Source organism: Streptomyces sp. NPDC048269 (assembly GCF_040652395.1).
Taxonomy (GTDB): domain Bacteria; phylum Actinomycetota; class Actinomycetes; order Streptomycetales; family Streptomycetaceae; genus Streptomyces.
The window spans coordinates 57672-103222 of record NZ_JBEZLW010000023.1; the positions used below are offsets into that span (position 1 = coordinate 57672).

Genomic DNA, 45551 nt, shown 5'->3' on the forward strand with positions numbered 1-45551 from the left:
GTCCGGGTGCGAACGCCGCTGCGGACACCCGCGCGGCACCGCCTGGGTGGACGTGGTGGCCACGCCCGACGGGTACCGGCTCGGCACCGACCCGGTGGCACCCGAAGAACTCGCCGCGGCCCTCGCCGCCGCCCGCAACCAACCCCGAGTGTCCGAAGCCGCAGTGAAGAAATGAGCGAGTACACCGTGTTCGAGTACGAGAAGGACGGCGCCGCGATCTACCGCCAGTCCTTTGCCACGATCCGCGCCGAGGCGGACCTCTCCGGGCTGCCCGCCTCGGTCGCCCAGGTCGCGGTGCGCATGATTCATGCCTGCGGGATGACCGACCTCCCGCAGGACCTGGGGTACACGCCCGAGGTGGTGCTGCGGGCCCGCGCCGCGCTGGAGGCGGGCGCGCCGATCCTGTGCGACGTGCAGATGGTCGCCAGCGGGGTCACCCGCAAGCGGCTGCCCGCCGACAACGAGGTGATCTGCACCCTCTCCGACCCGGCCGTACCGGACCTGGCCGCGAAGATGGGCACCACGCGCAGTGCCGCCGCCCTCGAAGTCTGGCGTGACCGGGGCCTGTTGGAGGGCTCCGTGATCGCCGTCGGCAACGCGCCGACCGCGCTCTTCCGGCTGCTGGAGATGATCGAGGAGGGCGCCCCGCGCCCGGCCGCCGTCATCGGCGTGCCCGTCGGATTCATCGGCGCCGCCGAGTCCAAGGACGCCCTCGCGGCCCACCCCTCCGGGCTCGACCACCTGATCGTGCGCGGCCGCCGCGGCGGCAGCGCGATCGCCGCCGCGGCCGTCAACGCCATTGCGAGCGTGGCCGAATGAACGCCGGACGTCTTTACGGCGTCGGGCTCGGGCCCGGCGATCCGTCCCTGATGACCCTGCGGGCCGTCGAGGTGATCGGCGAGGCGCAGGTCGTCGCGTACCACAGCGCCCGCCACGGCCGGTCCATCGCCCGCTCGATCGCCGCGAAGCACCTGCGCGCCGACCACATCGAGGAGCCGCTGGTCTACCCGGTCACCACCGAGACCACCGACCACCCCGGCGGCTACCAGGGCGCGATGGAGGAGTTCTACGAGGAGTCCGCCGCCCGGTTGGCCGCACACCTGGAAGCCGGGCGGACCGTCGCCGTGCTCGCCGAGGGAGACCCGCTCTTCTACGGCTCGTACATGCACATGCACAAGCGGCTCGCCGACCGGTACGAGGCCGAGGTGATCCCCGGCGTGACCTCGGTGAGCGCCGCCGCCGCCCGGCTCGGCACCCCGCTCGTCGAGGGCGAGGAGGTGCTGACGATCCTGCCCGGCACCCTGCCGGAGGAGGAGCTCACCGCCCGCCTCGCCGCCACCGACTCCGCGGTCGTGATGAAGCTCGGCCGCACCTTCCCCGCCGTGCGGCGGGCGATGGAGGCCAGCGGCCGCCTCGCCGAGGCGCGTTACGTCGAGCGCGCGACGATGGAGGGCGAGCGGACCGGCGTCCTGGCCGACACCGACCCCGACACCGTCCCGTACTTCGCCGTCGCCGTCGTGCCCAGCCGCATCGGCAACCCGGGCAGCGTGCCGTCCGGTCCGGGCCAGGTCGCCGTGGTCGGCACCGGACCGGCCGGGCCGCTCTGGCTCACCCCCGAGACCCGGCGTGCGCTGGCCGACGCCGAGGTGCTCGTCGGGTACACCACGTACCTGGACCGCGTACCCGTGAAGCCGGGCCAGATCCGGCACGGCTCCGACAACAAGGTCGAGTCGGAGCGGGCCGAGTTCGCGCTCGACCTCGCCCGCCGCGGCAAGCGCGTCGCCGTGGTCTCCGGCGGTGACCCGGGCGTCTTCGCCATGGCCACCGCCGTTCTCGAGGTCGCGGGGCAGCCGGAGTACAAGGACGTGCCCGTACGGGTCCTGCCGGGGGTGACCGCCGCCAACGCGGCGGCCGCCGCGGCCGGGGCCCCGCTCGGCCACGACTACGCCACGATCTCCCTGTCGGACCGGCTCAAGCCGTGGGAGGTCATCGCGGAGCGGCTGCGTGCCGCCGCCGCGGCGGACCTGGTGCTCGCCCTGTACAACCCGGGCTCGCGCAGCCGGACCTGGCAGGTCGCCCAGGCCAAGGAGCTGCTGCTGGAGCTGCGCGCGCCGCAGACGCCGGTGGTCGTCGCGCGGGACGTGGGCGGGCGGGAGCAGTCGGTGCGCATCGTGACGCTCGCCGAACTGGAGCCGTCCGAGGTGGACATGCGCACGATCCTGCTGATCGGCTCCTCGCAGACCCAGGTCACCGAGCGGCCGGACGGCTCCCGCGTCACCTGGACCCCGCGCCGCTACCCGTGACGGCGCCGGGGCACTGAGCCTCGAGGGTCCGGGCCGGCCCGCCGCCGTCCCGGGCCTTCGGGCTGTCCGGGGCAGCCGCGGTTCAGTGGCACAGGGCCGTGGCCACGACCGCCTGGAGGTCACCGGCCGGCAGCGCGCCTCCCCCGACCGGGGAGGCGAGGGCGACCGTCAGGTCTCCCCGAGCCAGGTGAGGGCGGCCAGGACCGAGCCGGTTTCCGGGACACCCTCCGGGATCGGGGGCCGGCGGACTACCAGGACCGGGATGCCGGCCTCGCGGGCCGCGGTGAGCTTGGGGGCGGTGGCGAAGCCGCCGCTGTCCTTGGTCACCAGAACGTCGATCCGGTGCCGCGCGAGCAGCTCCCGCTCACCCTCCAGGATGAACGGACCGCGAGCGAGCAGGACTTCGAGGCGCGGCGGCACCGGGGCCTGCGGCGGGTCCACCGAGCGCACCAGGAACCAGGTGTCGGCCAGATGCGCGAAGGAGTGCAGGCCCGTCCGGCCGGTGGTCAGGAAGGCCCTGCTGCCGAGCCCCGGCAGCAGGGCCGCCGCCTCGTCGAGGTCGGCCGCGAAGGCCCAGTCGTCGCCGGGAGCGGGGGTCCAGCCGGGGCGGCGCAGGGCCAGCAGCGGGACGCCCGTCAGGGCCTGCGCCTCGGACGCGTTGAAGCTCATGCGCTCGGCGAACGGGTGCGTCGCGTCGACGACGTGGGTGACGTCGTGGCCGATGATCCAGCCGGCCAGGTTCGCGATGCCGCCGAACCCGCCGATCCGCACCTCACCGGGCGGCAGCACCGGCGCCGCCACCCGGCCGGCGAGCGAGGTGGTCACCCGGTACGAGGGGTCCTCGGCCAGCGCCTCCGCGAGGCGGCGGGCCTCTGTCGTGCCGCCCAGGATCAGGACGTGCCGCCAGGGGCCCGGCTCAGCAGACATGCCGGTCGCGCTCGGCGGAGTACAGGTGGCTGTCCCGGAACTGCTCCGCGCCCAGCGTGCGGCCCACGATGATGACGGCCGTGCGGACCAGCCCGTGCTCCTTGACCTGGGCGGCGATGTCGGCCAGGGTGCCGCGCAGGATCAGCTCGTCGGGGCGGCTGGCCATCGCCACCACCGCGACCGGGCACTCGGCCCCGTAGTGCGGCAGCAGCTCGTCGACGATCCGGTCCACGTAACGGGTGGCCAGGTGCAGCACCAGCAGCGCGCCGCTGCGGCCCAGGGTGGCCAGGTCCTCGCCCGGCGGCATCGGGGTGGCCTGCTGGGCGATCCGGGTCAGGATCACCGTCTGGCCGACCGTGGGGACGGTCAGCTCCCGCTTCAGCGCCGCTGCCGCCGCGGCGAACGCCGGCACGCCCGGGACCACTTCGTACGGGATCCCGGCCGCGTCGAGCCGCCGCATCTGTTCCGCGACCGCGCTGAACACGGAAGGGTCGCCGGAGTGCAGCCGCGCCACGTCCTGGCCCGCCGCGTGCGCCCGTACGTACTCGGCGACGATCTCGTCCAGGTTCAGCCGGGAGGTGTCCACCAGCCGCGCGTCCGCCGGGCATTCGGCGAGCAGTTCGCGGGGGACGAGGCTGCCCGCATACAGGCAGACCGGGGCGGCGGCCAGGGTCCGGGCACCGCGCACCGTGATCAGGTCGGCGGCGCCGGGGCCCGCGCCGATGAAGTACACGGTCATGTCAGAGATCCTTCTCGTTCGTCGACTTCGTCACTGACCACTGGGTGACCGGCATGGCCTGCCGCCAGCCGGTGAAACCGCCGACCGGCACCGCGTGGGCGACCGAGAGCTTCACCAGTTCGCCGCCGTGGCGCCGGTAGCGGTCGGTGAGGACCGCCTCCGACTCCAGGGTCACGGTGTTGACCACCAGCCGGCCGCCGGGGGCGAGCGCCGCCCAGGCCGCGTCGAGCAGCCCCGGCGCGGTCAGGCCGCCGCCGATGAACACCGCGTCGGGGGCGGGGAGGCCGACGAGGGCGTCCGGCGCCGCGCCGACGACCACGCGCAGGCCGGGCACGCCGAGTGCCGCCGCGTTACGGGTGATCCGCGCGGCCCGCTCGGGGACGCGCTCCACGGCCACCGCGCGGCAGGAGGGGTGCGTGCGCATCCACTCGATGCCGATGGAGCCGGAGCCGCCGCCGATGTCCCACAGCAGCTCGCCGGGGGCCGGGGCCAGCGCGCACAGGGTCGCGGCCCGGACCCGGCGCTTGGTGAGCTGTCCGTCGTGCTCGTACGCGGTGTCCGGCAGGCCCGGGGTCGCGCCGATCCGGGGCGCCGGGTGGGAGGGGTCCCGGCGGCACTCCACGGCCACGACGTTCAGGGGATCGCCCGGCGGGTGGTCCCAGCCGTCGGCGAGACCCTCGTACGCGTCCTCGCGCTCGGAGCCGAGCTGCTCCAGCACCCGGATCCGGCTCGGGCCGAAGCCCCGCTCCCGGAGCAGAGCGGCGATCTCGATCGGGGACGCCGCTCCGGCGCTGAGCACCAGCACCCGCCGCCCCTCGTACAGCGCGGCCGCGACCCGGGCCACCGGACGGCCGACGACGGTGACCACCTCGGTGTCCTCGACCGGCCAGCCCAGGCGGGCGCAGGCGTAGGAGACGGACGAGGGGTGCGGGTGCACCCGCAGGGCCTGCGGCCCCAGCTCCTGCGCGAGGGCCCGGCCGATCCCGTAGAACATGGGGTCACCGCTGGCCAGCACGGCGATCCGGCGGCCGGCGTGCTCCGCCATCAGCTTCGGCACGGCCGGCCGCAGCGGGCTGGGCCACGCCACCCGTACCCCGGGGCACAGGTCGGCGGGGAGCAGGTCCAGCTGGCGCGGGCCGCCGATCAGCACCTCGGCGGCACACAGCGCGGACCGCGCGGCGGCGGTGAGCCCGGCCCAGCCGTCGGCGCCGAGGCCGACGACCGTCACGGGTATGGGGGGCGGTGCGGAGCTCACTGCGCGGTACCTCGGAACGGGAAGCGGAACGGGGGGCGGACCGCAGCCTACTGGCCTGCGCGTACGCCTGCCCGTACGACCCCCGCTCCCACCCCGGGCCCGCGCCGGTCTACCCTCGGTAACCCACTGATCGCGAGGGAGCCCGCCATGCCCGGCTGGAACGCCACGAACATCCCCGACCAGAGCGGCCGGACCGCGGTCGTGACGGGGGCCAACAGCGGGATCGGCTACGTCACGGCCCGCGAGCTCGCCCGGCGCGGCGCCTCGGTCGTGCTGGCCTGCCGTAGCGCCGCGCGCGGCCGGGCCGCCGAGGTCCGGATGCGTTCCGAGGTGCCGGGCGCCGCGGTCGAGTTCGCCCCGCTCGACCTTGCCGATCTGGCATCCGTACGGGAGTTCGCCAAGGCTTACGGGCAGCGCCGGGACTCCCTGGACCTGCTGGTCAACAACGCGGGCGTGATGGCGCTGCCGTACGGACGGACCGTCGACGGGTTCGAGGCGCAGTTCGGGGTCAACCACCTCGGGCACTTCGCGCTCACCGGGCTGCTGCTGCCGAGGCTGCGGGCCGCGGCGCCGGGCGCACGGATCGTCACCGTCTCCAGCGGCTTCCACGCGCTCGCCGACGTCGACCTCGACGACCTGGGCGGCGACGAGCACGGCTACCGGCGCTGGATCGCCTACGGCCGCTCCAAGACCGCCAACCTGCTCTTCACCCACGAGCTGTCCCGGCGGTTCGCCGCCGCCGGCTCCACCCTCGTCGCCGTCGCCGCGCACCCCGGCTACGCCTCCTCCAACCTCCACGCCGGAGCGTCGAAGCTGGAGGGCCCCACCCTCAACTCCCGGGTGGCGGCGTTCGGCAACGCGTTCGTCGCGCAGCCCGCGGCCTCGGGCGCGCTGCCCACGCTGTACGCGGCCACCGCGCCCGGGGTGCGGCCGGACGACTTCATCGGGCCGCGGTTCGGCTGGCGCGGGGCGCCGGTGCGGTCCTGGCGGGCGAAGCGGACCTTCGACGACCGGTCCGGCGAACTGCTCTGGGCCGCCTCGGAGAAGCTGACGGGAGTCTCGTACGGGTCCCTGCCGCGCTGATCCGCCGGGCGCGCGGCCGGCGGGCGCGGAGACGCCGGGCACGGTGATCCGCGGGGGGTACGGAGGAGTCCCCGAGCGCCCCCGTCCGCCCCCCGGACGCCTCCGGGCGCCCCGGACGGTACCTGACCAGGGCATCCCGGCCGCCGGACAATCGGTGGCATGGACGACGCTCCGGACAACCACCCAGACCAGGACCCGTCCAGCTGGTCACGCCGGGCTCGCGGGGCTAGTCGGGGCGCAGGGAGCGCCAGATGCGGTCCGGGAGGTAGCGCGCGGCCTCCGTCAGATCGATCTCGTAGGTGCTGGACAGCCAGCGGCGCGCGGCCTCTGCGAGGGGGCCCATGACCATGACCTCGATCACGGGGGCCGGGAGGGGAGCGATCTCGCCGCGCTCCATGCGCGTCCCCAGCCACTGCATGATGGCCGCGAACTTCTCCGCCTTGGCCGCCCCGATCTCCTCGGCGTGGGCCACGAGGTAGCCGGAGTAGGCCGACGCGTGCAGGAACAGTGCGACGTCCCGGTGTTCCTGGGTGAAGCGCAGATAGGAGGTCACCCACGCCTGGACGCCGGTACGCGCCGTCCGGCACCGGGTCAGCGCGGCCACCATGTCGTCGCACAGCTGGTCCATGCACCGGATGTAGAGGGCGGCGGCCAGGCCGTCGAAGTTGCCGAAGTGGTGGTAGAGGCTGCCGAGGCTCACACCGCTGGCCGCGACGACCGCGTTCACCGTGAACCCCTGCTGGCCGGATTCGGCGAACACCCGCAGCGCGGCGGTCAGGATCAAGTCGACGGTGGCCTCACCGCGTTGTTGCTTAGGAGACATGAGGGTTCCCGTCGGTGTCCGTCGCGGTGGTTCCGTGAGCTGTTGGGCGGAAAGAGAGCGTAGCAAGACCTGGAACTAGAGGATTTTTCTAGAAAGGCTCTCCATGAAAGCGGCCGACGCGCCACACTGGGCAGTCAGCCGGACCCGTGTGCACCCGCCCCCCTCATCCCTTGGAGCAGCCGGTGTCGTCGCAGGAATTCCCCCTCCAGCTCACCCCCCAGCAGGCTGCCCACGGTGTGATCCTCACCGTCGAGCTGCCGACGGGCCCGGCGCGTGTCCGCATCCCGCACTGCCGGGACGGGGACCTCGTCCGGGCCCGCGTCGGTGGCGCCGAGGTGCTGCTGCGCATCCGGGTGGCCGGGGCCGGGGCAGGGGCGGGAGCCGCGGGTGCGCCGCAGCCCGGACCGGCGGCCGCCACTGCGGGCGGCCGCGGCTGCCTGGTGGCGCTGGCGGTCGTGGTGGCGCTCGTCATCGGCGCCGTCGTGCTGAGCGGCGGGGACGACGGCGACGGCAAGGCTTCCGCCGCCGCGACGCCCACCGGGTCGGCGAGCCCGACGCCCACTCCGTCGCCCAGCGCCTGGAGGACCGGGACCCTCGCCCCGTCGGGCCGGGCGTCCCTCCCGGCAGCCAGCCGGGAGCCCAGCCTGGAACCCAGCCCGGAGCCCACCCCGTACGACCGCGGTACCTGCCTCAACGGGAGCCTGCCCGACTCGACGACCGCCCAGCGGGTCGACGACGTCGACGAGGTCTCCTGCTCGGCGTCCGACGCCCACTACCGGGTGGTCGAGACCATCCCCTCCACCTCGGAACTGGACCGCTGCAACAACAACCCCAAGACCCAGTACGCGTTCTCCCACCGGTACACCATCAACGGCAGGGTCATCAGCGAGTACGTGTACTGCCTGGTCGGCATCGGCTCGTACGCCCGCTGAGCCACCGTCGCCGGAAGCGCTACGAGGACTTCGCGGCGCGTTCGTACAGGGTCCGGACCCCGTCGCCGAAGTAGCTGCTGTACGAGGTCTCGTCGTCGCCCCCGCCGTCGCGGCCGCCGATCACCCCGATCAGCGTGTGCCCGTCGGTCAGCACCGGTCCGCCGCTCGTGCCGTTGGGCACGTCCGCGCAGTCGAGGCGCAGCTGCGTCGGCCCGGCGGCGCGGGCGGTGTTGCGGCAGTCCAGCGGCTGCTCGGAGGTGTTGGGGTAGCCCACGAGCCGGGCGGGCGCGGGCAGTTCGGGCCCGAAGGCGATCTCCTCGGCGCCGGTGACGTCCTCCAGCCGCTGGCCGGGGTAGCCGGGCCGGCGCAGCCGGACGAAGGCGACGTCGTGGTCCGGGTCCTGGTCCTCGGTCCAACGGGGGTCCACGTCGATCCGGGTCGGCACCCAGACCCCGTACGGAGCCGCGCCGTCCAGGTAGCCGGGAGCGAAGGCGAGGTTGGTGCGGAACCCGCGCGTGTACACGCAGTGGGCGGCGGTGGCGATGAGGTCGCCGGCGGGGGAGTGGACCACCACGGCCGAGCAGTGGTGGTCGGCATCGCCGTCGTCCCCGGGGGAGAAGAGCGCTCCGACGGCGGGCTCGGCGGGCGCCGGCCGCGCCTCCAGGGGGTCGGAGGGCTGCCACCCCGCCGACCTCCAGTGCGCCGAGGTACCGCTGTCGGCGAAGGCCTTGCCGTCCGTCGGCGGGTCCGGGACCTCGTGGGCCATCCCTTCCAGGACGGCGGCCGCCGTCCGGTCGGCCCGCTCGGGATCCTGCTGGTAGACGCCCTGCGCGGCATCCCCGTCCGCGCGGTGGGCGGCGAAGCCGCGCAGCTCCCACAGGTACCCCGCGCCCACGATGACCAGCGCGCCGAGGACGCCGACGAGCACGGAGGCCCGTACGGCCCGCCCGTGAACCTTGCTGAACATGTGGCACTCCCCGCCCCGCAGACGCGTCCGACTCTCCGTTCGATGGGGAGATCGACGGGATGGGTTCCGAAATCCGGACGTGTCCGTTCTCACAGCGGCACCCGGCCGCCGCCGCGTCACGCGCCGGTCTGCCGCGTGTCACTCAACTCGGCTACCCTCTGGACGACTTGAGCCGCACGGGACCGGCGGAGCGCACCGCCGTCAGGTCGGGGCCCGGCAGCCGGTACGACCGCAACCACCACCCGCGGCTGAGCCGGGCCCGCGAACGGCTCAGGAACCGGTGGGCGAGGTCTCCAGCCGCCGGGCCGGCTGGGGTTCCGCCGGGACGAGGCTCGCCTCGATCTCGTCCAGCGCGCGGCGGGCGGCGGCGATCCGCTCCTTGACGTCCTGCCCGCCCGCGTCGGGGTCCTTGGCCGGGGCCGGGACCCGGCTGGCCTCCTCCTCGATCTCACGTGCCTCGTCGAGGGAGTTGAGGACGACACCGATGAGGACGTTCACCAGCACGAAGGAGGCCAGCAGGGCGTACGAGGCGTAGTAGACGATGCTCAGGCGGGAGATCTGCAGTCCCGCGCGGACGGCGTCGGTGAGCCCGTCGAGCGTGGTCAGCAGGAACAGGGTGAGCGCGGCCCGGCCCACCGAGCCGTAGTGCCCGGGGTCCGATTCCGCGAAGCAGACCCAGCCGACCATGGCGTACACGTACAGCACCAGCGCGCCGACGAACAGGAAGCTGGCGGTGCCCGGCAGGCTGCGGCCGACGGCGATCAGCAGGATGCGCAGGTGCGGCAGGAAACGCGCGGTGCGCAGGACGCGGGCCAGCCGCAGCATCCGCAGGAGGGTGGTGTTCTCGCGGACCATGGGGACGAAGGCGGAGACCACGATCGCCAGGTCGAAGAGGTTCCAGGGGTCCCGGAAGAATGCTTTCGGCTTGTCCGCGTGCGCGCCCATGCGCATCAGCATCTCCAGCGTGAACAGGACGAGGCAGCCCTCCTCCGCGGCCCGCAGCATCTGCCGGTACTCCGCGGCCAGCCCGCTGTAGGTCTCCACCCCCATCAGCGCCGCGTTGAGCAGGATCAGGCAGAAGACCGCCAGCCCGAAGGCTGGTGCCTCCGTGGCCACCCGGCATCTGGCCGCCAGCTTCACGCGGCCGCGCCCGGCCGGCATCGGGACTGTCATCGTGCTCCTCGTACTCGTATCACCGCAGGCCACCCCCGTGGGGAGTGGTGGTCGCCCCTTCTAACGCCCCACATCCGTCCGGGTTTCACTCATGCGCGCGCGGCTGTGCGGCGGGCCCCCTCGGAGATCCCGAACCGGGGCGGGCCCGGCGCCCGCTCCAGGAGTCGCGCAGGACCCGGAAACGGACGGTGATGTCCGTACGGCGCCGGGCCGGCGGGGCCGCAGGGGTGGACGTACGGGGTTAGGGGCGGCTAGGGGATCTGCGGCGCCCGGACCAGGCCGTAGGTTCCTGGCGGAAACCGATGGGCACCGAGCGAAGGAGCACCCCATGGCCGAGGTCAAGGAGACCCCCGAGGCGTGGACCACCCCGGACTTCGTCGCGTACGAGACGGCCTTCGAGGTCACCGCGTACGCCGCACGTCTGGAGAAGTGAACCGACTGTCGGCGGGCGGGAGTCCGGGTGACGGGCTCCCGCCGTGGCGGGAGAACACATGACGGCAATTCTGGACGAGTCCGAGTTCATCGGCGCGCTGCGCGCGCTGTCCTCCTCCTACTGGGGCGCTCACCCCTTCCACCGCCGGCTGCACGGCGGCGAGCTCGACCGGCGTGCCCTGCGGCTGTGGGCCGCCAACCGCTGGTACTACCAGCGGATGCTGCCGCAGAAGGACGCGGCGATCATCAGCAACTGCCCGCTCCCCGAGATCCGGCGCGCCTGGGTGGACCGGCTGGCCTACCACGACGGGACCCCCGACGACGAGGGCGGCATCGCGCGCTGGCTGCGGCTGTGCGAGTCCGTGGGCCTGACCCGCGAGGAGGTCCTGGACGAGCGGCACGTGGTCCCCGGGGTGCGTTTCGCGGTCGACGCGTACGTCACCTTCGCCCGGACCCGGCCGTGGGCCGAGGCCATCGCCTCCGGACTCACCGAGATGTTCGCCGGGCACCTGATGACCCGCAGGGTCGCGGACATGCTCGCGCACTACGACTGGATCAGCCGCGGGGACCTGGCCTACTTCACGGACCGCATCGAGGCGGTGTCCGGTGAGGGCAAGGGCACCCTGGACATCGTCGTCCGGCACTGCGTGACACGGGAGCAGCAGGACGCGGCCGTCGCCGCGCTCGCGTTCAAGTGCGACGTGCTGTGGCAGATGCTGGACGCCGTCGAACGCGCCGCCGCCACCGGCGAATAGCCACCGGACCTGCAGAAGGAGTGGCCGTGGACCGGCCCGTGCTCGGCCGCGGAGTGCGGCTCATCTACGACAAGACGCGGCAGACCCATGTCGTGCTCCACCCGGAAGGGGTGCTCGTGCCCAACGGGACGGCCGTTTCGGTACTCGAACTCTGCGACGGCGCCACGACCGTGCCGCAGATCACCGCGGCGCTGGGCGCCAGATACGCCGGCGTCCGCGAGACGGAGGTCGGCACCGTCCTGGAGCGGCTCGCCGAGAAGGGCGTCGTGCGATGGATCTGACCACCGGCCGCCCCGCGAGCGCGGCCCCGCCGCTCGGACTGCTCGCGGAGCTCACCCACCGCTGCCCGCTGCACTGCGCGTACTGCTCCAACCCGCTGGAACTCATCGAGCGCGAGCGAGAGCTGACCACCGGACAGTGGCTGGAGGTGTTCACCCAGGCGCGCGAGATCGGCGTACTGCAGGTGCACCTGTCCGGCGGCGAGCCGCTGGCCCGCCCCGACCTGCCCGAGATCGTCTCGCACGTCAGAGGCCTCGGCTGCTACGTCAACCTCGTCACCAGCGGCCTCGGCCTCAGCGAGGCACGGCTCGCGGACCTGGTCGAGCGCGGGCTGGACAACGTACAGCTGTCGGTACAGGGCGCCGACGCGGCCCGCGCCGACCGGCTCGCGGGGGCCAAGGCCCACCACCACAAGATCGCCGCCGCCGCGCTGGTCCGGAAGCACGGCCTTCCGCTCACCGTCAACGCCGTACTGCACCGCGCCAACCACGACCAGCTGGCGGGCTTCATCGAGCTGGCCGAGAGCATGGGAGCGGACCGGCTGGAGCTCGCCAACACCCAGTACTACGGCTGGGCGCTGCGCAACCGCGAGGCCCTGATGCCCACCCGCGAGCAGCTGGCGGCGGCCGAGCCGGTCGTGCGGGCAGCCATGGAGCGGCTGAAGGGCACGATGGAGATCGTGTACGTGCTCGCCGACTACTACGAGCCGTACCCCAAGCCGTGCATGCACGGGTGGGGGGCGATCCAGCTCACGGTCGCGCCCGACGGCACCGTGCTGCCCTGCCCGGCCGCCGGCGCGATCACCACCCTGGAACTCGACAACGTCACCGAGAAGCCGCTGGCCGAGATCTGGTACGGATCCGGCTCCTTCAACGCCTTCCGCGGCGAGGAGTGGATGCCCGACCTCTGCCGTAGCTGCGACCGGCGCTCCGTCGACCACGGGGGCTGCCGCTGCCAGGCCTTCCTGCTCACCGGGGACGCCGCGGCCACCGACCCGGTCTGCTCGCGCTCCGGTCAACGCGGCACCGTGGACCTGCTGTTGTCGGGCATCTCGCCGAACCCGCCCGAGCTCGTGATGCGCGGACCGGTGGCGGGACGCCGATGAGGGCCGTCCTGCTCGGCACCGCTGCCGGGGGCGGCTGCCCGCAATGGAACTGCGCCTGCCCGGTCTGTACGTCGGGTGCGCCCGCGCGGTGCCAGGACGGGCTCGCGGTCAGCGCCGACGGGGTGCGGTGGTACCTGGTCAACGCCTCGCCCGACATCCGCGCGCAGGTCCTCGCCACACCCGAGCTCGCGGCGGGCCCCGGGCCGCGCGAGACGCCGGTGCGGGGGGTGCTGCTCACGGACGCCGAGATCGACCACACGCTGGGCCTGATGATGCTCCGCGAAGGGGCCGGGCTGCGGGTGTGGGCACCGCGGGCGGTGCTCGGCGCGCTGGACGAGGCCTTCCCGGTGCGGGGGATCCTCGGCGGTTACAGCGGCTGGGAGTGGTCCGAGACGGCCGTCGACAAGGAGCAGGACGTCGGCGGGCTGCGGGTCGGCGTCTTCGCCGTCGGCGCCAAACGCCCCAAGTACGCGCGCTCGCTGCCCGAGGACGGGCCGGGGGACGGCCCGTGGGTGGTCGCGTACCGCTTCGAGGACCCGGCCACGGGCGGGGCCCTCGTGTACGCGCCGTGCCTGGCCTCCTGGCCGCCCGGTTTCGAAGAGTTCACCGCCGGGGCCGGCTACGTCCTGCTCGACGGTACGTTCCACTCGGCGCGGGAGTTCGGCGGGGCCACGGGTTCGGCCGGGGCGACCGGAGCACAGGCGGCGATGGGGCACCTGCCGGTGACCGGGGAGGGCGGGAGCCTGGCCCACATCCGGCGGCTGCGGGCCGCGCGGCCGGGCACCAGGTGGGCGTACACCCATCTCAACAACACCAACCCGATGGCGGACCCGAGCTCCGGGGCCCACCACGAGGTGCGCGCGGCGGGGGCGGAGATCCCGGCCGACGGGACGCGCGTCGAGCTCTGAAGCCCGACGGCGAAGGGTCCGCCCGCCGTTCAGGCGGCCGGACCCTTCGCCGTGGTGTCAGACGAGCTGTTGCCGTACCAGGTCGATCACCTGGGGGGCGTGCTGGTTGAGGTAGAAGTGGCCGCCGGTGAACCAGTGGTAGGTGGTCGGGCCGTCGGTGTGGTCCGACCAGGCCCGGGCCTCCTCGGCGGTGACCTCGGGGTCGCTGTCCCCGTTGAGGACCACCACGGGGCAGGTCAGGGCCGGGCCCGGGCGGTAGCGGTAGGTCTCCGCGGCCTTGTAGTCGCCGCGGATCGCCGGGAGCACCGACCGCAGCAGCTCGTCGTCGGCCAGTACCGCCGGATCCGTCCCGCTCATCCGCCTGATCGTGGCCAGCAGCTGTGCGTCGGGCGCGAGGTGGACCCGCTCGTTCTCGCGGTGGTGCGAGGGGGCCCGCCGTCCCGAGGCGAACAGGGCCGCCGGGCGGACGCCGGCCGCCTCCAGCCGCAGCGCCACCTCGAAGCCCAGGGTCGTGCCCAGGCTGTGCCCGAACAGCGCGACCGGCCGGTCGCACCACGGCCGCAGCTGCGCGAAGACACGGTCCGCGAGCTCCCGTACGTCGTCCACGCAAGGCTCGTGGCGGCGGTCCTGGCGCCCCGGGTACTGCACGGCCACCACGTCGGCCCGCGGGGACAGGGCCCGGGACACGGGAAAGTAGTAGCTGGCCGAGCCGCCCGCGTGCGGGAAGCAGAACAGCCGTACGGGGGCCTCCTCGGCGGGGTGGAAGCGGCGCAGCCAGGCGCCGGGCGCGGTCGCGGTCACGGTCGTGGCGGTCGTCGTGGTCGTCGTGGTGTAGCGGTTCATCCTCGGTGGGTGTCCTTTCGGTGGGGACCGGGCCCGCTCACAGGGCGGTCCAGGTGCCCGGCGGGCGCCAGCCGCGCGCGGGACCCCAGGCGGCTGCCCGGGGCCGGGCCGCGGCCTCCTCCCCGGCCGCGTCCCGCCGCCGGGCGGCGGAGAGCAGGACGAGGAGGACGGCGGCGAGTTCCGTGCTGTCAGGGGCGCCGCGCACGACGGTCATGTGTGGTTCGGCCCGCTCGCTCATCGGGCGTGCTCCTCGGTCGCAGGGGATGTCGGTCAGAACGGCGGGTTGCCGTGCTTGCGCTCGGGCAGTGGCACGTGCTTGGCCCGCAGCGCGTCCAGCGCGTCCACCAGCACCTGCCGGGTCGTGGCCGGGTCGATGACGTCGTCCACGAGGCCCCGCTCCGCGGCGTAGTAGGGGTGCATGAGTTCCTGGCGGTACTGCTTGACGCGCTGCGCGCGCGCCGCCCCGGGGTCGTCCGCGGCCGCGATCTCCCGGCGGAAGACGACATTGGCGGCGCCTTCCGCGCCCATCACCGCGATCTCGTTGGTGGGCCACGCGAACGACAGGTCCGCGCCGATCGAGCGGGAGTCCATGACGATGTACGCGCCGCCGTACGCCTTGCGCAGGATCACCTGCACCCGGGGCACCGTGGCCGCGCAGTACGCGTACAGCAGCTTCGCGCCGTGCCGGATGACTCCGCCGTGCTCCTGGTCGCTGCCCGGCAGGAAGCCCGGCACGTCCACCAGGGTCACCAGCGGGACGCTGAACGCGTCGCAGGTCTGCACGAACCGGGCCGCCTTCTCCGCGGCGTGGATGTCCAGCACCCCGGCGAGCGAGGCGGGCTGGTTGGCGACGATGCCCACCACGTGCCCGTCGAGCCTGGCCAGACCGCAGATGATGTTGGTCGCCCAGTTGGCGTGGACCTCGAACAGATCACCGTCGTCGACGATCTCCTCGATCACGGCACGCATGTCGTACGAGCGGTTCGGGTCGGCCGGCACCAGGTCCGACAGCGCCTCGTTCCGGCGGTCGGCGGGGTCCGTGGCGGCCACGAACGGCGGCATCTCACGGTTGTTGGACGGCAGCAGGGACAGCAGGTGCCGTACCTCCTCGAGGCATTCCTCCTCGGTGTCGTACAGGAACGCGCTCGCGCCGGAGACCGAGGAGTGGACCTGCGCGCCGCCGAGGTCGTTGTGGCTGATCTTCTCGCCGGTCACCGCCTGCACCACGTCCGGACCGGTGATGTACATCTGCGCGATGTCGCGCACCATGAACACGTAGTCCGTCAGGGCGGGGGAGTACGTCGCCCCGCCGGCGCACGGCCCGAGCATCACGCTGATCTGCGGGATCACCCCGGACGCCGCGACGTTGCGGCGGAAGATGCCGCCGTAGCCGGCGAGCGCGGTGACCCCCTCCTGGATCCGGGCGCCCGCGCCGTCGCTGAGCGACACCAGCGGGGCGCCGGCCGCCACGGCGAGGTCCATCACCTTGTGGATCTTCTGCGCGTGCGCCTCGCCGAGCGAGCCGCCGAAGATCCGGAAGTCGTGCGCGTACACGAACACCCTGCGGCCGTCGACCTTGCCCCAGCCGGTCACCACGCCGTCGGTGTGCGGCCTGCGGTCCTCCAGGCCGAAACCCGTGGCCCGGTGCCGGCGCAACTGCTCGATCTCGCGGAACGTGCCCGGATCGAACAGCAGGTCCAGCCGCTCGCGCACGGTCAGCTTGCCGCGGGCGTGCTGCGCCTCGGAGGCGCTCGCGGACGGCCCCAGCTCGACGGACTCCTTGATCGCTCCTAGTTCGGCCACTCGGACACTGACATCGGCAACTGACATGCTCCACCCGTCTCTTCGGCCATCGGGGCCCGCCGACAGCGGCGCCGCCCTGGGCAGTGCGTGCCATTGAAGGCGTCCGGGGCGCGCGCGGAGAACACCGACCACCCCCCTGACCTCACCGGGAACCGCCCACACCCCCGCCCAGCAGGCACGTCGCCACGGGCAGCGCGGGCACGCGCCGTGCGGCGCGGGGAACGGGCGGGCGCCGGGCAGGGTCAACACCTGGGGGGATAGGGGTGTCGCGCCCCTTCGGGGCCGACCTAGCGTGCGATCACCCCGTGGCCGGAACTGACCCGGGGCAATCGATACCGAGCTGGGAGCGTGCAGATGTCCGCGGGCTTCGATCCTGTCGCTGATGACTTGTCCGGCGCGGAGGTCCGCCCGGGGTCCCCACTGGCCGCCCGGCTGACCGGACTTCCCGGGAGCGAGCAGTCCAGGCTTCTCCTCGACCTGGTCTGCGCGCAGGCCGCCGACATCCTCCGCAAGGCCCGGCCCGACACCGAGCCGGTGGTCGCGACCGGAACCTCCTTCAAGGAACTGGGCCTGGACTCGATCGCCCTGGTCGACCTGCACGCCCGGATCAACGCCGCGACCGGGCTGGGCCTGCCGGTGACCGCCGCGTTCGACCACCCCAGCCCCGAACTGCTCGCCGCGTACGTCCGAACGGAACTCCTGGGCGGATCCGCCGAGCCGGTGGCCGCGCACCCCGCCCCCGCGGCGGCCGCCCCCGAGGTCTTCGACGGCGATCCCATCGCCGTCGTCGGCATCGGCGGCCGGTTCCCCGGCGGCGTCCGCTCCGCCGAGGAACTGTGGGACCTGGTCTCCCGGGGCGGCACCGCGGTCGGGCCGTTCCCCGACAACCGCGGCTGGGACCTCGACGCGCTGTTCGACGACGACCCGGCCACCCCCGGCACCTGCTACACCCGCACCGGCGGATTCCTTCACGACGCAGCCGAGTTCGATGCCGAGTTCTTCGGCATCAGCCCGCGCGAGGCGCTGGCCATGGACCCGCAGCAGCGGCTGCTGCTGGAGACGGCCTGGGAGGCGCTGGAGCGCACCGGCATCGACCCGACCTCGCTGCGCGGCACCCGCACCGGCGTCTTCATCGGTGCGGGCCCCTCCGAGTACGGGCCGCGGGTGCAGGACGCCCCCGAGAGCCTGACCGGCTACCTCGTGACCGGCGGCGCCCTCAGCGTCACCTCGGGGCGCGTCGCCTACGCGCTGGGCCTGGAGGGTCCGGCGCTCACCGTCGACACGGCCTGCTCCGGATCGCTGGTCTCGCTGCACCTGGCCGTGCAGTCGCTGCGCCGCGGCGAGTGCTCCATGGCCCTGGCCGGCGGTGTCACCGTACTGAGCACGCCCGGCCTGTTCACCGAGTTCAGCAGGCAGCGCGGGCTCGCCCCCGACGGGCAGATCAAGGCCTTCGCCGCGGGCGCCGACGGCACCTCCTTCGCCGAGGGCGTCGGCCTGCTCGTCGTCGAACGCCTCTCCGACGCCCGCCGCAACGGGCACCAGGTGCTCGCCGTCATCCGCGGATCCGCCGTCAACCAGGACGGCGCCAGCAACGGCCTCACCGCCCCCAGCGGCACCGCGCAGCAGCGCGTCATCCTGCAGGCCCTCGCCGACGCCGGGCTGTCCGGGGACGAGGTCGACGCGGTCGAGGCGCACGGCACCGGCACCACGCTGGGCGACCCGATCGAGGCCCGCGCCCTGATCGCCACCTACGGCAAGGACCGGCCCGGGGACCGGCCGCTGTGGCTCGGCTCGGTGAAGTCCAACCTGGGGCACACCCAGGCCGCGGCCGGCGTCGCCGGGCTGATGAAGATGATCATGGCGATGCGGCACGGCGTGCTCCCGCGGACCCTGCACGTCGACGCCCCCAGCGGGAACGTCGACTGGTCGGCCGGGACGGTACGGCTGCTCACCGAGCCCGTGCCGTGGCCGGCGGACGAGGACCGGCCGCGCCGGGCGGGCGTCTCCGCCTTCGGCATCAGCGGCACGAACGCGCACATCATCGTGGAGGAGCCGCCGCGCGAACCCGGCGGTGAGCCCGGTGGCGAGACCGGTGGCGAGACCGGTGGCGAGACCGGTGGCGAGACCGGTGGGGAGGCAGCCACGTCCCGCGTCGGGGGTGCGTCCGTATCCCCCGACGGGTGCGCCGCGTCGCCCGGAGCGGAGGATGACGTCCTTGCCGGGGCGGGCTCCGCGGCTCTGCCCGGCGCGGACGCCGAGCCGTCCCTCGTGCCCGTCGAGCCGCCCGCCCTCGTGCCCGTCGGGGCGCGCTCCGACGAAGGCCTGCGGGCCCAGGCCGGACGGCTCGCGGAGTTCCTGGCCGAACGGCCCGCACTCACCCCCGAGGACGTCGGCCACTCGCTCGGCACCGGCCGGGCCGCCCTCGAACACCGCGCCACCGTCCTCGCCGCCGACCGGGAGGAGCTCCTGGCCGGGCTGCGCGCCCTCGCCGACGGGAAGAGCACCCCCGGAACCCGGACCGGGACCGTCCCCGCCGGACGCCTCGCGTTCCTCTTCACCGGCCAGGGCAGCCAGCGCCTGGCCATGGGCCGGCAGCTGTACGACACCCACCCCGTGTTCGCGGACGCCCTCGCCGACGCCATCGGCTGGCTCGACCTCCAGCTCGACACCTCCCTGTGGGACGTCCTCTTCGCCGAGCCCGGCTCCGAGGCCGCCGCGCTCCTCGACGAGACCCGCTACGCCCAGACCGCCCTGTTCGCGGTCGAGACCGCCCTGTTCCGGCTCATCGAGTCCTGGGGCGTCCGCCCCGACTTCCTCGCGGGCCACTCGATCGGCGAGATCGCGGCCGCCCACGCCGCGGGCGTCCTCAACCTGGAGGACGCGGCCACCCTCGTCGCCGCCCGCGGCCGCCTGATGCAGGAGCTGCCCCCCGGCGGCGCCATGGTCGCCGTACAGGCCACCGAGGAGGAGGTCCTCCCGTACCTCCGCGAGCAGGCCGCCGTCGCCGTCGCCGCCGTCAACGGCCCCGACTCCGTGGTCCTCTCGGGCGAGGAGAGCGCCGTACGGGCGCTCGCCGACCGTTTCGCCGACCAGGGGCGCAAGACCAAGCGGCTCCAGGTCAGCCACGCCTTCCATTCGCCGCTCATGGAACCGGTGCTGGCCGAGTTCCGGCGGATCGCGGGCATCCTCACCTACGCCGCGCCGCGCATCCCGATCGTCTCCACGGTCACGGGACGGCTCGCGACCACCGAGGAACTCCGTTCGCCCGACTACTGGACCGGCCACGTCCGCGAGGCCGTCCGCTTCGCCGACGCCGTCGACTGGCTCGCCGGGCAGGGCGGCGTACGCACCTTCCTGGAGCTCGGCCCCGACGGTGTCCTCAGCGCGCTGGGCCAGAACTGCCTGCCCGAGGAGTGCGAGGCCGACACGGTCTTCGCCCCCGTGCTGCGCGCCGGCAAGGACGAGGTCCGCGAGGCGCTCGGCGCCGCCGCCCTCGCCCACACCCGCGGCGCCCTCCTCGACTGGGACGCCGTGTACGCGGGACGCGGCACCCGCCGCGTCGACCTGCCCACCTACGCCTTCCGCACCCGGCGCTACTGGCTCGCCCCCGAGCGGGCCGGAGGCGACCCCTCCGTGCTGGGCCAGCTCGCCGCCCAGCACCCGCTGCTGGGATCCGTCGTCGACCTCGCGGGCGCCGGCGGCACCGTCCTGACCGGCCGCCTGTCGCTGCGTACCCACCCGTGGATCGCCGACCACACCATCGCCGGGGTCACCCTGCTGCCCGGCACCGCGTTCGTGGAACTCGCCCTGCGTGCGGCGGCGGAGACCGGCTGCGCGCTGGTCGAGGAGCTGACGCTCCAGTCCCCTCTGGTCCTGCCCGAGTCGGGCGGAGTGGCGCTCCAGGTGGTCGTCGCCGCCCCCGACGAGGCCGGCCGGCGCGCCGTCGAGTGCTACTCCCGCCCCGACGGCCCCGACGAGGGCGAGGACGGATGGGTCCGCCACGCCACCGGCGTCCTGGCGCCCGCCGCCCCGGAAGCGGACGCCGCCGCCCTCTCCGGCCCGTGGCCCCCGGCCGGCGCCGTCCCGCTGGACGTCAGCACCCTTTACGGCGACATGGCCGGCGAGGGCTATGGTTACGGACCCGCCTTCCACGGTGTCCGGGCCGCCTGGCTCCGCGACGGCGAGGTCTTCGCCGAGGTCGAGCCCCCGCAGCCGGCCCGCGCGGACGCCGCCGCCTACGGCCTGCACCCCGCCCTGCTGGACGCCGCGCTGCACCCCGCCGACCACGCCCTGGCGGCCCGCGGCAACCGGCCCGAGGGCACCTGGATCCCCTTCTCGTGGAACGGGGTCACGCTGCACGCCTCCGGGGCCTCCGCCGTGCGCGTACGGATCACCGCGCGCGGCAGCGAGGAGCTGGCGGTGACCGTCGCCGCCGCCGACGGCTCCCCCGTCGCCCGCATCGACTCGCTGCTGCTGCGCGCCGTCACCGGGGCGCAGCTCGCCGGGGACCGGCCCGACCCGCTGCTGCGCGTCCGGTGGAACCCCGTAGAACTGCCCTCGGCGGCCGTGGAGTCCGCCGAGTTCGCCGATCTCGCCGACCTGGCGGACGGCCCGGTGCCGCCCGTCGTCGTCTACCGGACCCTCCCCACCCCGGCGGGCGACCTGCCCGCCGCGGTCCGCACCGTGTCCGCCGACGCGCTGGCCGCCCTGCGGACCTGGCTGGAGAACGACCGCTACGCGGAGTCCCGCCTGGTCGTCGTCACCCGCGACGGCGCGGCCGTACCCGGTACCGACGTCGACCTCGCCCAGGCACCCGTCTGGGGTCTCGTACGGTCGGCCGAGGCCGAGAACCCCGGCCGCTTCACCCTCGTCGACACCGACGAGGCCGGACCCTCCTCGCTCGGCCGCGCGCTCGCCGCCGTCACCGAACCCGAACTGGCCCTGCGCGGAACCGAGGCCTACGTACCGAGGCTGGCCGCCGTACCCGCTCCCGCCGAGGAGCGCCCGGCCCCGTGGGACGCCGACGGCACGGTACTGATCACCGGCGGCACCGGCGGCGTCGGAGCCGAACTCGCCCGCCACCTGGTCCGCCGGCACGGCGTACGCCACCTCCTGCTGACCAGCCGCCGCGGCCCGGACGCGCCCGGAGCGCGCGAACTCGTCGCCGACCTCGCCGCCCTGGGCGCCGAGGCCACCGTCACCGCCACCGACGTCGCCGACCGGGACGCCCTGGCCGCACTGCTCGCAGCGATCCCGGCGGCGCATCCGCTGCGCGCCGTGGTGCACGCGGCCGGCGTCATCGACGACGGCCTGACCGGTTCCCTCACCGCGCAGCGGCTCGACACCGTGATGCGCCCCAAGGTGGACGCCGCCTGGAACCTCCACGAACTGACCGCGGACCTCGGTCTCACCGCCTTCGTCCTCTTCTCCTCCGCCTCCACGGTCCTCGACGGCGCGGGCCAGGGCAACTACGCTGCCGCCAACCTCTTCCTCGACGCGCTGGCCGCCCGCCGCGCCGCGGCCGGCCAGGTCGTCACCTCCCTCGCCTGGGGCCTGTGGGCCGGCGGAGGAGGCATGGGCGCGACCCTCGACCAGGCCGCCCTCACCCGCATCGAGCGCCTGGGCCTCGACTCGCTCACCTTCGAGGAGAACCTGGCCCAGCTGGACAGGGCCCTGGCCGGTCACGAGCCCGCGGTGGTCCCCGTACGCGTCAACCACCGTGCGGTACGGGCGCGTTCCGACGGCACGCCCACCTTGCTGCGGGCCCTCGTACGGACCGCCGTACGCCCCCCGGCCGCCGGGGCGCCGACAGCCGCCGCACCGGACGCCCGGGCGCCGCTCGGCGCCAGGCTCGCGGAGCTCGGCGCGGCCGACCGCCTCGCCACGGTGCTGCGGCTGGTCCGCACCGAGGCCGCGGCCGTGCTCGGCTACCAGAGCGCCGAAGAGGTCACCGCGACCCGGGCGTTCACCGAGACCGGCTTCGATTCGCTGGCCGCCGTGGAACTGCGCAACCGGCTCGGCGCGGCGACCGGCCTGCGGCTGAGCGCCACCCTGACCTTCGACTACCCCACCGCGACCGCCCTGGCCGAACACCTGGTCACCAAGCTCGTCGGCGCGGCCGCCCCGGCCGCGGACCGCCCGGCGGCGCCGGCCGGGGGGGCCGCCAACGATGCCGACCCGATCGTCATCGTCGGCATGGCCTGCCGCTACCCGGGCGGAGTGACCTCGCCCGAGGAGCTGTGGCAGCTGGTCGCGGACGGCGCGGACGCCATCGGTCCCTTCCCCACCGACCGGGGCTGGGCGGACGACCTCTACGACCCGGAGCTCGGCAAGCCCGGCAAGACGTACTCCACCGAGGGCGGATTCCTCTACGACGCCGCCCAGTTCGACCCGGCGTTCTTCGGGATCAGCCCGCGCGAGGCGCAGGCCATGGACCCGCAGCAGAGGCTGCTGCTGGAGGTCGCCTGGGAGACCTTCGAACGCGCCGGGATCGACCCCCGGTCCGTCAAGGGCAGCAGCACCGGCGTGTTCGCCGGCGTGATGTACCACGACTGGGGGCTGCGGCTCGGCCCGCTCCCCGAGGACGTGGCCGCGTACCACGGCAACGGCAGCCTGGCGAGCGTCGTCTCCGGGCGCGTCTCCTACGCCCTGGGCCTCGAAGGCCCGGCGGTCAGCGTGGACACGGCCTGCTCCTCCTCGCTGGTCGCCCTGCACATGGCCGCGCGGTCGCTGCGCGCGGGGGAGTGCTCGCTGGCCCTCGCCGGCGGTGTCACGATCATGTCGACCCCCGACACCTTCCTCGACATGAGCCGCCAGCGCGGACTCGCCGCCGACGGCCGCTGCAAGTCCTTCGGCGAGGGCGCGGACGGGACGGGCTGGGGCGAGGGTGCGGGCGTCCTGCTGCTGGAGCGGCTCTCGGACGCCCGGCGCAACGGACACCGGGTGCTGGCCGTCGTACGCGGTTCGGCACTGAACCAGGACGGCGCGTCGAACGGCCTGACCGCCCCGAACGGTCCGGCGCAGCAGCGGGTGATCCGCCAGGCCCTGGCGGACGCCGGACTGACGGCGGCCGAGGTCGACGTGGTCGAGGCGCACGGCACGGGCACCCGGCTGGGCGACCCGATCGAGGCGCAGGCGCTGCTGGAGACGTACGGCCGGGAACGCCCCGAAGGGCGGCCGCTGTGGCTGGGCTCCATCAAGTCGAACATGGGGCACACGCAGGCCGCGGCCGGTGTGGCGGGCATCATCAAGATGGTCAAGGCGATGGACCACGGTCTGCTGCCGCGGACCCTGTACGCCGACACCGCGTCCGACCAGGTGGACTGGTCGGCCGGAGAGGTGGAACTGCTCACCGAGGCCCGTGAGTGGGTGGCGCCCGACGGGGTGCGCAGGGCCGGCGTGTCCTCCTTCGGGATCAGCGGCACCAACGCCCACGTGATCATCGAGCAGGCGCCGGAGGAAGAGCCGGTCGTCGCCGCCGGCGAGCAGGGCGCCGCACTCCCCGCCCTGCCCTGGGTGGTCTCCGGCGCCACCACCGAGGCCCTGCGGGCCCAGGCCGGCCGCCTGCGCGAGCGCCTGGCGGACCTCACCGACGAGGAACTGGCCCCCGCCGCCCACGTACTGGCCACCGGCCGTGTGGCGCTGGAGCACCGTGCCGTCGCCCTCGGCGCCGGCCGCGCCGAGCTCTCCCGCTCGCTGGAGCTGCTCGCGGGCGCGGCCGTCGCCCAGGACGGCAAGACGGCCTTCCTGTTCACGGGACAGGGCGCCCAGCGGCTCGGCATGGGCCGGGAGCTGTACGCCTCCTTCCCGGTGTTCGCCGAGGCCTTCGACGCCGTGTGCGCGCAGGTCGACCCGCACCTGGGGCGGTCGTTGCGCGAGGTGGTGTGGGGCGAGGACGCGGAGGCGCTGAACGCGACCGCCGTCGCCCAGCCCGCCCTGTTCGCCCTCGAAGTGGCGCTGTTCCGGCTGGTCGAGGCCTGGGGCCTCACCCCCGACGTGGTCGCCGGCCACTCGATCGGTGAGCTCGCCGCCGCTCACGTCGCGGGAGTGCTGTCCCTCGCCGACGCGGCCCGACTCGTCGTCGCACGCGGCAGGTTGATGCAGGCACTGCCCATCGGCGGTGCGATGGTCGCCGTCCAGGCCACCGAGGCCGAGGTCCTGGAGCTGCTCACCGACGGAGTCGGCATCGCGGCGGTCAACGGACCGCAGTCCGTCGTGGTCTCGGGCACCGAGGCCGCCGCGCTGGCCGTGGGCGAGCACTTCGCCGCCGCAGGCCGCAAGACGAGCCGCCTGTCGGTCTCGCACGCCTTCCACTCGGCCCTGATGGACCCGATGCTGAAGGAATTCCGGGCCGTCGCCGGCGAGTTGGCCTTCCACGAACCGCGCATCCCGGTCGTCTCCACCGTCACCGGCGAGACGTCCACGCACTGGCAGTCCCCGGCCTACTGGGCCGGCCAGGTCCGCGAGCCCGTCCGCTTCGCCGACGCGGTCCGCCACGCCGAGGAACTGGGTGTCCGTACCTTCGTCGAGATCGGCCCCGACGCGGTCCTCACCGCACTCGGCGCGGGCTCGGCCACCCGCGAGGACACCGCCTTCATCCCCCTGCTGCGCCGCGACCGCGACGAAGCCCGCGACGCGCTCACCGGCCTCGGCTCGGCCTGGGCGCGCGGCAGCGCCGTCGACTGGACCGCCGTGCTCGGCGGCCCGGCCCGCCGCCCCGGCACCCTCGTCGACCTGCCGACCTACGCCTTCCAGCGCAAGCGCTACTGGCTCGACGTACCGGCCGGGACCGGAGACGTCGGCTCGGCCGGCCTCGACGCCGTCGACCACCCCGTCCTCAGTGCGGCCGTCCTGTCGCCCGAGTCCGGCTCCGTCGTCCTGACCGGCCGGCTCTCCGCGGCCGGACAGCCCTGGGTCGCCGACCACGGCGTGCACGGCGCCGTCCTGCTCCCCGGCACCGGCTTCGTCGAGCTCGCCGTACGCCTCGGCGACCAGGTCGGCTGCGACCTCCTGGAGGAACTGACCCTGGAGGCCCCGCTCGTCCTGCCCGCGACCGGTGGCGCCGCCCTGCGCGTCGCCGCCGGCGCCCCCGACGAGACCGGCCGCCGTGCCGTGCACATCCACTCCCGTCTGGACGGTGCCCCCGAGGGCGCCTGGACCCGCCACGCCACCGGCTTCCTCGCCACCGGCGAACCCCCGAGGGTGGAGGCGGACCTCACCCAGTGGCCGCCGCGCGGCGCCACCGCCGTCGACGTGACCGGCGCGTACGAGAGCTTGCGCGAGCGCGGATACGGCTACGGGCCCGCCTTCCAGGGCCTGAAGGCGGCCTGGCGGCGCGGCGACGAACTGTTCGCCGAGGTCGCCCTGCCCGACGCCGTACGCGGCGAGGCGGGCGACTACGGCCTGCACCCGGCGCTCCTGGACACCGCCATGCACGTGGACGTCCTCGTCGACCAGGGCGAGGGCGGCACCGAAGCACTGCTGCCCTTCGCCTGGAGCGGGGTCGCCCTGCACGCCACCGGAGCCGCGGCCCTGCGCGTGTACGTACGCCGCATCCGCGGCGCGGAGGAGTCGGCGATGGTCGTCGCCGACGAGACCGGCAGCCCCGTGATGACCGTGGCCTCGCTGATCTGTCGGCCCGTCTCCGCCGACCAGCTGGAGCCGGTGGACGGCACCCTCTCCGACGCGCTGCAGCACATCGAGTGGACCCCGCTCCCCGAGCCGGCCGAACCCGCCCGCTCCTCCTCCACCGTGGTGCTCGACGAGTACGGGCTGGCCATCCTCGGCGACCCGTCGGCCGTCGTACTGGCCTGCTGCCCCACCCCGGTCCGCCGGCCCGTGCTCGAAGCCACGCGCACGGTCACCTCGTACGTGCTCGGCCTGTTGCAGTCCTGGCTGACGGACGAGCGGTTCGAGTTCACCACCCTGCTCGTCGTCACCCGCGGCGCGGTCGCCACCCCCGGGGACGGCGCCCCCGACCTGACCCAGGCCCCCGTGTGGGGCATCGTCCGGGCCGCCCAGGCCGAGAATCCGGGCAGGATCGTCCTGCTCGACACCGACCCGGACACCGACCCGGCGGAGTTCCCGGGCATCGCGGCAGCCGCCCTGGCCCACGGCGAGCCCGAACTCGCCCTGCGCGACGGCCGGTTCCTCACCCCCCGACTGGTACCGACCCCCGTACCCGAGGCGGATGCCCCCTGGAACGGCGACGGCACCGTCCTCGTCACCGGCGGCACCGGTGGCCTGGGCGCACGCGTCGCCCACCACCTCGTCAGCCGGCACGGCGTACGCCACCTGCTGCTCACCAGCCGCCGCGGCCCGGACGCCCCCGGCGCCGCCGGCCTGCGCGACCGCCTCATCGAGGCAGGCGCCCTGGACGTCCGGATCGCCGCCTGCGACGCGGCCGACCGCGCCGCACTGGCCGGTGCCCTCGCCGACGTCCCGCACGACCATCCGCTCACCGGCGTCGTCCACGCGGCAGGAGTGGTGGACCCCGGCCTGATCGGCACCCTCACCCCGGAATCCCTGGACACCGTGCTGCTCCCCAAGGCGGACGCCGCCTGGCACCTGCACGAGCTCACCGCGGACCTCGGCCTGACGGCGTTCGTGATGTTCTCCTCGGCCGGCGGGCTCGTCCTCCCCGCCGGACAGGGCAACTACGCCGCCGCCAACGTCTTCCTGGACGCCCTGGCAGCCCACCGGCGGGCGGCCGGCCTCCCGGCGACCTCGCTCGCGTACGGCCTGTGGGCGGTCAACACCGGGCTCGGCGGCGAACTCACCGACGCCGACGTCGAGAAGATGAACCGGCTCGGCCTCCCCGCCCTGCCCGCCGCCCGCGGTCTCGCACTCTTCGACGAGGCCCTGCGCACCCGGCACGCCCTGCTCGCCCCGCTCATCGTCGATCCGGCCGCCCTGCACGCCCGCGGCTCCGACGTCCCGCCGCTGCTGCGTACCGCCGCGGCCGCCGGCCGGCCCACGACCCGCCGCAGCGCGGCGAACACCGCGCCCGTCGGCGACGGCCTCGCCCGCGGGCTGGCCGCACTCGGCGCCGCCGAACGCCGCCGGGCCCTCCTCGACCTGGTCGCCACGCAGGTCGCGGCCGTCCTCGGCCACGAGTCCGCGGACACCGTCGGAGCGGACCGCGCCTTCAAGGAACTGGGCTTCGACTCCCTGGCGGCCGTCGAACTGCGCAACGCGCTGAACGCGGCCACCGGACTGCGCCTGCCCGTCACCCTCGTCTTCGACTACCCGACCACCCGGGCGGTCGCCGAGTACCTCGACACCGAACTCGGGGGCACGGAATCGGAAGCCGCACCCGCGGACACCGCCCCGGTGGGGCTCTCGGACGACGAACCCATCGCGATCGTCGGCATCAGCTGCCGCTTCCCCGGCGGCGTACGCTCCGCCGAGGACCTCTGGGACCTCGTCGCCGAAGGCCGCGACGCCATCGCCGGCTTCCCCGCCGACCGCGGCTGGGACACCGACGGCATCTACGACCCGGAACCCGGCCTGCACGGCAAGACGTACGCCCGGGAAGGCGGATTCCTCTACGACGCCGCCGAGTTCGACCCGGCCTTCTTCGGGATCAGCCCCCGCGAGGCCATCGCCATGGACCCTCAGCAGCGGCTCCTGCTCCAGGCGGCCTGGGAGGCCTTCGAACGCGCCGGCATCGACCCCACGACCATGCGCGGCAGCCAGACCGGTGTCTACGCCGGCGTCATGTACCACGACTACGGCTCGCGCCTCCAGCACATCCCCGACGACGTCGCCGGCTACCTCGGCAACGGCACCGCGGCCTCCATCCTCACCGGCCGCGTCGCCTACACCCTGGGCCTCGAAGGCCCGGCGGTCAGCGTGGACACGGCATGCTCGTCCTCGCTCGTCGCCCTCCACATGGCCTGCCAGGCACTGCGCCGCGGCGAGGTCGGGATGGCCCTCGCCGGCGGCGTCACGGTGATGTCGACGCCCGAGATCTACGTCGAGTTCGCCCAGCAGCGCGGGCTGTCCGCCGACGGGCGGTGCAAGGCCTTCGCGGGCGGGGCGGACGGCACGGGCTGGGCGGAGGGAGTCGGCCTGCTGCTCGTCGAGCGGCTCTCCGACGCACAGCGCCTGGGCCACGAGGTCCTCGCCGTGATCCGGGGCTCGGCGATCAACCAGGACGGCGCCAGCAACGGCCTGACCGCCCCCAACGGTCCCTCGCAGCAGCGGGTCATCCAGCGCGCGCTCGCCACCTGCGGCCTCACCACCGGCGACGTGGACCTCGTCGAAGGCCACGGCACCGGCACCCGGCTGGGCGACCCGATCGAGGCGCAGGCGCTCCTCGCGACGTACGGCCGGGGGCGGCCCGCCGACGATCCGGTGTGGCTGGGATCCATCAAGTCCAACATCGGACACGCCCAGGCCGCGGCCGGCGTCAGCGGTGTCATCAAGTCCGTCATGGCCCTCCGCAACGGCCTGATGCCCAAGACGCTCCACGTGGACGAGCCCTCGCCCGAGGTCGACTGGGAGGCCGGGAACGTACGGCTGCTCACCGAAGCCCGCCCGTGGCCCCGGCGGGCGGACCGGCCGCGCCGCGCCACCGTCTCCTCGTTCGGACTGAGCGGCACCAACGCCCACCTGATCGTCGAGGAGGCGCCGGAGCCGGCCACGGCGCCCGCCCGCCCGGCGCTCGACGGTGCCCCCGCCGTGTGGCCGCTGCTGCTGTCCGGCTCCGACGAGGACGGCCCGGGCCGTCAGGCACAGGCCCTGCACGCCCGGCTGCTCGCCGATCCGGACCTGCACATCGGTGACGTCGCCCACACCCTGGCCACCGGCCGGGCGGCGCTGGAACACCGCGCAGTGGTCCTGGCCGCGGACGCCCGGAGCGCGCTGAGCGGGCTCGTAGCCTTCCTCGACGGGGACGGCGTACGCGGATCCGCGAGGGCGGCCGGGCGGACGGCGTTCCTGTTCACGGGGCAGGGGGCGCAGCGGCTGGGGATGGGGCGGGAGTTGTACGCGTCCTTCCCGGTGTTCGCCGGGGCGTTCGACGCCGTGTGCGCGGAGGTCGATCCGCTGTTGGGGCGGTCGCTCCGTGAGGTGGTGTGGGGTGAGGACGAGGAGGCGCTGAACGCCACCGCGATCACCCAGCCCGCTCTGTTCGCGCTGGAAGTGGCGCTGTTCCGGCTGGTGGAGGCCTGGGGTGTGAAGCCCGACCTCGTGGCCGGGCACTCGATCGGCGAGCTGGCCGCCGCTCACGCCGTCGGGGTGCTGTCGCTCGCGGATGCGGCCCGGCTGGTGGTGGCGCGGGGGCGTCTGATGCAGGCGCTTCCGGCCGGTGGCGCGATGCTGGCCGTTCAGGCCACCGAGGAGGAAGTCGTCCCGCTGCTCACCGATGGGGTGGGTATCGCGGCGGTCAACGGTCCGCGGTCCGTGGTGGTGTCGGGTGCGGAGGCTGGGGTGCTGGCCGTCGGCGAGCACTTCACGGCGGCCGGCCGCAAGACGAGTCGGCTGTCGGTGTCGCACGCGTTCCACTCGGCGCTGATGGATCCGATGCTGGACGAATTCCGTTCCCTTGTAGGCCAGTTGACCTTTGCGGCACCGTGTGTCCCCGTGGTCTCCACGGTGTCGGGTGAGCTGACCGACGCGTGGCAGTCGCCCGAGTACTGGGTCGGGCAGGTCCGCGAGGCCGTCCGCTTCGCCGACGCGGTCCGCACGCTGGAGCAGCAGGGCGCCACCCGGTTCCTGGAGATCGGACCGGACGGCATCCTCACCGGTCTCGCCGCGCAGAGCCTGGACGACGACGCCGTCCTCGTCGCCGCCGTGCGCAAGAACCGCCCCGAGCCGGAGGCCCTGGTCGCCGCCGTGGCGCAGCTCCACGTCCACGGAGTCTCCGTCGACTGGGCTGCGTTCCACGCCGGCACCGGAACCCGCCGGGTCGACCTCCCCACCTACGCCTTCCAGCGCACCCGCTACTGGCTCGACGCCCCCGCCGCCGTCGGTGACGCCGCCGGGCTGGGGCAACTCCCCGCCGGGCACCCCCTGCTCAGCGCGGTCGTCGTCTCTCCCGAGACCGGCGCCCCGGTCCTCACCGGCCGGATCTCCGTCCCCACGCACCCCTGGCTCGCCGATCACGCCGTACACGGCAGTGTCCTGCTGCCCGGTACCGCGTACGTGGAGATGGCCCTGCGCGCCGGACACGAGGCGGGCTGCGCCCAGCTGGAGGAGCTGACCCAGGAGGCCCCGCTGCTGCTGCCGGGCAACACCGGAGTGGCCGTGCAGGTCGCCGTGGGCGAGGCCGACGCGTCCGGGCGGCGGGACGTCACCGTGTACTCGCGCGCCGAGAACCTGGCCGCGGACGCCGCGTGGACCCGCAACGCCCGTGGCGTCCTCGCCCCGGAGCCGGCGGCCCCCGCCGCCGACCTGGAGACGTGGCCCCCGGCCGGCTCCCTGCCGGTGGACGTGCGCGGGATGTACGAGGACCTCGCCGGGCTCGGATACGGGTACGGCCCGGTCTTCCAGGGCCTCACGGCGGCCTGGCGGCGCGGCGACGAGCTCTTCGCCGAGATCACGCTGCCCGACCACGCCCGCACCGACGCCGCGGCGTTCGCTCTGCACCCCGCCCTGCTCGACGCCGCCCTGCACGCGGAGCGGATCTTCGACGCGGATCACGAGGGTCCGGTCCGGGCCGCCCTGCCCTTTGTCTGGAACGGCGTCACCCTGCACGCCACCGGAGCCGCCGCCCTGCGCGTGCGGCTGACCAAGCCGGGCCCCGACGCCGTCGCCCTGCGGATCACCGCACCGACCGGCGAACCCGTGGCCACGGTGGAGTCCCTGGTGGTGCGCGAGGTGTCCGCCGAGCAGCTGGCGGGCGACGGCGACAGCCGCGGCGCGCAGTTGTTCCGCGTCGACTGGCGGCCCCACCAGCCGTCCGGCGCCCAGGCCCCCGCCCCGGCGTCCGTGGACGACTGGGTGGTGGTCGGTTCCGGTCTTCCCGGATTCCGGTCGGTGTCCTCGCTCGCCGACCTCGCCGACCTCGCCGCGGAGCGGCGGGTACCGGGCACGGTCGTGCTGACCGCACCGGACGTCTCCGACGTCTTCGGCACGACCGGCGGAGTCCCCGAGCAGGTCCGTACGTCCGTGGGCCGGCTCCTCGACGGGCTCGGGCAGTGGCTGGCCGACGAACGGTTCGCCGGCTCCCGCCTGGTGCTGGCCACCCGGAACGCGGTGGTGGCCGGGGACGGCGACGGCGTCGACTGCGTGCAGGCCCCGCTGTGGGGCGTGCTGCGCGCGGCACAGGCCGAGAACCCGGGCCGCTTCACCGTCGTGGACCTCGACGGGACGCCGGAGTCGGTACGGGCCCTGCCCGCCGCGGTCGCCTCGGCCGAGACCGAGATCGCCGTCCGCCGCGGCGAGGTCCTCGTACCGCGCTACGTCGCCACCACCGGTGGTCCCGAGCCCATGGCGTGGGACCCGGACGGCACCGTGCTGATCACCGGAGGCACCGGACTGCTGGGCGGGCTGCTCGCCAGGCACCTCGTCGCCGAGGGCGGCGTACGCCACCTCGTCCTGACCAGCCGGCGCGGTACGGACGCCCCGGGAGCCGCCGAACTCCAGCAGGAACTCACGGAGGCGGGAGCCACCGTACGGATCGTCGCGGTCGACGCGGCCGACCGGTACGCGCTGGCGGCGCTGCTCGACGAGATCCCCGCCGGGCACCCGCTGACCGGCGTCGTGCACGCGGCCGGGGTGATGGACAACGCCCTGGTCGGCGCGGTCACCAAGGAGCAGGTGAGCAAGGTGCTGCGGCCCAAGGTGGACGCCGCCTGGCACCTCCACGAGCTGACCAAGGACCTGGGCCTGGCCGCCTTCGTCCTGTACTCCTCGGCCGGCGGCCAGATCCTGTCCGCGGGACAGGCCACCTATGCGGCGGCGAACGTCTTCCTCGACGCGCTCGCCGCCGACCGCCGCGCCGCCGGCCTCGCCGCCACCTCGCTCGCCTGGGGCCTGTGGGAGGGCACCGTCGGCGAGGGTCCGGAACTCACCGACGCCGACCTGCTGCGGATGGGCCGCTCCGGAGTGCTGGAGCTGTCCTTCGGCGACGGACTCGCCCTGTTCGACGCCGCGCTGACCCTGGACGAGGCCCTGCTCGCACCGGTCCGGCTCGACCGTGCCGCGCTGCGCCGGCGGGCCGACGAGATCCCGGCCCTGCTGCGGGCACTGGCCGGTCCGCCCGCCCGCAAGGGGCCCCAGCCCGCCGCGGTCCCCTCCGCGGGCTCCGCGGACACCGGTGGCTCCCTGGTGCGGGGCAAGCTGGCCGGGCTGGCCGCCGGGCCGGAGCAGGTCCGCTACCTGGAGGAACTGGTACGGGGCCACGCGGCCGCCGTACTCGGCCACGGCGACCCCTCGGGAGTCGCGGCCGACCGGGGCTTCACCGAGCTCGGACTGGACTCCCTGGGGGCGATCGAACTGCGCAACCGGCTCCAGAAGGCGACCGGGCTGCGGCTGCCCGCCACGCTGATGTTCGACTACCCCAACTCGGCGGCCCTGGCCGGGTTCCTGCTGGAGGAACTGGAGCCCGAGCCGGCCGCCGCGGCGGCCGGAGCGGCCCTGGACGAGGACGGCATCCGGCGGGCCCTGCTGTCGATCCCGGCGGCGCGCCTGCGCGCATCCGGCCTCCTCGACGCGCTGCTCGGCCTGGCGGAGGCGGAGGGCGGTCCGGCCGAGCCGAACGCCTCCTCGGCCGACCAGGGCGCGGCCATCGAGCAGATGGACGTGGACGACCTCGTACGAGCCGCCCTGGCCGGCGGCGAACTCAGCTGACCCCGACCTGAATTAAGAGGATGACGTGAGCACATCGGTGGAACAGGTCGTAGCAGCGCTGCGCAAGTCACTCACGGACAACGAGCGGCTGCGCGAGGAGAACGCCCGGCTCACCGCCGCGAGCAACGACCCGATCGCGATCGTGGCCATGGCGTGCCGCTACCCGGGCGGGGCCGGCACGCCCGAGGACCTGTGGCGGCTCGTCGCCGAAGGCAGGGATGCGGTGTCCGGCTTCCCGGCCGACCGGGGCTGGGATCCGGGGGTCTACGATCCGGAGCCCGGTGTGCCGGGCAAGTCGTACGCCCGCGACGGCGCGTTCCTCTACGACGCGGCCGAGTTCGACCCGGCGTTCTTCGGGATCAGCCCGCGCGAGGCGCTGACCATGGATCCCCAGCAGCGGCTGCTGCTGGAGACCTCCTGGGAGGCGATCGAACGGGCCGGGGTCGACCCGGCCACGCTGAAGGGCAGCCGGACCGGTGTGTACGCCGGGGTGATGTACCACGACTACGCGGACGGCAGCGCGGGCAGTTTCGTCTCCGGCCGCACCGCGTACACGCTCGGCCTCGAAGGCCCGGCGGTCACCGTGGACACGGCGTGCTCGTCGTCCCTGGTCGCGCTGCACATGGCGGCGCAGGCGCTCAGGTCGGGGGAGTGCTCCCTCGCCCTGGCGGGCGGTGTGACCGTGATGTCCACGCCCGACATGCTCGTCTACTTCAGCGAACAGCGCGGGCTCGCTCCCGACGGGCGCTGCAAGCCGTTCGCGGCCGCCGCGGACGGCACCGGCTGGGGCGAGGGCGCGGGCGTCCTGCTCCTGGAGCGGCTCTCCGACGCCCGGCGCAACGGTCACCCGGTGCTCGCCCTGGTGAGCGGCTCGGCCGTCAACCAGGACGGCGCGTCCAGTGCCATGACCGTCCCGAACGGTCCGGCGCAGCAGCGGGTCATCCGCCAGGCCCTGGCGGACGCCGGGATCTCGGCCGCCGACGTGGACGCGGTCGAGGCGCACGGCACGGGCACCCGGCTGGGCGACCCGATCGAAGCCCAGGCGCTGCTGGCCACGTACGGGCGCAAGCGGCCCCCGGAGCGGCCGCTGTGGCTGGGCTCCGTCAAGTCCAACTTCGGCCACACCCAGGCCGCGGCCGGTGTCGCGGGCATCATCAAGATGGTCATGGCGATGCGGCACGGCGTGCTGCCGCGGACCCTGCACGTGGACGCGCCCTCCGACCAGGTCGACTGGTCGGCGGGGAGCGTGGAACTGCTCACCGAGGCCCGGGAGTGGCGGGCCGAGGGCCGGCCGCGGCGGGCGGGGATCTCCTCGTTCGGGCTGAGCGGGACCAACGCACACGTGATCGTGGAGCAGGCGCCGGCCGAGGAGCCGGCGGACGGAGCGGCGGCGGGGACGCCGCCGCCGGTGGTGCCGTGGCCGGTGTCGGCCAAGACGGGACAGGCCCTGGCGGACCAGGCGGCGGGGCTCCTCGCGAAGGCGGCCGAGGACGACGGCGGGCACGGGCTCCGGCCGGTGGACGTCGGTTACTCCCTGGCGGGCTCCCGCTCCCTGTTCGCCCACCGGGCGGTGGTGGTCGGTGACCGCGAGAGCGGGCTCGCCGCCCTCGCGGCGGGCGAGGAACACCCCGGGGTGGTGACCGGCCAGGCACGGACCGGCGGGCGGACCGCCTTCCTGTTCACGGGACAGGGCGCGCAGCGGCTGGGGATGGGGCGGGAGTTGTACACCTCCTTCCCGGTGTTCGCCGAGGCCTTCGACGCCGTGTGCGCGGAGGTCGACCCCCACCTGGGCCGGTCCCTGCGCGAGGTGGTGTGGGGCGGGGACGCGGAGGCCCTGAACGCCACCGCGATCACCCAGCCCGCCCTCTTCGCCCTGGAAGTGGCCCTGTTCCGGCTGGTCGAGGCCTGGGGCGTCGCGCCCGACGTGGTGGCCGGGCATTCGATCGGCGAGCTGGCCGCGGCCCACGCCGCCGGGGTGCTGTCCCTGGCGGACGCGGCCCGGCTGGTGGTGGCCCGGGGCAGCCTGATGCAGGCGCTGCCCGCCGGTGGAGCGATGCTCGCCGTCCAGGCGACCGAGGAAGAGGTCCTGCCGCTGCTCACCGACGGGGTGGGCGTCGCCGCCGTCAACGGGCCCGAATCCGTGGTCGTTTCGGGCGACGAGGCCGCCGTCCTCGCGGTCGGCGCGCACTTCACCGCGGCCGGCCGCAAGACGAGCCGGCTGTCGGTGTCGCACGCCTTCCACTCGGCGCTGATGGAGCCGATGCTCGACGAATTCCGCTCTTTGGCACGGCAGTTGACGTATGCCGAGCCGCGGATCGCGGCCGTGTCCACGGTGACGGGCGAGCCGAGCCAGGCGTGGCAGTCGCCGGAGTACTGGGTCGGCCAGGTCCGCGAGGCCGTCCGCTTCGCCGACGCCGTCCGCGCCCTGGAGCGGCAGGGAGTGACCCGCTTCCTGGAGATCGGCCCCGACGGCATCCTCACCGGACTCGCCCAGCAGAGCGCCGACTCCGGGCAGGCGGTCCTCGTACCGGCCCTGCGCCGCAACCGCCCCGAGCCCGAAGCACTGGTCGAGGCCCTCGCCCGGCTGCACGTGGACGGCGTACACGTCGACTGGCAGGCGTACTACGCCGACGCCGGTGCCCGCCGCGTCGACCTCCCCACCTATCCCTTCCAGCGCACCCGGTTCTGGGCCGACGCGGTGCGGTCGGCCGCCTCCCACGCCCACCCGCTGCTCGGCGCGGTGGTGACCCTGGCCGACTCGGGGGGCGCCGTCCTCACCGGACGGCTCGCCGTCGCCGCGCATCCCTGGCTCGCCGACCACGTGGTGCGGGACGCGATCCTCTTCCCCGGCTCGGGATTCGTGGAACTGGCGATCCGCGCGGGCGACCACGCGGGCTGCGACGTACTGGAAGAGCTCGCCCTGCACGCGCCACTCGTCCTCCCCGAGGACGGAGCCGTCGCCGTACAGGTCGTCGTCGGCGCGGCCGACGGGACAGGGCGGCGCACGGTCGGGGTGTACGCGCGGGACGAGAGCCTCCCGGACTCCGACTGGACCCTGCACGCGGAAGGCGTCCTCGCAGAAGGCCTGGACACGCCCGCCTTCGACCTGGCCGCCTGGCCCCCGCCCGGCGCCGTCCCGCTCCCTCTCGACGGCGCGTACGAGGCCCTGCGTGAGCGCGGTCTCGCCTACGGGCCGGCCTTCCAGGGCCTGACCGGAGCCTGGAGGCAGGGCGGAGCCGTCTATGCCGAGGTCGCACTGGACCAGTCCGCCGCCGGTGTGGCGGACGCGTACGGGCTGCACCCGGCGCTGCTGGACGCCTCGATGCACGCCGCGCTGCTGGACGGCGCCGATGACGACGACGGCGCCACCGTCCTGCCGTTCGTGTGGAAGGACGTCCGGCTGTTCGGGGTCGGCACGTCGGCGGTTCGCGTACGGATCTCCCGGCCCACCCCGCAGAGCCTCTCCCTGGAGATCGCGGACGCCGACGGCGCCCCGGTCGCGGCGGTCGGCGGTGTCGTCGGCCGCGCGGTGGAGGAGTCCGGGACCGGCGGTCCGGCCCAGGACCCGCTCTACCGGGTCGTATGGCAGCCCGCGGACTCCGTGTCGTCGGGGGAGTGGACGCGGTGGGAGGACGTACCCGCCGAGGGGCCGGTCGACGGCACGGTCGTCCTGGAGTGCGCCGCGGCCGGCGAGGACGTGCCGTCCGCCGTCCACGCCCTGGCCGGGCGGGTCCTGGAAGTGCTGCAGACGTGGCTGGCCGACCAGAGGTTCACCACGTCGACCCTCGTCGTCGTCACGCGCGGTGCGGTCGCGATCGGTGACGACGGTCCGGTCGACGTACGGCAGGCCCCGGTGTGGGGTCTGGTGCGGGCTGCGCAGGCGGAGAACCCCGGCAGGTTCGTACTCCTGGACGCGGACGCGGGCGCGGATACGGGCGGGACCGGGGACGTCGGCCTCGCACGGGCGCAGGGCGAACCGGAGTCCGCCGTACGCGACGGCCGGGTACTGGTCCCCAGGCTGGTCCGCGTCACCTCCGCCGTCGGGCCCGAGACCGTCTGGGACACGGACGGGACGGTCCTCATCACCGGCGGCACCGGGGGCCTGGGAGCCCTGGTGGCCCGGCACTTGGCGACCGAGCACGGGATCCGCCATCTGCTGCTGGCCGGCCGGCGCGGCCCGGACGCGCCGGGTGTCACCGAACTCGTGGGCGACCTGGAGGCATTGGGCGCGCACGTCTCGGTCGCCGCGTGCGACGTGTCCGACCGGGACGCCCTCGCGGCGCTCCTGGCCGGGGTGGATCCCGAGCACCCCCTGCGCGGAGTGGTCCACGCGGCGGGCGTACTCGACGACGCCGTGATCACCTCGCTCACCGCCGAGCGGGTCAGCGGCGTCCTCGCCCCCAAGGCGGACGCCGCCTGGCACCTGCACGAGCTGACCGAGGGCCTGGGCCTCACCGCGTTCGCCCTGTTCTCGTCCATCGCCGGCACCCTCGGCTCGACGGGCCAGGGCAACTACGCCGCCGCCAACGCCTTCCTCGACGCCCTCGCCGCCCACCGCCGCGCCCGCGGACTGGCCGCCGTCTCCCTGGCCTTCGGACTGTGGGACACGGCAGGCGGCATGGGCACCCGGCTCGGTGCCGCCGAACTGGAACGGATGCGGCAGGCGGGCACCCCCGCCCTCCCCGCCGGCCGCGGACTCGCCCTCTTCGACGCCGCGCTGCGCTCGGGTGCCGCGGCCACCGTGCCGGTCCGCCTGGACCTCGGCGTGCTGCGTGCGCACGCCGACGGGACACCCGCCCTGCTGCTGGGTCTCGTACGCACCCCCGGCCGCCGGACGACCCGTACCGGGTCCGGCTCCCCGGCGCTGCACGGCAGGCTCGCCGGGCTGACCGGAGCCGACCGCGGCGCCGCCGTGCTCGACCTGGTCCGTACGACGGTCGCGACCGTCCTGGGGCACGCCTCGGGCGACGCCATCGAACCCGGGCGCGCCTTCGACGAGCTGGGCTTCGACTCGCTGACCGCCGTCGAACTGCGCAACCGGCTCGACTCGGCCACCGGGCTACGGCTTCCGGCCACACTGATCTTCGACTACCCGACGGCCGAAGCGGCCGCGGCGTACGTACGAGAACTCCTCGACGGCGCTCAGGACGCGAGCACCGCACAGGGGGCGGCCGTCGCCGTCCGCGCCACGGACGACGACCCGATCGTCATCGTGGGCATGGCCTGCCGCTACCCGGGTGGGGTGACCACGCCGGACGGCCTGTGGCGGCTGGTCGCCGACGGGGTGGACGCGATCGCCCCGCTGCCCGACGACCGGGGCTGGGATCCGGGGGTTTACGATCCGGAGCCCGGTGTGCCGGGCAAGTCGTACGCCCGCGACGGCGGCTTCCTCTACGACGCGGCCGAGTTCGACCCGGCGTTCTTCGGGATCAGCCCGCGCGAGGCGCTGACCATGGACCCGCAGCAGCGGCTGCTGCTGGAGACCTCGTGGGAGGCGATCGAACGGGCCGGGGTCGACCCGGCCACGCTGAAGGGCAGCCGGACCGGTGTGTACGCCGGGGTGATGTACCACGACTACGCCGGCGGCACGGCGGGCAGCCTCGTCTCCGGACGGGTCGCCTACACCCTGGGTCTGGAAGGGCCCGCGGTGACGGTCGACACGGCCTGCTCGTCCTCGCTGGTCGCGCTGCACATGGCGGCGCAGGCGCTCAGGTCGGGGGAGTGTTCCCTCGCCCTGGCGGGCGGTGTGACCGTGATGTCCACGCCCGACATGCTCGTCTACTTCAGCGAGCAGCGCGGCCTGTCCATGGACGGCCGCTGCAAGTCCTTCGGGGCGGGCGCGGACGGGACGGGCTGGGGCGAGGGCGCGGGGATGCTGCTCCTGGAGCGGCTTTCCGACGCGCGGCGCAACGGGCACCCGGTACTGGCGACGGTGCGGGGCTCTGCGCTGAACCAGGACGGTGCGTCGAACGGTCTGACCGCCCCGAACGGTCCCGCACAGCAGCGGGTGATCCGCCAGGCCCTGGCGGACGCGGGTCTCTCGGCGGCCGAGGTCGACGCGGTCGAGGCGCACGGCACGGGCACCCGGCTGGGCGACCCTATCGAGGCGCAGGCACTGCTCGCGACGTACGGGCAGGGCCGGGCCGAGGGGCAGCCGTTGTGGCTGGGCTCCGTCAAGTCCAACTTCGGCCACACGCAGGCCGCGGCCGGTGTCGCGGGCGTCATCAAGATGGTGATGGCGATGCGGCACGGGATGCTGCCGCCGACCCTGCACGCCGAGGAGCGTTCGGACCAGATCGACTGGTCGGCGGGTGACGTGGAACTGCTGACCGAAGCGCGCGAGTGGGACGTGACGGACCGGCCGCGCCGGGCCGCCGTCTCCTCGTTCGGGCTGAGCGGTACCAACGCGCACGTGATCGTGGAGGAGGCGCCGGAGGCAGCCGTGGCCGAAGCCGCGGCGGAGCCGGGACCGGGACTGCCCGTCGTGCCGTGGGTGGTGTCGGCGAAGTCGGCGCAGGCGCTGGCCGCTCAGGCCGAGCGGCTGCTCGCGGTGGCGGACGCGTACGGCCCTGAGGACATCGGGCGAGCCCTCGCCACGTCGCGCGGTGTCATGGAGCACCGGGCCGTGGTCGTGGGCGACGACCGCGCGGGAGCTCTCGCGGCGCTGGCCGCGGGGCAGCAGCACCCGGGTGTGGTCAGCGGCGCGGTGGCGAAGGGCTCGACGGCGTTCCTGTTCACGGGGCAGGGGGCGCAGCGGCTGGGGATGGGGCGGGAGTTGTACGCCGCGTTCCCGGTGTTCGCCGAGGCGTTCGACGCGGTCTGCGCGGAGGTCGATCCGCTGCTGGGGCGGTCGCTCCGTGAGGTGGTGTGGGGTGGGGACGCGGACGCTCTGAACGCGACCGCGATCACTCAGCCCGCACTCTTCGCCTTCGAAGTGGCGCTGTTCCGGCTGGTCGAGGCCTGGGGTGTGAAGCCCGACCTCGTGGCCGGGCACTCGATCGGTGAGCTGGCCGCCGCGCATGTCACCGGGGTGTTTTCCCTGGCGGACGCGGCCCGGCTCGTGGTGGCCCGTGGGCGTCTGATGCAGGCGCTGCCCGCCGGTGGAGCGATGCTGGCCGTCCAGGCGACCGAGGAAGAGGTACTGCCGCTGCTCACCGACGGGGTCGGTGTCGCCGCGGTCAACGGTCCGCAGTCGGTGGTGGTCTCGGGTACCGAGGCCGCGGTCCTGGCCGTGGGCGAGCACTTCACCGCGGCCGGTCGTAAGACCAGCCGGCTGTCGGTGTCGCATGCCTTCCACTCGGCGCTGATGGATCCGATGCTGGAGGAGTTCCGGTCCATCGCTGGTGAGCTGGCGTACGCCGAGCCGTGTGTCCCCGTGCTTTCCACGGTGTCGGGTGAGCTGACCGAGGCGTGGCGGTCGCCCGAGTACTGGGTCGGGCAGGTCCGCGAGGCCGTCCGCTTCGCCGACGCGGTCCGCACGCTGGAGCAGCAGGGCGCGACCCGGTTCCTGGAGATCGGCCCGGACGGCATCCTCACCGGTCTCGCCGCACAGAGCCTGGACGACGCCGTCCTCGCCGCGGCCGTCCGCAAGGACCGCCCCGAGCCCGAGGCGCTGATCACGGCCCTCGCCCAGCTCCACGTACACGGCGTGGCCGTCGACTGGGCGGCCTTCTGCACCGGCAGCGCCACCCGGCGCGTCGACCTCCCCACCTACGCCTTCCAGCGCACCCGCTACTGGATGACGGCTCCTTCGGCGGCCGGCGGAACCGCAGACACCGGGCAGGTCGGGATCGACCACCCGGTGCTGCGGGCGGCCGTCGAGCTGCCCGACGACGCGGGAGCCGTGCTCACCGGCCGGCTGTCCGCGAGCACCCACGGCTGGATCACCGACCACGACGTCCTGGGCAGCGTCCTGCTGCCCGGTACCGGCTTCGTGGAGCTGGCGGTACGCGCCGGCCGGCAGGTGGGCTGCGGACTGCTCGAAGAACTCACCCTGCAGGCCCCGCTGATCCTGCCCGACCGGGGCGGTATCGCCGTCCAGGTCGTCGTCGGCCCGGCCGACGGGACGGGGCGCCGCACGGTGGCGGTCCACTCGCGCGCCGACGATGAGCCCGACCTGCCGTGGACCCGCCACGCCGACGGCGTCCTCTCCCCGTCGCCCGCGGACGCCGGGGAGGCGCTCACCGAGTGGCCGCCGAGGGGAGCAGAGGAGCTGACCGTCTCCGCCGCCTACCCGGACCTCGCCGCAGCCGGGTACCACTACGGGCCCGTCTTCCAGGGCCTCACGGCGGCCTGGCGGCTCGGCGACGCCCTCTACGCCGAGGTTTCCCTGCCGGAGCGGACCCACGAGGATGCCGCCCGGTTCGGGCTCCACCCCGCCCTGTTCGACGCGGCCATGCACGTCGGCCTGCTCGGCATTCCGGGCCGCGAGGGCGGCGGACAAACCCTGCTGCCCTTCGCCTGGAACGGAGTCGCCCTGCATTCCCCGGGAGCCAAGTCCCTGCGGGTGCGGATCACCCCCGTCGCCCAGCAGGACGGCCTCTCGCTCACCATCGCCGACGAGCACGGCCGTCCCGTGCTGTCGGTCGAGTCCCTCCTCTCCCGGCCCGTGTCGGCCGAGCAGCTGAGCGCGGGCACCGGGAACTCGCTGCTCCACGTGGAGTGGCAGCCCGCCCCGGCCGGCGCTCCGGCCGCCGCGCCCGACGCCGTGGTCCTGGACTGTGCCGACGTGGCCGCCACCGCCGACGTGCTCGTGGACGTACGGACCCACGCGCAGCGGGTCCTGGCCGCGGTGCAGGAGTGGCTGGCGGACGAGCGTTCCGACGGGGCCGTGCTGGCCGTGGTCACGCGGGGTGCGGTGGCCGTCGGCGGCCACGAGGCCGTCGACGTGCGGCAGGCTCCGGTGTGGGGTCTGGTGCGCGCGGCGCAGGCGGAGAACCCCGGCCGGTTCGTGCTCGTGGACACCGACGGGTCGGCCGATCTCGGTGTGGCGCTGTCCCTGGGAGAACCGGAAGCGGCGGTTCGCGCGGGTCGGGCATCGGTTCCGAGGCTGGCGAGGCTGACGGCCGAAGCGGGCGCCGACGTCGGGCCCGTGTGGGAGGGCACCGGGACGGTTCTGATCACCGGCGGTACGGGCGGTCTGGGGGCCCTGGTGGCCCGCCACCTCGTGGTCGAGCACGGGGTGCGCCATCTGCTGCTGGCGGGCCGGCGAGGGGCTGACGCCCCCGGCGTCGGCGAACTCGTGGCCGATCTCACCGGGTTGGGTGCGCGGGTCTCGGTCGCGGCGTGTGACGTCGCGGACCGGGAGGCGCTCGCCGCCCTGCTGGACGGGGTGGATCCGGCTTACCCGCTGTCGGGTGTGGTGCACGTCGCCGGTGTGGCGGACAACGGTGTGGTCGGCGCTCTGACCCCCGAGCGCATGGACGCCGTCCTGCGCCCGAAGGCGGACGCGGCCTGGCACCTGCACGAGCTGACCGAGGACCTGGACCTGTCGGCGTTCGTGATGTTCTCGTCCGCCGGCGGTCTGGTCCTGGCGGCCGGTCAGGGCAACTACGCGGCGGCCAACGTCTTCCTCGACGCGCTCGCCGCTCACCGCCGCGCGCAGGGCCTGGCGGCCACCGCGATGGCCTTCGGCCTCTGGGACGTCAGCACGGGCATGGCCGCCCACCTCACCGACGCGGACCTGGAACGCATGCGCCGCGCCGGCACCCCCGCCCTGTCGGAGGCCGAAGCGCTCGCCCTGTTCGACGCCTCGCTGGCGTCGGGCGCGCCGGTGACCGTCCCGCTCCAGGTGGACCCGGTGGCGCTGCGCACCCGTACGGACGAACTGCCCGCCCTGTTGAGAGGGTTGGCCCCCGCCGCCCGCAAGGGGACCGCGGCCGGGCCGACGGCGCCGGCGGGCGCCCCGCTGGCCGAGCGCATCGCAGGTCACGACGAGGAGGAGCGGACCCGGATCATCCTGGAGGTCGTACGGGGCCATGCCGCGGCCGTACTGGGCCATGCGTCCGGCGACGCCGTCGAACCCGACCGTGCCTTCGGCGAGCTGGGCTTCGACTCACTCGGTTCGGTGGAGTTGCGCAATCAGCTGAACGCGGCCAGTGGACTGCGGCTGCCCGCCACGCTGATCTTCGACTACCCGAGCGCGGCGGAGGTCGCCGCCTACATCGCCGCGCGCCTCGTACCGGCCGCACCCGCCCCGGGGGTGGAGTCCGACCTCACGAGGCTGGAAGCCCTCCTGACGGCCTCCGCCCCGCCCGCCGGCCCCGACAGGGCGCGGCTGGCCGAGCGGCTGCGGGAACTGGCCGGCCGGCTCGACGGGCCACTGATACATGCCCAGGGGCATGCCACACCGGAGATCCCGGACCGTGGCCAGGACGACCTGAACGAGGTCACCGCGGACGAGCTGTTCGACATCCTCGACAACGAGCTCGGCACCCCCGCGACCCCCTGACCGCCCGACCCACGGCGGATCCGGCACCCCGGGCCGGGGTGCGTGACAGCTGCACGACAGCCGTCACGCACCCCGGCCCTTCACGTGTTCTCCCCCTCGTCCGCAGGCCCCCGCGGCAGGGGTGGGTTAAGGGTAGGCCGCCCTTCCGGCAGCTCAGTAGCGTTCCCACCGATCAACTGAACGACCAGGTACGACACGCGGGTCGCCACGGTATGTCCGACCAGAGGGAGTAGGTCTCGGTGAGCAACGAGGAGCGGCTTCTCGAGTATCTGAAGCGGGCCACATCCGACCTGCGAGACGCCCGTCGCCGCCTCGCCGAGGCCGAGCGCCGCCCTTCCCGCCACGGCGACCCGATCGTGATCGTGGGGATGGGCTGCCGGTACCCGGGCGGGGTCACCACCCCCGAGGAGCTGTGGCAGCTCGTCTCCGGCGGCGTCGACGCCATCGGCGGGTTCCCGGAGGACCGCGGCTGGGATCCCGAGGTCTACGACCCGCAGCCGGGCTCACCGGGCAAAACGTACGCCCGTGAAGGCGGCTTCCTCTACGACGCGGCAGAGTTCGACCCGGTGTTCTTCGGGATCAGCCCGAACGAGGCGCTGATGACGGACCCCCAGCAGCGGCTGCTGCTGGAGGTGTCCTGGGAAGCGATCGAGCGGGCGGGCATCGACCCCACCACGCTCAAGGGCAGTTCGACCGGAGTGTTCGCCGGGGTGATGTACCACGACTACGCCCTGGGCCGGGAGCCCGGCAGCACCACCGCGGGCAGCGTGGTCTCGGGGCGGGTCGCCTACACGCTGGGTCTCGAAGGACCGGCGGTGAGCGTGGACACTGCGTGCTCCTCGTCCTTGGTCGCCCTGCACACGGCTGCCCAGGCACTGAGGGCGGGCGAGTGCGATCTCGCCCTGGCCGGTGGGGTCACCGTCATGTCCACACCGGACATGTTCGTCTACTTCAGCACCCAGCAGGGCCTGGCCGCCGACGGCCGGTCGAAGTCCTTCGCGGCCTCGGCGGACGGCGTGGCCTGCTCGGAAGGCGCCGGGGTGCTGCTGCTGGAGCGGCTCTCGGACGCGCGGCGCAACGGCCACCGGGTGCTGGCCGTCGTCCGGGGCTCGGCGCTGAACCAGGACGGCGCGTCGAACGGTCTGACCGCGCCGAACGGTCCCGCACAGCAGCGGGTGATCCGTCGCGCGCTGGCGGATGCCGGGCTGTCGGCGGCCGAGGTGGACGTGGTCGAGGCCCACGGCACCGGTACGACGCTGGGCGATCCGATCGAGGCGCAGGCCCTGCTGGAGACGTACGGGCAGGACCGGCCCGAGGGCCGGCCGCTGTGGCTGGGGTCCATCAAGTCGAACATGGGGCACAGCCAGGCGGCGGCGGGTGTCGCGGGCGTCATCAAGATGGTGATGGCCCTGCGGCACGGCGTACTGCCACCGACCCTGCACGTGGACGCGCCGTCGGACCAGGTCGACTGGTCGGCCGGGAGCGTGGAACTGCTCACCGAGGCCCGGAAGTGGGAGGCCGGGACCGGTGTGCGGCGGGCGGGGATCTCGTCGTTCGGGATCAGCGGGACGAACGCCCACGTGATCGTCGAGGAGGCGCCCGCAGGCGCCGGGGAGCCGGCTGTGCGGGCCGCACTCCCCCTCGAGCCGTGGGCGCTGTCGGCGAAGACCCCGCAGGCGCTGGCCGCCCAGGCCGCACGCCTGCGGGGCCTGGACATCGACGGGGCCAGGGCGGGCGACATCGGGTTCTCCCTGGTCACCTCGCGCACCGCCTTCGCCCACCGGGCGGTGGTGGTGGGCGACCGCGAGAGCGGGCTCGCCGCCCTGGCGGCGGGCGAGGAACACCCCGGGGTGGTGACCGGCCAGATCCGGCGCGGCGGGCGGACGGCGTTCCTGTTCACGGGGCAGGGGGCGCAGCGGCTGGGGATGGGGCGGGAGTTGTACGCCGCGTTCCCGGTGTTCGCCGAGGCGTTCGACG

At 74.5% G+C, this 45551-nt stretch carries 22 protein-coding genes (1 of these 22 only partly in view); 13 read left to right on the top strand and 9 right to left on the bottom strand.

The genetic code is table 11. The features are described 5' to 3' along the window. The 3 genes in view from cobG to AB0D48_RS23720 are tightly spaced (each overlapping or abutting the next) and all read left to right on the top strand, a layout consistent with a single transcriptional unit that may run on beyond the window. A protein-coding gene (gene cobG / locus AB0D48_RS23710) for a precorrin-3B synthase (protein WP_362400275.1) crosses the window boundary here: on the top strand, positions 1 to 175 show its end. 1124 nt of this gene lie to the left of the window's left edge; 175 of the gene's 1299 nt are visible here — the last part of the coding sequence; its start codon lies beyond the left edge, outside the window; the stop codon is at positions 173 to 175. Next, entirely contained in the window at positions 172 to 819 is a 648-nt protein-coding gene (locus AB0D48_RS23715; RefSeq protein WP_362400278.1) for a precorrin-8X methylmutase, read from the top strand. Before cobG ends, AB0D48_RS23715 begins: the two co-directional genes overlap by 4 nt. Then, positions 816 to 2303, top strand: coding sequence for a precorrin-2 C(20)-methyltransferase (locus tag AB0D48_RS23720; protein ID WP_362400281.1), 1488 nt, complete (start codon positions 816 to 818; stop codon positions 2301 to 2303). The genes AB0D48_RS23715 and AB0D48_RS23720 overlap by 4 nt, the downstream gene beginning before the upstream one ends. A gap of 168 nt (positions 2304 to 2471) precedes the next feature. On the opposite strand, the gene AB0D48_RS23725 is transcribed toward AB0D48_RS23720, so the two are convergent. From AB0D48_RS23725 to cbiE, 3 genes are read right to left on the bottom strand one after another with little or no spacing between them, the layout of a single operon-like run. After that, positions 2472 to 3230: a cobalt-precorrin-6A reductase gene (locus tag AB0D48_RS23725; protein WP_362400284.1), complete on the bottom strand. Its 759-nt coding sequence runs from the start codon at positions 3228 to 3230 to the stop codon at positions 2472 to 2474. Beyond that, positions 3220 to 3969 (bottom strand): precorrin-4 C(11)-methyltransferase, encoded by a 750-nt coding sequence (gene cobM, locus AB0D48_RS23730; protein ID WP_362400287.1) that lies wholly within the window; start codon positions 3967 to 3969, stop codon positions 3220 to 3222. Before cobM ends, AB0D48_RS23725 begins: the two co-directional genes overlap by 11 nt. Position 3970: 1 nt before the next feature. Continuing rightward, the gene (gene cbiE / locus AB0D48_RS23735; protein WP_362400290.1) at positions 3971 to 5224 is read right to left on the bottom strand and encodes a precorrin-6y C5,15-methyltransferase (decarboxylating) subunit CbiE; all 1254 of its coding nucleotides are present in this window, start codon (positions 5222 to 5224) and stop codon (positions 3971 to 3973) included. Between the two features lie 147 nt (positions 5225 to 5371). On the opposite strand from cbiE, the gene AB0D48_RS23740 reads away from it, so the two are divergent. Continuing rightward, the gene (locus AB0D48_RS23740) at positions 5372 to 6307 is read left to right on the top strand and encodes an oxidoreductase (RefSeq protein ID WP_362400293.1); all 936 of its coding nucleotides are present in this window, start codon (positions 5372 to 5374) and stop codon (positions 6305 to 6307) included. A gap of 226 nt (positions 6308 to 6533) precedes the next feature. Here AB0D48_RS23740 and AB0D48_RS23745 read toward each other — a convergent pair whose 3' ends face one another. Then, complete coding sequence (locus AB0D48_RS23745; protein WP_362400296.1) at positions 6534 to 7130, bottom strand: TetR/AcrR family transcriptional regulator; 597 nt, start codon at positions 7128 to 7130, stop codon at positions 6534 to 6536. A gap of 182 nt (positions 7131 to 7312) precedes the next feature. Here AB0D48_RS23745 and AB0D48_RS23750 point away from each other — a divergent pair, with 182 nt between their 5' ends. Continuing rightward, positions 7313 to 8062: a hypothetical protein gene (locus AB0D48_RS23750; RefSeq protein ID WP_362400299.1), complete on the top strand. Its 750-nt coding sequence runs from the start codon at positions 7313 to 7315 to the stop codon at positions 8060 to 8062. Between the two features lie 19 nt (positions 8063 to 8081). On the opposite strand, the gene AB0D48_RS23755 is transcribed toward AB0D48_RS23750, so the two are convergent. Together AB0D48_RS23755 and AB0D48_RS23760 are read right to left on the bottom strand one after the other, a co-directional pair. Then, a complete protein-coding gene (locus tag AB0D48_RS23755; protein ID WP_362400302.1) occupies positions 8082 to 9029 on the bottom strand; it encodes a serine protease in 948 nt (315 codons plus the stop codon). 270 nt (positions 9030 to 9299) lie between these two features. Next, positions 9300 to 10202: an ion transporter gene (locus AB0D48_RS23760; RefSeq protein WP_362400305.1), complete on the bottom strand. Its 903-nt coding sequence runs from the start codon at positions 10200 to 10202 to the stop codon at positions 9300 to 9302. A gap of 328 nt (positions 10203 to 10530) precedes the next feature. On the opposite strand from AB0D48_RS23760, the gene pqqA reads away from it, so the two are divergent. The 5 genes from pqqA to pqqB are packed head-to-tail and all read left to right on the top strand — an operon-like array spanning position 10531 to position 13681. Next, on the top strand, positions 10531 to 10635 hold the full coding sequence (pqqA, locus tag AB0D48_RS23765) for a pyrroloquinoline quinone precursor peptide PqqA (protein ID WP_362400308.1): 105 nt from the start codon (positions 10531 to 10533) through the stop codon (positions 10633 to 10635). Positions 10636 to 10693: 58 nt separating this feature from the next. Then, complete coding sequence (gene pqqC / locus AB0D48_RS23770) at positions 10694 to 11389, top strand: pyrroloquinoline-quinone synthase PqqC (RefSeq protein WP_362400311.1); 696 nt, start codon at positions 10694 to 10696, stop codon at positions 11387 to 11389. A 26-nt stretch (positions 11390 to 11415) separates the two neighbouring features. Beyond that, on the top strand, positions 11416 to 11670 hold the full coding sequence (gene pqqD / locus AB0D48_RS23775) for a pyrroloquinoline quinone biosynthesis peptide chaperone PqqD (protein ID WP_362400314.1): 255 nt from the start codon (positions 11416 to 11418) through the stop codon (positions 11668 to 11670). Then, positions 11661 to 12773, top strand: coding sequence for a pyrroloquinoline quinone biosynthesis protein PqqE (pqqE, locus tag AB0D48_RS23780; protein WP_362400317.1), 1113 nt, complete (start codon positions 11661 to 11663; stop codon positions 12771 to 12773). The genes pqqD and pqqE overlap by 10 nt, the downstream gene beginning before the upstream one ends. Further along, entirely contained in the window at positions 12770 to 13681 is a 912-nt protein-coding gene (gene pqqB / locus AB0D48_RS23785) for a pyrroloquinoline quinone biosynthesis protein PqqB (protein ID WP_362400320.1), read from the top strand. The genes pqqE and pqqB overlap by 4 nt, the downstream gene beginning before the upstream one ends. A gap of 57 nt (positions 13682 to 13738) precedes the next feature. On the opposite strand, the gene AB0D48_RS23790 is transcribed toward pqqB, so the two are convergent. The 3 genes from AB0D48_RS23790 to AB0D48_RS23800 are packed head-to-tail and all read right to left on the bottom strand — an operon-like array spanning position 13739 to position 16354. Continuing rightward, positions 13739 to 14524: an alpha/beta fold hydrolase gene (locus AB0D48_RS23790; protein ID WP_362400323.1), complete on the bottom strand. Its 786-nt coding sequence runs from the start codon at positions 14522 to 14524 to the stop codon at positions 13739 to 13741. A gap of 37 nt (positions 14525 to 14561) precedes the next feature. Further along, complete coding sequence (locus AB0D48_RS23795; protein WP_362400326.1) at positions 14562 to 14762, bottom strand: acyl-CoA carboxylase epsilon subunit; 201 nt, start codon at positions 14760 to 14762, stop codon at positions 14562 to 14564. A 32-nt stretch (positions 14763 to 14794) separates the two neighbouring features. After that, positions 14795 to 16354, bottom strand: a complete 1560-nt coding sequence (locus tag AB0D48_RS23800) for an acyl-CoA carboxylase subunit beta (protein WP_362400329.1) — start codon at positions 16352 to 16354, stop codon at positions 14795 to 14797. Between the two features lie 321 nt (positions 16355 to 16675). On the opposite strand from AB0D48_RS23800, the gene AB0D48_RS23805 reads away from it, so the two are divergent. The 3 genes from AB0D48_RS23805 to AB0D48_RS23815 form a co-directional block, all read left to right on the top strand. Next, positions 16676 to 33124: a type I polyketide synthase gene (locus tag AB0D48_RS23805; RefSeq protein WP_362400331.1), complete on the top strand. Its 16449-nt coding sequence runs from the start codon at positions 16676 to 16678 to the stop codon at positions 33122 to 33124. 25 nt (positions 33125 to 33149) lie between these two features. Continuing rightward, positions 33150 to 43574: an SDR family NAD(P)-dependent oxidoreductase gene (locus AB0D48_RS23810; protein ID WP_362400335.1), complete on the top strand. Its 10425-nt coding sequence runs from the start codon at positions 33150 to 33152 to the stop codon at positions 43572 to 43574. Between the two features lie 239 nt (positions 43575 to 43813). Next, positions 43814 to 45551, top strand: a 1738-nt coding sequence (locus AB0D48_RS23815; RefSeq protein WP_362400338.1) for a type I polyketide synthase, incomplete at its 3' end; no start/stop codon positions are given.

Bases quoted from the DNA above. Each gene is read 5' to 3' on its own strand.
- AB0D48_RS23715 (WP_362400278.1), top strand. From the start codon at position 172: ATGAGCGAGTACACCGTGTTCGAGTACGAGAAGGACGGCGCCGCGATC.
- AB0D48_RS23720 (WP_362400281.1), top strand. From the start codon at position 816: ATGAACGCCGGACGTCTTTACGGCGTCGGGCTCGGGCCCGGCGATCCG.
- AB0D48_RS23725 (WP_362400284.1), bottom strand. From the start codon at position 3,230: ATGTCTGCTGAGCCGGGCCCCTGGCGGCACGTCCTGATCCTGGGCGGC.
- cobM (WP_362400287.1), bottom strand. From the start codon at position 3,969: ATGACCGTGTACTTCATCGGCGCGGGCCCCGGCGCCGCCGACCTGATC.
- AB0D48_RS23740 (WP_362400293.1), top strand. From the start codon at position 5,372: ATGCCCGGCTGGAACGCCACGAACATCCCCGACCAGAGCGGCCGGACC.
- AB0D48_RS23745 (WP_362400296.1), bottom strand. From the start codon at position 7,130: ATGTCTCCTAAGCAACAACGCGGTGAGGCCACCGTCGACTTGATCCTG.
- AB0D48_RS23755 (WP_362400302.1), bottom strand. From the start codon at position 9,029: ATGTTCAGCAAGGTTCACGGGCGGGCCGTACGGGCCTCCGTGCTCGTC.
- AB0D48_RS23760 (WP_362400305.1), bottom strand. From the start codon at position 10,202: ATGACAGTCCCGATGCCGGCCGGGCGCGGCCGCGTGAAGCTGGCGGCC.
- pqqA (WP_362400308.1), top strand. From the start codon at position 10,531: ATGGCCGAGGTCAAGGAGACCCCCGAGGCGTGGACCACCCCGGACTTC.
- pqqC (WP_362400311.1), top strand. From the start codon at position 10,694: ATGACGGCAATTCTGGACGAGTCCGAGTTCATCGGCGCGCTGCGCGCG.
- pqqE (WP_362400317.1), top strand. From the start codon at position 11,661: ATGGATCTGACCACCGGCCGCCCCGCGAGCGCGGCCCCGCCGCTCGGA.
- pqqB (WP_362400320.1), top strand. From the start codon at position 12,770: ATGAGGGCCGTCCTGCTCGGCACCGCTGCCGGGGGCGGCTGCCCGCAA.
- AB0D48_RS23790 (WP_362400323.1), bottom strand. From the start codon at position 14,524: ATGAACCGCTACACCACGACGACCACGACGACCGCCACGACCGTGACC.
- AB0D48_RS23795 (WP_362400326.1), bottom strand. From the start codon at position 14,762: ATGAGCGAGCGGGCCGAACCACACATGACCGTCGTGCGCGGCGCCCCT.
- AB0D48_RS23800 (WP_362400329.1), bottom strand. From the start codon at position 16,354: ATGTCAGTTGCCGATGTCAGTGTCCGAGTGGCCGAACTAGGAGCGATC.